Genomic DNA, 57671 nt, shown 5'->3' with positions numbered 1-57671 from the left:
GACACGATAACCAGCATCAAAAGAAAATTTATTGAAATCTAGTTTTTCCTGAATGAATATTGCATGAGAAACTGTATTCACATTCGGTAAATAACGTTCTAAACCTGAGCCCTTAACCTGTCTGGCATTTATAGACGTTCCTATTTCTCCAGTCAGGTTTTTATAGGGCATGTGTTCAAATACCAACTCAGCTGTATCAGTATCAAATTTATACTCATTGGCATTACTTGCACCAATGTACTCCCCAGATGTGTTTGACAATCTAGATGCTTTTAGCTGCACACTCTTCAGCAAACTTAATGGCTCTCTAAACAGTGAGTCTACGGCAAAACGATTCTGTTCGATTTTCACACCCACTGGCAAGCCATCGCTATAAGAGCTCTGAAAAGATTTGTTTTCCATAGAAAAACCCGAAACTCCATATTCACTACTTTTATAGTCGGCACTCACGCCGATATAGCCATTGTTTAAGAAATAGGTTGTCCCTATCGCCATGTTTTCATTTCTGGCATAGCTGTTACCCAGTTTCTTTTTATAATTCGGCGTTACATCATTGTTAATTTTATTCTGTACATACTTAGCTGTGTCCGGCACATAATCAGGGTTCGGATCATTAATAAACTCTTTCAATGAACCGTTTACATACCGTTTTGAGATTGCCTCATCTGTGTATTTAGCTGACTCCAAACCATCATAATAATCATAGAAATTTTCTGGGTTCTTCGCGATATCTTCCAAAACGTGCTTATTTAAATACTGATTATGCGCTTTATTAAACACATTTGAGATTCTAGAGTCCCTTTGACATGCATCGGCCAAAGCAGAATTTACGCCGCCAGTACTCGGAAAAACAGCTGTATCGCATACTGCGGCTTTACTTGATCTAGGTATTTTATATGAAGAAATACTTTGGGTTGAGAACTGAACATTTGTGCTTAAGTTTTTTTGATTGTTTACATTTAAACGAATACCGTGGGCATTAAAATCATTAAACCCTTTCTTATAAGCGATATCTAAACTTCGACTTTTATCCTCCAGCTCTTTTGAAATCAGTCCAGTATCAATATCCACACTCCCCCCAATGGCGTTACCCCCATATCTAACTGAACTCGTGCCTTTATGAACGGTGATACTTTTCGTAAAGAGTGGATCAAATGGAATATTAATATTACCACTTATGGCATTCATTCCATTAATGGTTTGCCCATTCTCAAAGATACTCACTCTATTGCCTGATAAGCTGCGTATCACAGGTGCGCCAGCGTTTGGACCAAAGGATGTGCTTTGCACCCCTGAGACATGTTTAAGTGCATCTCCGAGTGTATTTGATGTTTCGACTCTCTCTTTTTCTACAGTGACTAAAGTCACTTCAGTCTTTTCCGCTTGAAAAATAAGAGGATCTAAAGCTGTAACTTTTTGTTCTGCATGTGCTTGTTGAATAACCAGCAAAATGAGCGTCATCAAAGTTGTGTGTTTCATTTTTCACCCCACAAAAAAGAAACGTTATAACATAACATTAAATGAATTGAAAAAATTATTCTAAAGGCTCTTTGTTATGTGTACATGAGTGAAACGGATTTCGAAAAGAGGACAGCCATCCTAGTGCGCTGAACCCTAGAATGGCCTTGCTCAGAATATTGATCCTAAATGTATAATTTCAAGTGTTTAACTTATAAATCAACCCACTTATTTAAGCTGAGCTTAAGACTAATTAAAAGCCTTCCAAAACGATTTTCCCTTTCGCTCGACCAGATTCAATCAGCTCATGAGCTAGTTTTAAATTTTGTGCATTAATTTTGCCTAAAGTCTGATTCAGCGTGGTTTTAATTCTGTGGTTATCTACCAGTTCTGCAACCTGATGTAATAGCTGAGATTGTTGTTCAATATCTGTTGTATTGAACATTGAACGTGTAAACATGAACTCCCAATGTATAGAAACTGACTTAGACTTAAACTCGCCGATATCTAGTGATTTTGGATCATCAATTAAACCAAACTTACCTTGTGGAGCGATAAGCTTAGAAATTTGAGGAAGATACGTTTCTGTTTGATTGGTTGAAAAAATATATCGAGGTGCATCTAAACCCAATGCTTTGATTTGCGTGTTTAAATCTTGGGTATGATCGATGACGTAGTCAGCCCCTAAAGACTTAACCCATGCTTTAGTCTCTTCCCTAGATGCTGTAGCAATAACTTTTAAATTTGTCTTCGCTTTGAGTAATTGAATCGCAATAGACCCTACACCTCCTGCCCCACCAATCACTAAAATATTATCAGATTGATCTAAATCAACATTGAAACGATCAAATAACATTTCCCATGCTGTAATAGCAGTTAATGGCAGCGCAGCAGCTTCAGCATCACTCAGACTTTGTGGTTTTAAGCTAACAATACGCTCATCGACTGCCTGATATTCAGCATTACTCCCATCCCGAGTTAAATCACCTGCATACCAGACCTGATCTCCGACTTTAAAATGTTGCACGCCAGAACTGATCTCAACAACCTCACCTACTGCATCCCATCCTAAGATACGCATGTTGCCTGATACGACAGGGTTTCGTCTAACCTTAGTATCGACAGGGTTAACCGAAATCGATTTGACTTTAACCAACAAATCCCGATCTTTTAAGCTCGGCATCGCTTTTTCAATATCTACTAGTGGATTTTGAAATCCATGATCCATACCGTCAATATAAGAAATAGCCTTCATTCACTTGTCCTCTTGTTTTGTTATTTGAGTTTACTTAATATTCTTTTTTAAGTTATACAGACAAATTCGTCTTATAGTTACCAAAAGGATACTATTGAAATGGGTAAGCTAAAACATTCGCGTTTTGATTGCACACCAGGATGCTCTGTTGAAGCTGCCATAGGATTACTTGATGGTAAATGGAAGAGTATTATCTTATGGCATTTATTAGAAGACGACGTTTTAAGGTTTAATGAACTGAGGAAGAAAATTCCAAATGTCACTCAAAAAGTGCTCACTAGACAATTACGTGAACTTGAAGAGGATCAACTGATTCTACGAAAGGTTTATGCCGTTGTTCCTCCTAAAGTAGAATATCGATTATCAACACTCGGCACTTCTTTAGCACCTATTTTGGTTGCATTAAAACAATGGGGGGATAAAAATATTGGTTTATTTGGGAAACCCATTATGCCTTTAGAATCGGAATAAAATTTAAACCTGTTTTACGTCACTTACAGCTCTAACGTTTTCTAGAAATACTGTACTTTCACTGCTTACACACCATTCCAGTAACTTGTATAAAAGCACGTTCTTATAAACCACTATGTATAAAATTAAAAAGCCATAAAAAAAGCCTAATCTGTAGAGACTAGGCTATAAACTTTGAATCTTTTTCGTTGGTAGCGGGAGCTGGATTTGAACCAACGACCTTCGGGTTATGAGCCCGACGAGCTACCAGACTGCTCCATCCCGCATCAACGAGTTAGCTTTATACGCCCTTAACACCCGCAAAGCAAACTTTATTTGCAATATAAACAGTTATTACATGAACAGCATACAAAATACTAGCGCTTAGCCAATGCTTGCTTCAGTGATGAAAGCTGGATGTGAGGCTCTATAAATGCTTAATCTTGTTTTTTCACTGTCTAAAAATGACTTAGGCTCTTCAGACCATATTGATTTCCTTGAATCAAGACCCGAATGACTTAAAGCCCAATCAGAAACTGTACTATATACAAAAGTATTATCAGCAAAAACTAATTTTGTCTTCCTTCCTACACTACTTATAAAAACTTTATGTGTAGGCAATGAACCAAATGTACTAATTTGGGTGTAAATGTATTTATAGGTTTCAGACATAGAAAAAAGTACTTAAATGACCGCACTACTATACCATTTTAGCTATCTAAAAAGCCCACCATTTGGCGAGCTTTTTCTTATTGATCTTTATCCATGGAATGTGGCGTTGTGGTTTTATCCTGCTCTTTCGTATCTGTATCTCTTTTTTGGCATGCCGTTAATCCCAGCATTAAAACTAAACTTACTATTGCAAATATTTTCATCATTTTTGCCTAGCACAATTTAAAAATATAATTTATCAAAATCTAGAGATTTCAATGTTTAATTTATGAAACAATATTATTTTCTTTCTTCACAGATTAGGCGCTTGGGCATTTAAAACTTTATATGCCCAATGAATAAATTTGTCCTTTTCATGGAAATGTGGAATATTTAATAAATGAATATGAGTAACCTCACCGAAATTACCTGAAATTTTATTCGGTGCCAAAATAACAAAATCTCTCTTATCCCCTACATGTAACTCCCTAAAAAATTCCATAACCTTAAAATGAAGATTCAGAGCAGTGAATCCTTCTCTTTCAATTAGAAAGTCATAGATTTGGCTGAGTACATGTAATTCAAATTTTTTATTCATGGTCTATTCTTCTCATATTTATTTTAACAATTGGTATAATTTAACCTAATTTTTTTCTTTGTTAAAGTAGATAAAAAACCCAGCCTCTGGAGAATCAATAGAGCTGGGTTAATGAAACATCATTGTTAAATTTTATTTTATTCTTGAAATTGATTCTAACGCACAAACTCAATAAATGCAAATAATTCTCAATTACAATTATCATAATTTCAAATATGCCTACCTAAAGATACATACAATTATCTACATCACCTATCAAACAGTGGGCTTACGATATAGATTAAGCAAAGAGAGTACGGGTATCGGGAGGTAGTTACCATTCACAGACACCTCTCCCCCATCTTTTCTGTGCTGTTCCCAGTATTCAATTAATAGTAAAGCAGCTTGTTTAATGGCAGATGGATATTCCGATCCAAAATTATCTGTAATATAATTTTTAATTATAGCGTCAGCAGCAACAATAAAGCTTTTTAATGAGGCATCATTGCTATCATCGGCATAGTGTAAGTGGCGCTTCACTTCATGTAATTCAACAATACTCATAGATCACTCCATTTTTCCGAGTCAGCTTACACCTTCATCACTAAACTCGTTCCTAGAGTCTTTTACGGTGTCATAGCAAATATCACAATTTCACCTCATTCCTATTCTCATATTGATTACTTGGCATTGAAATCCCTTTATCTAGGGATTTTTCTACTATTCTTAATCAGTCCTTCAAAAGTTTCTTATAGATCAATTAATATTTGTTCATATATTTTTTAAATAAGCCATTCAGGCTAAAAAACTAAATCTTTTCGATCTGCTTTTAAATAAACTTCAGGTACACTATATAAATCAGAGATAATTGCAACTTCTTGAGCACCTAACAAATCTTCATAAATTTTTCTTGCGAAGTTATTCACGCCTGTCGTCACCAGTACGTTTTTTATCTTCTGATTTCTTTGCAATAATTCATTCTCAACGTCCTTAAGCGAGTCTATAATTAGTTTTTTGCTTAATCCCAAACCTTGAAAATCTGGATGGATCGCTATTTGATCTAGTTCCAGTATCACTTCCTCTCGAAAGCCAGACTTTTGAGCCCAAAAAATATAGCCAACCGTTTTATCAGGCACGATTACGTGACAAAAAACCGAGGATAAGCCGCAAGTGTTGATGCTATCCATTGCTTAGAATCTGCTTGACGTATAAATGATTTGTGATGAATTTCTGCGATGTCTGTTAAATCATTTTGATGTGCTTTTCTAACTAATTTTTCCATGAACTCATATCGTTACCTGTTTAACTGAAGATTCTATCAATCCCTAAAGGCAGCGGAATTACGGGATCTTAACAACGAATAGTAAACAAGCTGCCATTAAAAAACCCGCTAACTGAAGCGGGTTTTTTAATTCACAATATTCTTAGATTACTGTGATAGAGCTTGCTTGAGGGCCTTTTTTGCCAGCTACAATCGTAAACTGAACACGTTGACCTTCATTCAACACTTTGAAACCGTTTGATTGGATTTCGCTAAAGTGTGCAAAAACGTCTTCTCCAGTATCGCTAGAAATAAAACCAAAGCCTTTAGTTTCATTAAACCACTTAACGGTACCAGTTGTAATGTTTGACATAAATATTCTCTTAAATTTTGAAAAATATAAGAATTAATCTTTTAAATCATATACATCGGATAAACCGCAGAGTTGAATCAATTGCGAAATAACTTTAGTAAATACAATAAAATAAATAATTCAGATACACTATCACTATAAGCTTTTTAGCGTGCAATAGATAGACCTTAGCATATTATTTTATTGCTCCCACCTAACTCCACATGAAATGCTTTTTATCCATATTGATAAGAAAATCTTCACTAAAAGCGAATAAAGCTTATTTGCCCGCTTCTAGCTAGTTTTTCTTTCCTAAAATCAACTCAACTTGATGAGTAACATCCCATATTTTCATTTCTGCATGTCGCCAAAAATTAAAGACTTGATCGCCCTTAACATACATTTGCTTGATATAGCTTGATGATTTATTTGGATCTATCTCTTTTGCATTAAATCGCATTTTATTCACAACAACTACTTGACCATCCAAGTCGCCACCAATACAGATATTCATATTGTTCTACCTGCTAAGTAACAATTGAACTATAACATAAATAAAAAAACTTACTTTTTGATAAGCTTTTGAAGCTTGTTATCGAAGCTCTGTCTGTAGCCCATAACTCTATGTTCATAGTTCATCAAAAATTAGAAACATCATTTTGATATCTTTGCACGACAGTCACGTCCAAGGATGACTTGTAATGACAAAGTAAGGCCTATCCTATCTCTCAAGTATGAAGTTTTATTGTGCTATGAAAAAGCCACTTATAAAGTGGCTTTTTCTATTAGGAATTAGATGCTCTTTTAAAGTTGTCATCATTACTACAGTAATCCAAGCAATCTTTTAAAATGCCTACGGCTCTATATATGTGTTCAGGTTTATCTAAAAAAACTTGACCGTTATTTTGCACTTCCAATCCTGCCCGCTCTAACTCTTTTTTTCGATAGTCATCAATTGCTACTGCAAACTGAATGGTTGGTCTCTTACGATTTACATCATATCTAAATAACCAGCGATTATTTTTATTCTGAAACAGCACGCTAAAATAGCTTTCTGTGTCTTTAGCAACCAATTCAACTTCAGGAAAGAGCTCTGTCACAATACGACTTAACTCCTGTTCATCAACAGTAGTCACAATTCTTTCATTTTCAGGGTTAACAATATCAGATGGTGTTGAGCTTTCGGGTATAATTTCAATAGTCTCCTCTACTTTTTGTTCAACTGGCTGGGCAGTAATAATTGTAGGAGAAGATAGTCCTTTAACAACGGTGTCACTAATTGACTGCTCAACAGCTTGTTTTACAAAAGGCTGAATTGACTCTAAAAATTTAGTGTTCAATTGACGAGGAATACTTGCTTGTTGAGCCACATAGCGAACAAAATCAATATCAACTTCATTAATACTTCTTTTTATTACAGTTTTAAACTGCTGGATATATTGATTTTCTTCAGCAAAAAAGCGTAGCTTTTCTACATGAAAATTATCATGTTTAAACTCAGCTAGCTGTGTCAAATCCTCGGCTTTATTCTTCGTAAAATCAACTGTTAAAAATGGCTTATCATCCATCACATTTGGATTAATTAAATCAGTAAAAAATCTCCATTCTTTACCATTTGTGATCGCGCCAATCGTCACCCCTAAACTACTGTTAAAATATCTAGACAGCTGCGGAGCATGATTCGTTAAATTAGCAACATAAGGTTTTGCTTCAATAAACATTACAGGTTGCCCATTACAGTAAAGTGCATAATCAACTCTTTCTGTAGATTTCACACCTGGAAAATCAGCTGCAAATTCTGCAAGTACCTTGGTCGGGTCATAAGGGCTAAAATATCTAATAAAGGAAGGATTAAAGCCTGTTTAGTTGTTTCTTCTGTAGTACAGTGGCCCCCTACTTTTTTCACATGCTCAATATGGCTTCTTAGTCTATTAATAAAATTTTCCATATTCCCCTCATTATTATTGCAAGTATATTTTTTGATCTAATTTTAGATCTTAACCCTTTTACTTTATTTTTCAAATATTAATTTAAATTTGTTTTTAGAATGTCATTACAGTCTATTCATTGAACTATTTTCTGTTTGATTTATTAAAAAAGAATTTAAAAAAATGGAAGTGTCATGAGTTAAGCCCCCCCTCAATCTATTGCACGAATTTTGCACCACAATAAAACCGATAACAGACTGAATACTATTCATTCGTCTTAACAACTCAACCCACCTACCATCGGAACAACAATCAAATGATTTGACAGTTGATACCGACCAATATACATATAAATTCATCACTTTTTCGACCGACATAGTATACTGCACCTGCTGTTTCGGCTCACCTTTTATCATGTGTTCTCTGTTTATGAATAAAAAGCTGTTTCTTTCTTCTGGTTTAAAAACACTAAGTGTCTTGACCATATCTATAGGCTTAACCGCCTGCGGTGATCGTTCATGGTGGACAGATGATGAGCCTAAGCTCAATGCTGAACAAATCGCACGCATCATTCCCGGACGCGTAAATGACCGCCGTTCATGGGCTGAAGATATTTACGATATTTCAGAGCAGTTTGGTATTCCTCAAAATAAAGAGAATATATGTTCGATCATTGCCGTGGTTGATCAAGAGTCTAACTTTGTTGCAGATCCACAAGTTTATGGTTTGGGTGAAAAAGCGGTTAAAGAAGTCCAAGATCGTTTAGATGAAAAATTTAAAGATAAGCTCGGCGATGCCATTGGTGGCACCATCGCAGGTTATTTCCAACAGGTTTTAAAAGAGCAGCCAAGCCCTGAAGATAACTATTTAAGTCAAATGCGCCGCGTTAAAACAGAACGTGAACTGGATGAACTGTACCGTGAAATTTTTGACTATATGTCAAAGCACTATCACGTCAGTGCACTCACAGGTGCAGCTAAACTTGTCGGTCAAGACGTGGGCGAAAAAATGAACCCGATTACTACGTTGGGTTCAATGCAAGTGCATATCGGCTATGCTAAAGACAATAAACGTGAAGGTGGCAGCATGGCTGACCTACGTACAGACCTTTATAGCCAATATGGTGGTCTGTACTACGGCATCCACCGACTGATGATGTACCCTGCTGACTATGACAAACCGCTCTACCGTTTTGCCGACTATAACTCTGGTATGTACTCAAGTCGAAATGCAGCCTTCCAAAGTATGTTAAATGACTTAACTGAAGCTGAACTTGATTTAGACGGTGACTTATTACTTTATGGCAAAGATGGCTCACCTAAATCTGCAAAGAGTCAATCAGAGCGCGAACTCATCAGTGTTTTCGCTCAGCACAATATTTTGGTTACGCCACGTCAAATTCGTTCTGACTTGAAAAAAGAAAAAGAGAAAAAGTTTGAAGACACAGCAACTTATCGCGCTGTGGCTAAGCTTTATCAAGAAGTCACTAAAAAAGAACCTTTCTATGCCATGATGCCAGAAGTTGTCATTTCTGGTCCAAAGCTCAGCCGTGACTATAATACCAACTGGTTTGCCACTCGTGTCAATGGACGTTATCAAACATGCATGCAACGTGCAAAGCGCATAAAAATCTAGCCTTATTTGACTTTGATGGCACCCTGTATGACAAAGACAGTTTTACGGGGTTCATCTTCTATGTACATTCAAAACGGCATATTGCTCTACAAGGCTTAAAAGTTCTGCCTTATATTCAAAGTTTTTATTTAGGTTTTTATCCTGCGCATCATATGCGCTCCAAACTCTTCCATGCGATGTTTAAGCAAGCTGAAGTGAGCGAAATTGACGCTTATGCAAAACGCTATGCTGAGCTCTTAATCAAAGGACTTAACCCAGCACTTTATAGCCAACTGAAGCAACACCAAAGTTTGGGTGATGATGTGGTTTTGGTCTCTGCTTCAATTGATATCTATTTAAAATATGTGTGTGAAATACTCTCAATTGATCTGATCTGTACCCAAGTTGAACAAGACCAGCAACGCTATACAGGACGCTATCTGACAGCTGACTGTAGCTGTGAGTACAAAGCGCAACGTATCCAAGAAAAATATGCGCTGGATAGTTATCATGCCGTTTATGCTTATGGAAACAGTATTGAAGATAAACAAATGTTGTCTTTGGCTGATTTTAGCTACTTGGTAGGGACAGATTTAAGTCTTCCTGACTTGTCAAATACATCAAATCAGCGCCAAATAAGTTAATTATTAAGCACAGATTAATAATTAGCCATATTGAATTTTTAAAAATATTTATTATTAAAATTCAGCATGTTTTATTTACCAAAAAATATATTTATGATAAATTTTGCCTAATAAAAATATTTTGAGAACCATTCCACTTAAATTATAAAAAGGCATCAGTATGGAACAGTTATCTCCACCAAAGTATGTCAAAGGTCTTTCGATCAAATTCGGTGAAAGTCCCTTTGTATTATTGGCGCAGTTCGCTTTTAATGCTTCAAAACAAAAATGGTTAAAACACGAAATTGAACATGTGCTCAATATCGCCAAACAAGGTGATTACAATCATCTGGTAAAGACATTACGTCAATTTAGTAAATAACAAAAAAAGCCACTTCAAATGAAGTGGCTTTTTACTTACTTTTTAAAGGGAAACGCATATTTCACAATACGTTTGATGACGCTACCATACTGTTTTACTAAGCTGGCATTGTTATAGTTAATGCCATACTTTTCACACACCGCTTGTACTTTCGGTGCCATTTTGCGGTAACGACGCGCAGGTACGTCTGGGTATAAGTGATGCTCAATTTGATGACTTAAGTGCCCTGTCAAAATATGGAATGCTTCTGAACCAGTTAAATTCGACGAACCACGAATTTGGCGCATGTACCAGTGACCACGGCTTTCATTTTCCAGTACTTTTTTCGGGAAAACTTCAACGTCTTTGGTGAAGTGACCACAGAAAATCACACTAAATGTCCACATATTACGGATACCATTTGCAACCAAATTCCCTGTAAACACAGGCAACGCCGCAGGTCCTGCAATAAGTGGGAAAAACACATAATCTTTAAACAATTGTTTACCAATTTTGCGCTGCATCGGTTTCCATTCAGCTAAAGTCTGCGCTTTGCTTTTACGCCCCTTGAAGTATTTGCCTAACTCCAAATTTTGGATCGCAACGCCCCATTGGAATAACAAACAAAATGGAATGCTATAAATCGGTTGTAATAAAAAGCCCGGTTTCCAACGTTGTTCTGGGAATAATCGAAGCAGACCATAGCCAATGTCATCATCCATCCCTTTAATATTAGTATAAGTATGATGCTTATAGTTATGAGTCTGACGCCAATTGTCTGCTGTACCTACGATGTCCCACTCATAGTTTTGACCATTAAACTTAGGGTCGTTCATCCAGTCATATTGACCGTGCATCACGTTATGACCTAATTCCATGTTTTCCATAATCTTGGCAAAACTCAGCAAGCCCGTGCCCAACACCCATGCAGGTGGGAACCAACCTGCAAATAAACATGCACGACCTGCAATAGATGCATAACGCACCGCTGCATAGACACGACGAATATATTGCGCATCTTTCTCGCCAATATCATCCAGTACTTCTTGCTTAATGGCATCGAGCTCACGCGCAAGTTCATCTAACTCACATGTCGTTAACTCACGATTCTTCGGGTTTTTAAAATATTCAACTTTAACAGGCATATTCATTGTATTTATTCCCCTTATAAATCAACAATAAGATCGGTTTGTGCCGTATTGACACAGATTTTTAGAAAATTTCCAGGCTCAGAATTTTGTGCACCATTGACCAAGTTTTTGGTTGAACCTTCAACTTTGTTGCAAGCACATTTATTACAGATTCCCATACGGCAGCCATGCTGAGGCTTCACATTTTGCTGTTCTAAACTTGCAAGAATGGATTGGCCTTTGGGAATGCTTAAAATCTTCTTCGACTTTGTTAAGGTAATATTCACAAAACCAACATCATCATTTGCAAATGGACTCATGCTAAATGCTTCAGTTTTTAAGGTGTTGGCATGAGCGAAAAGCTGCTCAACCGTAGCCACAAACCCTGAAGGGCCACATGCATATACCGTTGCATTTTCAATCTGATCCAATCTAGACACATGGTTTTGATTTAAACGCTCACCTTCATCTGACTCTTGGGTATAAAACATGCTGAATGTGAAGTTTGTGTATTGTGCTGCCAACTGCTCAAAATATGCTTTGAAAGCTGCATCAGTATGTTTTTTCACCCAATACATCAAATGTACAGGCTGCTTTTTAAGCTTAGCGGTCTTCTCTAAACGTTTCAGTAAACTCAGCATGGGGGTAATACCACTGCCCGCAGCAAGTAAAATTAACTGTTGATCATTTACAGTCAATTGCATATCGCCATAAGGCTGGCCGAACTCTAAAACGTCGCCGATTTGAGCCTGCTCACATAGCCAATGACTTGCCTTGCCTTGATCTACCATTTTTACATTCAGTAAGACATGTTGCGCATCAATCTGGGTCAAACTATAGGTACGTTCATAACGTACGCCTTGAACCACGACATATACAGGATGGTGCTGTCCCGCTTGCCCCATTTGAAAATGACGATTGGTTTGCAGCGTTAAACTCACCATATCGTGTGCAACTTGCTCTTTTTTTACCACTTTACCCAAAGCTTGGTGTATCGACCAAAGTGGGTTGATTTTTTGAAGCCAAAAGTTAGCTGTGTGTCGGTCTATAACACTCTCAGCATACTCAGTTAAAGGAGATTTAGTTTTTTCAAGGATCTGCATAGTAAAGGACCACGCCATAGATTTTGAATTATTATACACATGTATATATATTTGTATATATACTCTGATTGTTTCGTTTCGTTTCACAATGCCGACCAGTGGGGCTATAATGAACCGATTGATTTAATTGCTTGATAAATATGACACCGACCACCATTCAAACCCATACAACCAACACAGAGCATGAAGCTTCAAAAAAACATGCACCAGTGCTTGCACGTAGTGTTGGTCGAAAAGCAACGATTACAAAAGATGAACTGTTTCAAGCTGCTTTAAATTTGATTGGTCCTGAAAAAAGTATTGCATCCTTAAGTTTGCGCGAAGTTGCACGTGAAGCAGGCATTGCGCCGAATAGTTTTTATCGTCATTTTAAAGATACCGATGAACTTGCTATTGAGTTGATTGAACGTGCAGGTGTTGTGCTACGCCAAATTTTGCATGAAGCACGGATTAAGGCCATTCGCCAAGAAAGTATTATTCGTAGCTCAGTTGAAGTTTTTATTGAACAACTGGATGCTGATGACGGCAACTTAAGCCTGCTATTACGCGAAGCATATACGGGTTCGGCATCTTATAAAAATGCGGTCGAAAAACAGTTAAATTATTTCCAACAAGAACTCAAAGATGATTTAATTCGTTTAGAACGTTTAAATAATAGCAAACTCTTCCACCCTGAATTGGTGTCCATGGCAATCACCCAATTGGTCTTCAATATGGGTGCCAAAGTGATTGATATGCCAAGTGTAGAGCGTAAAAAAATGGCTGAACAAACCATGATCATGATTCGCATGATTTTGGAAGGTTCACGTCATTTGGATGAAGCGATGATTCGCTAACCTGTGATTACACCCAACAGATTCGCTGAAATATCTTCTTATTTGTTTCGCTGTTGCTTTTTAATGAGCTGGTGCACGAATTCAGCGGTCTGTTTCGGTTGTTCCAGTGGAAACATATGCCCACCTTCAAGCACGCTATAGTCAATCGCATAGGTTTTTTTCATTCCTTGGGGTAAACCTTGCTTATAGAAATGGCTGTCTCTGGCAGTCAGCACATGAATTGGCATATTAGGTGCTTTGCGTGGGGTACGCCACCACCATGCAGGCACTGTCCTGAAGATCTCAGCTTCAGTATGTTTGGGAATGGTTAGCGTCACCCCATTTCGAGTCGGATCACTTTTTAAACCGCACGCCATAAAGTCCGCAAAACACTGTTCATCAAAGTCTTTAAAAATACGATTCGGTCTGAGCGCCTGACTGGCCTGCTCAATACTTTCCCAATGATCACGACGTTTGACGGTCACCGCAGCGGGGGTAAGTTTTTCAATGGACTTTGATCCCAGCTTTTGTAACGCTTCAAATAAAAAGGCCTTGGAACCAATCACAAACGGTGGGTCCATGATAATCACTTGCGAAAACAACTGTGGTTTTTTATAAGCCGCCATAAGCGTGAGTAAAGAGCCAAAAGAATGCCCTAAACCAATCACTTGTTGCCGTGGAAACTGCCGTTCAATATCCGAAATAACTTGGTCCACCAACGCTTCCCAACGGTATTTCACAGGATAGTGCGGATCTAGGCCAATCATCGGGATCGCTTTGACATCAAAATCTTTATTTAAAAACTGGAAAAATTTTTGATAGCTGCCCGAGGGAATGCCGTTTGCATGGGTAAAGTGTAAGGCTGGTTTGCTCATGTCATTCAAATCTATTTTTATAGCATCTTTACCATAATCGTTTTTCAAACTAAACGAAATGACGCAGGATGAATCCTAAGTCATGGACTTTGATCACTTCGGCCAATTTTTAAAAATATTCTGGGATAGATCTGAGATCACTTTGCAGAAACAGTTAAGTTCTGATTAGCTAAAAAAGTAGCGCCACAGTTGGTTTTGTCTCCTGCAATCACCACAGCACGCCCCAAGACCGTTGTACTCTGATCTGCTGCAATCGCAGAAACCACCATTCGACACTTAGGACAAAAGTGCTTCATTCCATTTAAGTGCACAGCAATACCATTGATCACAAAACTATTTTCACACTCAGTGACGATGCCACCATGTGTTGTTTTTGAACCCATTGTTACTAGAGCTTTAGACATAATTTATTGTTCGATACATTAGAGTTTTAATGGCGAAAATTCTAGCATAAGCAAGCGCTTAAAATTTCAATGGATTACTTTTCAAATACAACTTAGACATCCCTTTTTTAAGGATTCATTAAAAAAGCACCCGAAGGTGCTTTTCATACAGCAATTGTGATTATGGTTTAACCACAACCATCACTTGAATTGCTTCTGGTGTAACCGATAGGCCATCTAGCAAACCCAGACCTTCTTTTTGCAGTTTTTGTAGGCGCAAAATTTCATCTTCACGAATACTCGGATTAAACTGCTTTAAGTAAGTCAGGCGGTCAATTTCGTATTGCCACTTACTGCCGTAGACTTCTTTCGCTTGTTGCACAAAGCTCGGTAAAGCCGCACGTGCAAGCTCTAAAGCTTGTACATAACGCTGCTCAATCACTTCACGGCGTGCTTTCACGACTTGACGACAGCTATTACCATCCAAATGATGCAAGTACGGTTTTAAAATTTCAGGTGCAATTTTCTGCGACAGGTCTTGACCCTTTTCACTCAACAAAACGCGAACCAGCTGCTGCGGTAAGCTTGAAGGCAAATTCAATGCTTTCGGTGCAACCACATCGACCTTAAACCACACTTCTAACAACACAGAACCTTGTGGTAAAGCCGCTGACTTCAACACTGCAACGTTGGTACTACCAAAACCTTGAGTGTTGATCATTTCCATCACACTTTCAGTAAATGGATGTTCAATGGTTAAATACTGAGCATCTTCACGTATCTGAGCTTGATCGCGGTAGAAGGTCGCAGTCATACCTTCTTCGTCCAAGGTTAAACCTTGAACTTGCATTTGATCGGTTGGTTTAATGATGACTGTACCGTTGCTTTGCTCGTCAAAATCAATGTTTGTCGACGCCATAAAGCGTTTCATAAACATTGGCAAAGTGGTGTTGTCATCATAAGACTCAAGCGCTTGTACAATTTCTTGCGCCACAATTGGACGACACGAGTTGTATTCAAGCAAACGGTCGCGACCAGATTGTAACTCTGCTTCTAAGGCTTCGCGTTGCACGCTAACTGCTTCGAGTAAGTCATCAAACTGCTGACCTTTATCTGTCAGTAAACAATCTTTCAATTCAACAATAAAGTTTTCTTGTAAAGTTTGCGCAGTTGGCGAGATATTACTGAAAATATTTAATGCTTCGTTATACCAACGGAACATACGTTCTTGCGCTGTACCAATTAGATACGGCACATGAATTTGAATCCGGTTTTCTTGACCAATACGGTCTAAACGACCAATACGTTGTTCAAGTACATCTGGGTTTGCAGGCAAGTCAAATAAAATCAAATCTGATGCAAACTGGAAGTTACGACCTTCAGAACCAATTTCAGAGCACAGTAAAATTTGTGCACCATAAGATTCTTCAGCAAAGTAAGCCGACGCTTGGTCACGCTCGAGCAAACTCATGCCTTCATGGAACATTGCCGTACGAATACCTGCATGTAAGCGGAGTACATTTTCAAGTGCTTCAACCACGGGACCAGTACGTGCAATAAGCAACACTTTTTTATGTTTTAAGTCTGTACGTAGTTTTTCCATGAGCCACATGACACGCGAGTCAGCTTCCATCCACGCACCGTCAAGCTGTGCTTCTTCTGGCCACATTTGTTCACGCAATTTACCATCTTTAGACCAGTTTTCTGGTGCAGGCAAAGGTGCAGGCTGACAGTCACGACCTGGGAAACCTTGAATGGCTTCACGGGTATTACGGAACAAAATACGCCCTGTACCATGACGGTCTAAAAGCTCATGAATGGCACGGAAACGTTGTTCTGGTGCATCTTCAATGCGATGCCCTAGCAAACCTTCTAATGCAGCTAAATGCCCTTCTTCAAGTGGCATATCTGACATCAGTACTTCCGCAATTTTTGCAGTTTGTTGATACTGGGTTTCTTCATCCAAGAAACGATCCAGCGAACTAAAACGCTGTGGGTCAAGTAAACGTAAACGTGCAAAGTGACTTTCCACACCCAGCTGTTCTGGAGTTGCCGTTAACAGTAAAACACCCGGAGTTTTCTCTGCTAACTCTTCGATCAAGTCATAGCGGTCATTACCACCATCTTCTTCATTCCACATCAAGTGATGCGCTTCATCGACCACCAACAGATCAAAACCAGCTTCTAGGGCTTGTTCACGCAAGTCATCATGGTCAATCATCAAATCGATTGACGCAATAATGCATTGTTCAGTCAGGAATGGATTCAGTTCAGGATCATGTTCTTTGATTGAAGCCGTACGGGTTAAATCAAATAATGAGAAGTTCAAATTGAAACGACGACGCATTTCAATCATCCACTGATATTGCAGTGAATCAGGTACCAAAATTAGGATGCGTTCTGAACGGCCCGTTTTAAGCTGTTGATGGATGATTAATCCAGCTTCAATGGTTTTACCTAAGCCCACTTCATCGGCTAAAAGGACACGGGGTGCAAAACGTTGACCCACTTCGTGTGCAATATACAGCTGATGAGGAATCAAACCGACACGTGAACCAACCATGCCACGTAAAGGGCTCGACTTCATATTGGCTTGCATCAGCATCGCTTCAATACGTAAGTCGTACCATTCTTTATAGTCAATTTGACTTGCCAATAGGCGATCAAGCGGTTTAGACAGCTGAATTTGAGCACCAATGCGAGTCTCGTTCAGTGATTTACGTTCTTCCGTGCCATCTTCTAAGCGACGAACAACATTATAACGCACCACACCATGACGGTCTTCATGTGATTCAACCGTCCACTTGGTGCCTTCTTGATCTTGTAATTCATCGTTCACGTTAAAAATGATACGTGATAAAGGTGCATTATTCCGTGCATAAACACGTGTTTCATCACTTTTAGGGAATAAGATGCTGACAGATCGCTCATCTACATCAATAAGAACTCCTAGACCTAGTTCCGTTTCAGTATCTGATAACCAACGTTGACCAATAGCAAACTGCTGCAATTTTTCCACCTTTATCTACAAGTTAGGACTGCAAATTTAATGCTCAAACATTGTTTGATATTTGAGCAAAATTATACACCTTTAAGCAATATATTTTGACATAAAGCTCACTAAAAAAGTGAGCAAATTTGATGATTCCACGTACTTAAAATGGTACTGGACAAATAAATTCGATACGTTCATTGGTTTGGGGATGATGAAAACTCAAACGCTCTGCGTGTAAACACAAACGCGGCATCAAATCTTGCTGGTCAGGCGCAGCATAAAGCGTATCTCCCACGATAGGATGACCTAAAAACTGCATATGTACACGAAGTTGATGCGAGCGCCCTGTAATGGGGGTGAGCGCCACACGAGTCACGGGCTGACCCTGTATTTCAAAATGTTCAATGGCTTTCCACTCCGTCACAGCAGGCTTGTTATGACTGGGCTCTGCAATATGTAACGGTGGACGGGATGGATCATAAATCACAGGCACATCAACAGTGCCCTGACCATCTAAATGACCAGCCACAATCGCTTGATAGGTTTTATCGGTTTGGCGTTCTTGAAACTGACGAGAAATGGATTTTTGTCCCCAACGACTGAGACCAAAAACCAAGATACCCGAGGTATCGCGATCAAGACGGTGGATCAGTAGAGTTTTAGGTTCTAGTTTGACTAAACGATTGATCATACAATCTTGTAAGTCTTGTGTCTTCCCCGGAACGGTGAGTATACCTGCAGGCTTATGGATGACCATAAAGTCTTCATCTCGATGAATCAGGTGTTCGGTTAGAAAATTACTCAAGGTTCCATTCCAAGCTGATCGCGAAAACAAGCGGGCAATAATAAAAAGCTTAAGCCATAAATACAATGCAAAAATCGTTTTTTTTAATCAGGAACCGATATTGATTGCATTATTTAACGTCAAACGCCGAATCACAGTCTGTATCGATAAGTGAGACATAGAGATATCACTCTATTATGACAAACGATTTCTAAATAACCACGCAGCCAAAGGCAAGGTAATTATGGCTAATATTAACATTGGTACAAAGTCCCATTTCACTTGCGCAAAACTCGCACCTTCCAAATACACCCGTTGTACCAAGTCTATGCCAAAGCGTAGCGGGTTGGCATAAGTCAGCCAATTCAACACTTCTGGCATATTTTGTACAGGAGTTAGTAAACCAGATAAAAGTGTCAAAGGCATGATCAAAAAGAAAGTATACAGCATGGCTTGTTGCATATTCAGTGCAATTGCTGAAATCGACAGTCCCACCCCCACAACCGCAATGTTAAAGGCAAATAGTCCAAAATAAAGTAAGGTCAAGGAGCCATTCATCGGGATCTGGAACCAGAACAGAATAATTGCCAAAATAATGGAAGATTGAATAACCCCAATAATAATCGGCGGAATGGCCTTACCAATCATAATCTGCGTCGGGGTATAAGGTGTCACTAAGAGCTGATCAAAAGTCCCTTGTTCACGCTCGCGTGCTACTGAAAGTGCCGAAAGTAAAAGCGTCTGCATCATACTTAAAGTTGCAATCAGAGAGGGCATGATGCCCCATCTCGACTCGACATTCGGGTTATACCATGTCCGCGCTTGTACCGTGATCGCGGAGTTGGTTCCCAAACGTTCTTGATTGACCTGCCCCACCACACTGCTGATGTAGGAGCCCGCCATACTTGCGGTCGATGAGTTTCTCCCATCTAGAATCACTTGAATCGGCGAAGACTCTTGATTATTGAGCTTATCCTCAAAATCAGCAGGAATGATGATGACCGCCAAGGCTGTTCGATCATTAATCACCTGTTGGATTTGTTGATTATTCTGCAAATCTGCTGTTCGTTTAAAAATTCCTGAACCATCTAAATGCGCTAAAACTTGTTGTGAGCTTTGGCTTCGGCTTTGATCCAGCACAGCATAATCAACATGATTCACATCATAACTTGCGGCATAACCAAACAAGACCGCTTGGATAAATACAGGCGCGATTAAGGTCACCCGATTGGCAGGATCGGCTAAAATGGCTAAAAACTCTTTTCGGGTTAGCACCCAAAGATAACGAAACCAGCGCATTAACGTTGCCATAACACCATTCTTCCTTTCGTTAGCCCAAGCGCTTTTTCAGTGTACGCGCGGTCATTACTGTGAATAGCACGATATAAATCAGTAAAATGCCACATTCTTTGAACCATAAAGACCAATCATCGCCACCAAGTAATAAAGTTTTAATCAAAGTCATATAGTGCGTTGCAGGTAAAACATTGCTGATGATTTGCACAATTAGCGGTAAGTTTCGTGTATCAAACACAAAACCTGAAAGCATCAAAGCGGGCATGAAGCTGGCAAGCAGTGCCATCTGACTGGCTTGAAACTGACTTTTGGATAGGCCTGAAATCATCAGCCCCAGCAGTAACGACACCATTAAATATAAAAAAGAGGCACTCATAACAGAGAACAGCGATGCGCGGATGGGTACATCAAACAGAACATGTGCTGCAACTAAGCACATCACAATATCAATCATCCCAATCACGATATAGGGCGCCAGTTTTGAAAGTACAATTTCTAGAGGACGTACGGGCGTAACATATAATGCTTCTAAAGTGCCACGCTCGCGCTCACGTGCAATCAGTAAACCTGTTAAAAATGCGCCGACCAAGGTCAAAATTAGGACAATTAAACCTGGTACTAAAAACCACGTACTATTTGCGGACTCGTTAAACCACATACGTTGTTCAACCGTGATAATGCCACCCACCGAAGCTGCATTGGTTCGGTCTGCTTGTATCAAGCTGGCGGTATTGAGCGCACTGGTAATATAACCCTGCAAAGCCGAAGCAATACTGGTCGAACGGCCATTCGTAATGACCTGAACAGCACCAACTCCCTTTGCATATTGCTCCGCAAAGTTGCTGGGTATATTGACGATGGCATCAATTTCAGCCTTGCCCATTGCGGCTTTAGCTTGGCTAAAGCTTGTATAGTGCTTGACGGTAATGTATTTAGAGCCGTTTAGCCCACTCATCAGTTGCTGACTCTGTGGCGTGGATTGTTGCTCCACCACCCCGACGCGTCCGTTGGTTAAATCGAAAGACAGTCCATAACCAAACAGTAAAATTAAAATAATCGGTAGAATGAAACCGATCGACATACTGCTTTTATCACGAAGCAGCTGTTTGGATTCTTTACGTGTCAAGGCAAACAGTCGTGTCCAGAAAGCTGAGAAATGATTCATCTGACGCTCCTCAGTGAGCCTGCATGTCTGCACGGGACTGTTCAACGATGGCAATAAAAGCGCTATTCATATCGTTTACACCCTCTAACTGCGCCATCCTACGAATCTGTTGAGGTGTGCCAATCGCCAGCAACTTCCCTGCATCTTGAATCGCAATCCGATCACAATATTCAGCTTCTTCCATAAAGTGTGTGGTCACAATTATGGTCATGCCTTGGTTCGCCAACTCTCCAATGGTGTACCAAAAAGAACGCCTTGCTAAAGGATCAATACCACTGGTCGGTTCATCCAAAAATACAATTTCAGGCTGATGTAACAGTGCTGCTGCCATCGACAAACGTTGTTTAAAACCATTTGGTAGATCACCACTTTTAGCATGTGGCTTAAGTTCAAATTGGAGCAACGCTTTATCAATTTGCTGCTTTAACTGTTTGCCCGATAAGCCATAAGCGCCACCAAAAAACTTTAGATTATCCAGTACGCTCAAATTGCCATACAGGGCAAACTTCTGCGATACATAACCAATTTTTGCCCTTGCCTGCGCACGAGCTGTACGCAAATTCATGCCTGCCACTTCCAACACACCACTGCTGGCGGGCAGTAAGCCACAGAGCATACGAAACGTCGTGGTCTTACCTGCACCATTGGGGCCAAGTAAACCAAAAATTTCGCCTCGGGATACATCAAACGAGGTACTGGCCACGGCTGTAAAATCGCCAAAAGTGCGTACCAAATCCTTCACCACAATCACAGGTTTTTCGAGCTGCTGTTTTACATCTGGCTCTGCTTGTAGCGTATCAAAGTTTTCTATCAAAGGTATTGAAGGGTCTAAAGCTAAATTTTCCTGTGCCAATACCGTTTTTTGAGTATGCTTCGCCTCATGTAAAAGTAACATAAATGCATCTTCTAGCTCTGCTGCTCTCGGTTCTGCAACAATGCCTTTGGGCAAGAGATCTGCTGGAAGTGATGGGCTTTCAATTCGCGTAATAAAACGCACTACATTGCCTTTGGGAACTGCATCGGCAATATAATGTTGATTATCGAGTAAATGTGCTTGTAACACCCGCGCCTTCATGTCGGGACTGGGTTCTACTTGCCATGTTTGTCCCTGTGCCTGAGCCGTCAGTTCATCGGGTGTACCTTGCTTTAGGACTTGCCCATCCAACATAACATAAACCTCATGACATCGTTCAGCTTCATCCATATACGCCGTACTGAGGATGACACTCAAGTTCTCCTCCCTCACCAACTGTTCAATGATGATCCACAAATCACGGCGTGAGAGTGGATCGACACCGACACTTGGTTCATCCAACAGCAATAGTTCAGGTGAACGGACTAAAGTGCAGGCCAAACCTAACTTCTGCTTCATGCCTCCAGAGAGTTTTCCTGCGGGACGCTCTGTAAAGCGCGCTAAATCGGTAATCTTGAGTAAACGTGCAAAACGCTCATTGCGAATGTTCATTGGCACGCCATGCAAATCCGCATACAAGTCTAAATTTTCTTGAATGCTGAGGTCTTCATACAAACCAAACTTTTGCGGCATGTAACTGATACGATCTTGCACAGATTGCGGGTCTTTGGCGACATCCATTCCTAAGACCTCTAAGCTTCCAGCGGTTGGCTTATATAAACCTGCGATCAATCTTAAAAATGTGGTTTTACCAGCACCATCAGGCCCGACCAAAGCCGTTAGTTGTCCTGTTTTGATCTGCATATTTATGCCTTGCAAAGCCTGCACATCATCCAAACCTTTTTGTTCTGCTTTAAAGGTTTTGTTTAAATCCGTGGCAATTACAATGCTCTCTACTGACATCGACATACTCCCCTGCCTTAAGGATTGTTCGTGGCCATTGGGCGAGATGATTTGGCTATGTTCACCGTCACAGGTTGTCCCATCTTCAGTTGGTCATTCGGGTCATCGACATAAATACGGACTTCATAAACCAAAGTCGTGCGAATATCTTCGGTCTGTACCGTTTTCGGGGTAAATTCCGCCACAGATGAGATATAACCAATTTTTCCTGTGATGGGCTGATTCGGTTGTGAGTCACGAATGACTTGGGCTGCTGCGCCCATATTGATATGCCCAAGATCCATTTCACTAGCATAAACACGCACCCATTTAGGATGGATCAGGGCAATGGTATAGACGGACTTGTTTGAAGTCGTCATGTCGCCGACTTCTTGTAAACGTGCACGAATAACGCCATTAACAGGTGCCAGCAGCTTACTTTGAGTAATTTGGTAATCAATCAAATCAAGATTGGCTTTGGTCGATTCATATTGTGCTTTAGCCGCTTCACGATCTTCTATGCGTGCACCTTTCAAAAGTAGCTCCAAGTTGGCTTTGGTTTCACCTACGGCCGCTTCCGCCATTTTCATATTGCTTTTTGCAGCATCAACCTCTTGCTTACTCACCGCTTGACCCGCAGTACTCCGATTTAAGACATTTAAACGCTGGTATTGTTTATCGGCATTTTCAAATTGGGCTTGGGCAGACTGTACTTTCGCTTTCGCTTGGGTAATCTCTTCAGGTCGATTGCCCGCAGCTTGCTCGTTTAAGGTTTGCTGTTGAACTTGTAACTGCGCTTGGGCTTGCTGTGCTTGTATGGTAAGTGAGTCAGTATTCAGTTCGGCAAGAACCTGACCTTTTTGAACGCGATCACCTTCTTGAACAGATAAGCTTTGAATACGCCCAGCCGTTTCAAATGCCAGCGAGACTTGTCGAATATCAACATTGCCATATAACACCAGATGATCGGGATCGGCTTTGTCTCGACTGAACCACAAAAATGCAGCCGCTACAGCAATGAGCAATACCCCAACCAGCAGTATGAACTTACTTTTGTTCATGTACATCAAACCTTCGCTTAGTTTTAATACAAGTTTAAATTTAATTTAAACTATAACAATTCAGTTAAGAAAGATATACTTCAAGTCTAAATTTTGATGCAGAGTAAATAATGTCTAGAGCTGGACGTAGCGATGGTGATTTAACCAAATCGAAAATTTTGGATGCTGCTGGCCACCTAATTGCTCAGGATGGTTTTGCAAAAACCACGAGTAAAGCCATTGCCAAGCTGGCCGAAGTCGATTTGGCTGCCATTAACTATCACTTCGATGGTCGTGATGGCTTATATCGTGCCGTACTTGCCGAAGCACATACGCATTATATTGATGAACAAGAACTCTTGACCTTGCTTAACAGCTCTAAAACGCCTACTGAAAAACTGGAAGCTTTTTTTGAAAGCCTGATCGGTAAGCTGGTTGAAACCGATGTCTGGCATAGCAAGGTGTTTGTTCGTGAACTTTTTTCACCGACCACTCACCTATACACGTTTATGCAAAATGATGGTGCGCGAAAGTTTCTTTTGGTCAAAAAAATTATTAGCCAAGTTTCAGGCATTGATGAAAATCACCCTGCACTTTTGCCTTGTGTACTCAGTACAGTCGCGCCCTGTATGATGCTGATTTTGGCAGATGCAAATGGGCCAAGCCCACTTAAAAATGTCTCCAAGCTTGAACCGGCGCTTTTAGTCAAACATCTCATGACCTTTTCAGTCGCAGGTTTACAAGCCGCTAAACAACTTTATCTTTGATAAACCAACTGTCCTTGCTTATAGGTTGCAAGAACGTTGATGTCTTTGATCTTAGACGGATCAATTGTGATTGGATTGTCACTTAAAACAACAAAGTCACCGTATTTCCCAGTACTTAATGTGCCTTTGATGTCTTCTTCGAAATACTGATATGCAGCCCAGTCCGTCATCGTTTTAAGTGCGATATACGGGCTGACTTTTTGTGCCTCACCCAAAACTTTGCCTGTTCGCGTGGTGCGATTAACCGTTGCATCCAGCACCATCATGCTTTTCGGTGGGATAACAGGGGCATCATGATGCTCGGTGAAAATCATGCCTTTTCTTAAAGCTGAACCCGTCGGTGAGATGTGTTCAGCACGCTTTTCACCTATGGTTTGTGCCACATGCCAGTCGCCCCAGTAATAAGTATGTAGAGAAAAAAATGAGGGAATCAAGTGAAGCCGTTTCGCCCGATCCAGTTGATCCTCTCGCATGGTTTGCGCATGAATAATCACATCTCGTCGCTGTGAGGCATCATATTTCTTTTGCGCATTGGCAATCACATTAAGGTATTGATCAATCGCGGCATCACCATTGGCATGTGCCAAAATTGGCCACTGCTCTTGAAAAGCCAAATCAATCATGTGCTGGACTGTTTTTTGCTCTGGAAATGCAGGATAGCCACGATAGTTCTTATCTTTCCCTTCAGGTGGAACCACATAAGGTTCTGTTAACCACGCTGTTTTACCTTGGGGTGAACCATCTAAGCTAATTTTCACGCCGCCAATTCTAAAGTGATTGACATAGTTTTTGCTTACACCTTTTTCGAGCATATACGCCTGTTCAGAACTAATATCAGGATAAGAGACGACATCGATGGCTAATTTGTTTTGATTGGCCAAACTGCGCCAAAGTTCTGAAGTACCACGATCAGCTCGTCCTTCTTGCACCGTGGTATAACCATTTTTCATATAGGTCTGTACCGCAGTCAACGCCATCTGCTGCATCATTTCAGGTGGGACCGTTTTAAAAGCCTGTAACATGGCTTCAATCACAACACTTTCTTCCAGTACACCATTCGGAATATTGGTCCCCACCACACGTCGAATCACACCACCACTGGGGTTACTACTTTTTTCATTAATGCCTAACAACTCTAGCGCTTTGTGATTCACAGAGGCCAAATGCCCTGACTGATGTAAAATCAGCACAGGTTGAGTCGTTGAAATCTGATCTAAATCTGTGGCTGTCGGATGGGCTTTCTCTTGTAGCTGGGCATCATCATAACCATTGCCAATAATCCAGCCAGAAGTCGCTTGGACAAAAGTTGGATTTTGCTTCGCCCACGCCTTCATTTCTTGGATAAGTGTGGCAATACTCACCACCTTGCCATCTGGCGGCGGATATAAATTTGCCACAGTTTGCTGCATACCGACAGAGTTTAAATGGCTATGTGCATCGATGATGCCAGGGATGACGGTCTTGTTATTCAAGTTCAAACGTTTAGCTTGTGGCGCAAGCTTTTCAGCCTCAGACAATGTGCCTGTATAACGGATCTTTCCATCTTGAATTAACATGGCATCGACATAGCTGGGCTGAATGCCTTGCATGGTTAAAATGGGGCCACCATAGACCAATAAGGCATTTTGCGTCTGTTGTTGTGTATTTGAAACGCTGCCAGACGGGCTGGTTGTACAACCACTCATCATTACCACAGAGGAAGAAATCAGAGCCGTAAGTGCAAAAGAAACTTTATTAAAAAGCATGGGTTAAACACCTCATATTGCTAAATATTATATTTTGCTCCATACGAGCATTCGTTATAGGTATAAAACTTTAATACAACACATTATCACTCTACCTTAGCACTTTAAGCCAGCTCTTGTCAGGCAGAATAGGGCGCTCCATATTCAACTGTCTATTGCAATAATTTTAAAATATGCTGCAAACGGACATTGTCTATATTTTCTTTATATACTGCATAAATCGGCGCAATACATGGGCTATTGGCCTTAAGCGTTTTATAAACAATCTGCTTATTCCAAAAGTCACGAATGGCCTCAGGCACGATGGATAAACCAATCCCTGCAGCAATCAAGTTTAAGCTTGAGGTTAAACGTGGCGCTTCTTGTACAATTTTGGGACTAAATCCAGCTTGGTAACAACTGGCCAAAATATTATCGAATAAATCTTGTCCAGCTAAACGTCGGTATAACACAAAGTCATGCGGTTCAAGATCCAGCAAGTGAATCGGTTCGGCTTGTTCAGCCAAAGGATGATTGTTGGGTAAAGCCACAATGAGCGGTTCATCTAATACATGTAGACTGGTTAAACCAAGGCCAATCGGTGCAGGTTTGCGTAAGAACACAATGTCATTTTTTTCATTACTAATGGAGTCTATCAGCGAGCTACTGCCATCTTCTTCCAGATGAATTGAAACACGTGGAAAAGTTTCCCGAAAGTTACGCAGCAAGGCCGGTAAAAAAGGATGTAAGCCAACCGAGTTGGTAAAGCCAATATTAATCTGACCTTCGACCCCCAAAGAAATATCCTGCACACGTTTAGGAATTAACTGTGCATGCGCCAATATCGCAATGGCTTCTTTGTACAATACCTTGCCCGCCTCCGTTACCTCAACACCACGCGGCAAACGCTTTAGCAGTTGTGTATTCAACTCTTCTTCCAAGCTTTTGATAATCCGTGTCAACGGTGGTTGTTGCATATTCAAACGAACAGCTGCATGCGAAATATTACTTTCTTCTACCACTGCAACAAATGCTCTGAGTTTATGGATATCGATCATGTCTGCCCTATTAAACATACTTTTCCAGTATATATAACGTCAAAAATAGCATTTTTCAACATATCTCTACAGGTTCATACTGAGCACATTCCACAAAAGGCGAAAGACATGAACACTGAAGTGCTCCCTGCTGAACAAATAACCCATCCAACTTCACGGGAATTATTTGCAGGCTTTATGAAGCTGGGACTCATGGGCTTTGGTGGCGTATTGCCACTTGCACATCAAATGGTTGTAGAAGACCAAAAATGGCTCAACACGGAAGAGTTCACGCACTTATTGGGTGTCTGTCAAATCCTCCCTGGAGGAAACATCATTAATATGGCCGTTGCCATTGGTTATGAGTTTCAGGGGGTTAAAGGTGCGATTAGTGCCGTTCTCGGGTTAATTTTTGCACCGACGGTGATTGTGATTTTGTTGTATCAGCTCTATGCACAATTTCAAAATATCCCCGTGATTCAGCACATGATACAGGGACTGGCAGCGGCAGCAGCAGGTTTACTGTTTGCCATGGGGCTAAAAATGCTGAAACCCATTCTGAAAAGTTACCTCACGATCTTTACTATCGCGCTGACCATTGTCTTTATGCTGATTGTTAAGATTCCCTTGGCATTAACGTTACTGATCTTAGTCAGCATCAATGTCGCGGTCTTAAGCTTGAAAAAAAGAGGACAAAACGCATGATTTTACTCACCTTAGCCATCGTTTTTACCCAGCTTTCTATATTGGCCTTTGGTGGCGGCAATGCCATTTTGCCTGAAATGCAACATCAAGTAGTTGAGGTGCATCGTTGGCTTACTGCCACAGAGTTCAGCACCATGTTTGCCATGGCGCAAGCGGCTCCGGGCCCCAATATGATGATTGTGCCACTGGTCGGCTGGCATGTGGCTGGACCTGCTGGACTGTTCGTGACTTCATTGGCAAAGTTTGGGCCATCTTCTGTACTGACTGTATTTGCACTCAAGTTTTGGAATCAGTTTAAGGATCATCCACTACGCAGCATGTTTGAAAAAGCACTGAAACCGATTACCGTCGGCTTGGTTTTGGTCAGTGCCTATATTATTGCCGCAGCATCTGCTCAGAACTGGTTACTTATCGCGATCGTTATCGTGGCGACGGGGTTAAGTTTAGTGAAAAAAATTCATCCACTGTGGGTCATGCTCTTCGGAGCAATGTCAGGCGCACTGTTTTTATAAACGGTGTGTCATAAAAGTTCGTGTTCAATAGCACATACTTTCTATTCTATTGTTACTTTTAAATAAATAGCATAAGCCTTAGATCTGATGCCCAAGATGTAAGGCTTAATGGTTTGGTCAATCACCACTTGAAAAGAAAGCAAGTGTCTAGGAAATATTTCCACCCAAAGCAGTCATTAATTGCGCTGTATTTTTTAATTGGATTTGTTGCAACTCTAATGTGCTCTGTTCAGCTTGCAGCCTTAAATTCTGCGCCGTGACCACTTCCAAATAACTGACTAAACCTGCGTTATAACGTCGCATCACCACTTGTTCATTTTCTTTGGTTAGTTGTAATAACTGAGCTTGTTCAAGTTGTTGTTGTTTCAAACTTGAAGTTTGCATTAAAGCATCATCAACTTCCTTCCAGCCCGTAAGTACAGCTTGCTTATAGGCTGCTAATTTTTCGTCATAGCTTGCCTGGGCTTGAGCAATTTCAGCTTGGCGTTTTCCACCATCAAAAATAACCGAAGCCGCTTCTAGTCCCGTAGACCATAAATATGCAGGGGCTTGGAACAGCTGACCTAACACTTGGCTATTTAAACTCGCATTAAGACCAATACTCATATCTGGCAACCAAGCCGTTTGTGCTAAACCCAACTGTGCATGTGTACTCGCAAGCTCCCGCTCTGCACGAATCACATCGGGACGTTGCATGAGTAAGCGACTGGGTAACTGTGCAGGTACAGTAGGAATACTCAAACCTTGCTGACGTTTCACCAGTTGAAACTGAACCACACTTTTACCCTGCAAGACCGCCAGCACATTTTCCTGTAAATTGCGTTCACGCTGCGTTTCGATTTGCTGTATTTGCACTTGTTTCAACTGTGTTTCTGCCTGTATCACATCTGCCCGCGCAATCATCCCTGCTGTATATTGGTTTTTTAAAATTTGCACTGAACGTAGGTAACTTTTTTGGGTTTGCTGCAATACATCCAGTTGCGCATCCAAAACACGAATGTTCCAATAGGCCTCGGTCGCCAATAACTGTTGATTCAGTTTCACTGCGGCTAAGTCCGCCTGCACCGCTTCTAAATTTGCCTGTTGTCCCTCTATCGCTTTCGCCACACGTCCCCAAACATCAGGAATCCAGCTGGCCTGAACCCCTGTGCTAAACTGACTGTTTGGAGATGTATACTTTGCGCCATTACGCTTGGCAGCACCTTCTAAGCTTAGACTGACAGAACGACTGGCTTTTTGCTGTTCAAGTAAAGCATTGGCTTGTCTATAACGTGCCTCGGCCTGTTTCAAATTTAAGTTTTCTGCATTTAACTGTTGCAGCAGTTGACTTAAAACGGAGTCTTGATAAATGTCCCACCATGCAACTGTCTTACCTTTTAACTTTACGGTTTCTGTCCAATTAAGCACTGCATATTTGTATTGTTCATCTACATGAATCAGCGGTTTTTTATATTCGGGAGGACGTACGACCGCCGTAGAACTACATGCAGTCAACAACAACACACAACTTAGGCTTAAGACATTTTTATAAACCAAACCTGACATTCTATTTTCCTATTTCTTTATCTATTTGCCTGAGCTTGGCAGCACAAATTTACGTTTAAATCTCGAACAAGATTCAGCCCATTTTTCAAAGAGCAAATACAAAACAGGCGTTGTGTACAAAGTTAAGAGCTGCCCAAGCGCTAAGCCGCCCACAATGACCACACCCAAAGGCTGACGTAGCTCAGCCCCCTCACCCCAACTACAAGCCAACGGAATTGCACCCAATAATGCTGCGGTATTGGTCATTAAGATCGGGCGAAAACGCAGAGCCGCCGCAGACAATACAGCTTGATATGCTGACTTTCCTGCACGCCGTTCATATAAAGTAAAATCAATCAATAAAATGGCATTTTTCACCACGATACCAATAAGTAAAAACATGCCCAACAATGCAATCAGGGTGAACTCAAAGTTAAAGATCCATAAGGTTAACAGTGCGCCCAAAGCCACAGCGGGTATGGTCGATAAAATCGTTAATGGATGTACCACACTTTCATAGGTCACCCCAAGCACGATATAAATCAACAAAATTACCGCAAGAATTAGCAACGGTGTACTTAAGCCCGCTTGTAAACTTTCTGCTTCTACATCTTTATCCGTGGTCATAAAAACGTTGTTTGGCAACATCACTTCAGTTAAAACAGATCGGATCGCGGCATCGGCCTGTTCATAGCTATAGCCCTGTTTCACCACATAACCAATACCCATCGCGGCATATTGATTACGTCTATACACTCGATCATTGGTAATTCCATAAGACCATGTCGCAAAGTTACGCAGCGGCACAGCTTGTCCATCTTTATTAGGAACTTGTACATTGGCTAAGGATTCAGGATGTTCCGTGAAGTGCCTATCTACCTCCATGACCACATGAAACTGTTGGGTCGGATCATAAATGGTTGAAATCTGGCGCTGTGCAAATGAGTTGTTCAGTACACTTGAAATGCTTTCAATATCAACGCCCAAACGGCGTGCCGCTTCACGGTCTACATCTAGGGTGACATGCTGCGCACCTTCATCCCCCATAGTTTCCACTTCCTCAAGTTCAGGCAGTTTTTGCATGGCCTGCGCGACTTTCGGCACCCATTGGCGTAGCTGTGCAACATCATCTGACTGTAGCAACAGCATATAGTCTTGACCACTACCGCTTGAAAAAGGATCATCCAGTTCTAATTCTTGTTCCACACGTGCTGAGAAAATTGCCCCAGCCTGCCACGGCGCATTTTGTTTCATACGCTCGACAATGGCATGTGAGCTTTGCCCCTCACGCTCTGCTTTGGGTTTTAAACTCACCATGAAAAAGGAATTGGTGGTTCCGCCTGCTCCCCCTGAAGTTCCAACCACATCTTTTACAGCAGGATCACTCAACAAGCTTTCACTAAAGGCTGCAATTTTGGGTTGCATAATTTGAAAGGAAAACCCGTCATCACCACGAATAAAAGCCTCAACCCGTCCTGTATCTTGCTCAGGTAATACTCGTTTAGGGAGGTGCTGATAGACATAGAATGAAGCACCTATCGCACCTAGCCAAAATAAAATCACGACATAGCCATGTGCTAGCATCCATTTTAAAGATGTTAAATAAGCATGATTGAACTGCTGCATGCAGCGATGGCTAAATTGATATAAAGGCTGATGTTGGTCGCTCTCTAACGGTTTTAAACAACGTGCAGATAAGCTTGGTGTTAGGACCAAGGAAACAAAAACAGACAACACTACAATAAAAACTAAGGTCAGTGAAAACTCGCGGAACAGTCGCTCAATCACACCGCCCATAAACAACACTGAAATGAAAATCACCACCAAAGCCAAATTCATGGCCACTAAAGTCAGACCCACTTCCTGAATCCCTTTAATGGCAGCCTGTACAGGAGAGTCTCCCTGCTCAATATGACGCTCAATGTTTTCTAGCACCACAATCGCATCATCCACCACCAAGCCAATAGCGACAATCACCGCCATAATGGAGAGGTTATTGAGCGAAAAGCCTGCCAAATACACCAAACTACACGCCCCGACCAAAGTCACCAACATGGCAATACCCGGCACAAGAGCACTTTGCATACGCCCTAACATCAAAGCAACGACAATAATGACCAACAGCATGGAAAACAACAACGTATCGCGGGCTTCCGCTAAACCTGCGCGAATGATTTCAGAACCATCCATCACTGTAGTCAATTGTGCGTCTGCGGGAATCAGTGATTTTAATTCAGGCAGTTTTTCTTTGATCTGATCAATGGTCGCCACGGTATTGGCATTGGGTTGACGACTAATTTTGATAATCACCGCAGGTTGACCATTATGAAAACCACTGACATAGCGGTTTTCAACAGAATCTTGCACCTCAGCCACATCTTTTAAACGTACGATGGCTTGAGCATTACGATGAATCACCAAGTTGGCAAAATCTTGCGCTTGTTTTAAATCGTTCGACAATGCGACTTGCCAACGAAGTTGATCGGTTTCAACCACGCCTAATGCTTGTACTGTATTGCTTTTTTCAATTGCAGTACGAACTTGTTCCAATGAAACGCCCTGTGCAATGAGTGCATTCGGATTTAAGGTGATCCGCACCGCAGGCATAGACGCGCCATCAATTTCAACCTCACCAACTCCACTTATCTGCGCAAGATTGGGCTGGAGTTGATTGCTGGCAATTTCATATAATTTACCCGCAGATAAATGCGCTGAACTCAATGCCAAATAAAAAATTGGGCTTTGGCTTGGATTAACCTTGAAATATTCAGGTGGGCTAGGCATCCCTGATGGAAGCTGTGACATTGCAACATTAATGGCCGCCTGTACTTCTCGTGCCGCCTCATTGATATCGGTCTCTAAGTCAAAGTGCAAAGTCACTTGCGTTGCATTTTGACTACTGGAAGAGTTAATTGCTTTTACCCCAGAAACGCCCATCATGGCCCGTTCTAAAGGTGTTGCAACGGTCGCCGACATACTTTCAGGACTTGCCCCAGGTAAACTGGCCCGCACCACGATGGTCGGAATATCTGCCTGAGGTAAGGACGCCACAGGTAAGCGGAAATACGCCAATACACCAAGCAACACAATTGCGATGCCCAGTAACACACTGGCAACAGGACGATGAACCAAAGCAGAGAGTAACTTCAAAACTCGCTCCTTGTTTCATCAAGTTCAGCTAAAGGTAGCTTCGGCTTTTGAAAAGCATGCTGTAAACGGTCAAAAAACAAATAAACCACAGGCGTAGTAAATAGCGTCAGTACCTGACTTAAAATCAAACCACCGACCATGACAATCCCTAGAGGCTGACGTAATTCAGCCCCTGAACCTGATGCCAACATCAGTGGAATAGCGCCAACCAATGCCGCCAGTGTCGTCATTAAAATGGGGCGGAATCGCATCAACGCCGCCTGATAAATCGCTTGCTGAGGCGAAAGACCCTCTTGGCGCTGTGCTGCCAAGGCAAAGTCCACCATCATGATGCCGTTTTTCTTCACCAAGCCGATCAATAAAATAATACCGATTAAAGCAATCATATCGAGTGGTCGACCGACCATAAACAGCGCCAATAAAGCCCCGATTGCCGCAGATGGTAAGGTTGAAAGAATAGTGATGGGATGAATAAAGCTCTCATACAACATCCCAAGCACGATATACATGGTCACAATCGCGGCGATCACCAACCAAAAGGTATGCTGTTGCGAGTTTTCAAATGCAGCAGCAGCCCCTTGTAGCTGAAGTTTAACTTCAGCAGGTAAATTGAGCTGCTGCTCTACACGTTGAATGGCTTGAATGGCATCTCCCAAAGCTACGCCTGTTGCAAGGTTGAAAGAAATACCGTTGGCAGGAAATTGAGCTTGTTGCTGTAAAATAATCGGGACTCGTTTTTGCACAATGCTTGCCACAGAGCTCAGTAAAATTGGCTCTCCACTGGCATTATGAATATACGTTTGCTCTAAAGCCTGTATGCCATGCGTTAGCTCTGGTGCTAGCTCTAGCACTATGCGGTACTGATTCGACTGAGTATATAGCGTTGCAATTTGTCGCTGCGCAAATAGATTTTGCAGAGCCAAACTTACATCTTCGACTGTTAAACCAAGCCGTGCGGCTGCATCTCGATTAATATCAATATAGGCTTGTAAACCTAAACCGCTGTTTTCACTGCTTACTTCTGCAAACTCAGGTTGTTGGCGTAAAGCATCCACCACAACAGGTGTCCATAACGCTAAATCTGTGTTTTTTGCTGCTGTCAAACTGAGCTGATATTGAGTGCGACTAATTTTATCTTCAATACTTAACTCCTGCACAGGTTGCATCCAAGCTTTAATACCCTGAACATGACCCAGCTCTTCACGCAAACGTGCCATCACTTGATCTGCACCCGCTCGTTCTGCATGTGACTTTAAGTTAATAAGAATTCGGCCATTACTGAGTTTCGGGTTATTGGCATCAATACCAATAAACGAAGACAGGCTTTCAACAGCGGGATCTTTTAAAATTTCAGCCGCTAGTGCTTGCTGGCGCTCACTCATGGCTTGAAATGAAATATCATCTGGGGCTTCGGTCACCACTTGGATAACGCCACTGTCCTGCACAGGGAAAAAACCTTTAGGAATCATCCAATACAAAAAACCTGCGAATAACACTGTGCTGAGCATAACGGCCAGTGTCAGGGTTTGATGCTGAAACACCCATTGCAAAGCTTTTCCATACTGCTCAATGATACCATCCAGACTCCATCTATTCGCTGAAGTTTGATGCTCTGCTTCTTTTAATGGCGCTTTGCCTTTGAGCAAATAAGCGCACATCATCGGCGTTAAGGTTAAAGAGACCACTAGAGAAATTGCAATTGCAGCTGCTAAAGTCACTGCAAACTCATGGAACAACCGTCCGACTACATCGCCCATAAACAGCAGCGGAATGAGAACAGCAATCAATGAAATGGTTAAAGAAATGAGCGTAAAACCTATTTCTTTCGACCCTTTGAGCGCTGCTTGCATCAGGCTTTCACCAGCTTCACGATGTCGTGCAATATTTTCCAACATCACAATCGCATCATCCACCACAAAGCCTGTGGCAATGGTCAGTGCCATTAAAGTCAGGTTATTGACTGAAAAACCTAAAAAATACATCTGTACAAAGGTACCAATGATTGACAGTGGAACGGCAATACTCGGAATAATGGTGGCTGATAAATTTCTTAGAAAGAGAAAAGTCACCATGACCACTAAACAGACCGCAAAAACCAATTCCTTTTGCACATCGTGGATCGAACTACGAATACTCTCTGTACGGTCGGTCAGTACTCGAATTTTGACGTTTTCAGGCAGGTTCTTTTGCAGCTCAGGCAATAGCTGCTTAATCTGATCGGCCACTTGAATGACATTGGCATTCGGTTGACGCTGCACACTCACCAAAATAGCGGTTTGGCTGTCTGCCCATGCCGCCATATAGCGGTCTTCACTACCTTCAATCACCTGTGCCACATCTTTTAATCGAATCGGAGCACCGTTATTCCAGCGTAAAATGAGGCTTTCATAGTCGCCAATTGAACGGATTTGATCATTGGCATCTAGCATAGTACTGCGATAGGGCCCATCAAAACTGCCTTTGGGTTGACTGGCATTGGCCGCATTGATTGCGGTGCGGACATCTTCGGCACTCATTTTATAAGCGGCAAGCGCAGCAGGATTCATTTGCACCCGTATTGCTGGTCGTTGCCCACCAGCAAGGCTCACCATACCCACACCCGTGAGCTGAGAAAGCTTTTGTGCCACCCGTGTATCCACCATGTCATAAACCGTGGTGAGGGGTAAAGTCTCTGAACTAATCGCTAATGTAATGACAGGCACATCGGCTGGATTGACCTTTCGATATACTGGTGGCGTTGGCAAATCACTTGGTAATTTACTGCTGGCGGTACTTAGTGCCGATTGTACTTCTTGCTCCACCACGCCCAGTTCAGCGCTTAATTCAAACTGTAAGGTAATGACAGATGCCCCGACAGAACTCTGCGAAGACATTTGCTTTAAGCCCGCAATTTTGCCCATTTCCCGCTCAAGCGGTGCAGTGATAGTTCGTTGTACCGTGTCGGGGTTTGCCCCAGGCTGAAAGGTATAGACCTGAATAATGGGGTAGTCGACCTGTGGTAAAGCCGACACTGGCAAAAGCCGCCAAACCAATAAGCCACTAAACAGCAATGCCAGCATCAACAACGTAGTTGCGACTGGACGGACAATAAAGAATTTTGAAATATTCATATCTTATCCAACAGCAGATTTTGATGTGGCCATCGCTTGAGGTTGATCCGAGACAATTTGAACTTCTTTGCCTTCTGCAAGTCGGTCAATTCCTTCTAAAACCACCTGCTCCGTACCATTTAAGCCTGTTAAAACTTGAATCTGCCCATTAGAACTTAAGCCAAGGGTGAGCATACGAATTTCTGCTTTTTTCTGCGAATTGACGATATACACATAAGTGCCTTTGGCCCCATGTTGCACGGCGTCACTTGGAATACTGATGGCATCTTGAACGGTATGTGCATTTAAACGAACATTGACAAACTGATTGGGAAATAAAACATCATCACGATTATCAAAAATGGCCTTGATCTTTAAGGTACCTGTATTGGCATCAATCTGGTTATCCAACGCCTGCACCTGCCCAACCGCAAGTTGCTTTTGTTCTGCTTTATCCCATGCCTTGACTGGGACTTGATGTCCCTGTTTCATGTTTTCACGCAAATGAGTCAAATCATGTTCAGCAACTGAAAACTGTACATAAATAGGATGAACTTGGGTGATGCTGACCAAACCTGTCGTATCATTGGCCTGAATTAAATTACCCGCATCTTTCTGCTGAAAACCAACTCGTCCATTAATCGGTGAATAAATTTTGGTATAAGACAATTGTAATTTGGCTGCATCAACCTGTGCACGATTGGCCTGTATTTGCCCTTTCAACTGATTGACTAAAGCGAGCTGTTGTTCAACTTGTTGTTTAGCAATGGAGTCTTGCTTAAACAGCAGTTGATAACGTGCTAACTCAGTTTCTGCATTTCGGAGTTGGGCTAAGTTTTGCTGTTGTGTCCCCTCTGCCTGTGCCAAAGCCACTTGAAATGGTGCAGGGTCAACTTGAGCAAGAAGTTGTCCTTTTTGAACAGTCTGCCCTTCTTTAAAATAAATCTGCTTGAGAACGCCTGAGACCTGAGTTTGCACATTCACTGTATGGGTCGGAACAACCGTCCCAATGGCTTTGATTTCCACCTGCAGGTCTTGTCGCTGCACAGGTACAACACGTACAGGCACAGGTTTATCCCATTGACTATATTCTTCACTAGGCTGAGACATGGCCTTTTTCCAATACAACCCTCCCATGCCTAACAATAAAATGACAATGATGAATCCAATCCAAAGTGTTCGACGATGAAGAAAATGCTTTGCTGGGTTGTTATTGTTCAATGGCTCACTCATTACATTTCCTATTCATTACAAAAAATTCTCGCCCAACACATACTGTTCAAAATCGGAAGATCCATACAATTTTTTAAAATTTGATCAAATTAAGTATTTAAAAAATTGAAACTTCCTATCCCAAATCACGCATATCTATTAATAAGACGGATGAAAACAAAAAACAGCTCATGCTAAATGTTGCGATTTGTAATTGCATTTAATAATGATTATCATTAATATTCAACCTTTCATTTCTTTATCCCACTTTTACTGCTGAGATTCAGGATATTTTTCTAGGGTCATGAGTTAAAAATATGAACTTAAATGTCCAAAAAAAATTGTGGTTTAGTCATCTCTACAACACCCATCAAACAACATTGTTGTCATGGTTCAAACACAAACTACAACACCACCATCAGTCTGAAGACCTGAGTCAGGAAGTGTTTTATCGTGCTCTGAAAAGTGAATATTGTTTTGAAAAAATTAAAGAGCCTCAAGCATGGCTCATGGGTATTGCTAAACATGTGATCATTGACCACTGGCGGCATCAGCATGTTGAAAGGTTGTATTTAGATGCGTTGGCACAGCTACCAGAAAACTACTACCCTTCGGCAGAACATGAGGTGTGCATTCGAGAAACCTTGTATCAGGTTCATCGTATGCTTGAGAAACTACCGACGCGCACATCTCAAGTCTTTTTGTTGTCTCAGTTAGATGGTCTGACCTATCGAGTGATTAGCGAAAAGCTGAATATTTCTGAAGCAACGGTAAAAAGAGATATGAAGCAGGCTTTTTTAGCCTGTATAAGTCTTTATAATCCAACCGACTAATCGATTTCCTTACAACTGCTATGTCACAGCCTTCCCCTCTTCCTGAAAGTATCTTAGATGCAGCCGCGGATTGGCTGGTGCTGATTCATTCTGGGGAAATCACCGAAATACAACTACAGCAATTTGAGCAATGGAAATCTGAAAGTAAGGAACATGCTTTAGCCATTTCGCAGATCGAACGTTTTACACAAGGTTTATCGGGCTTACCTTCCTCTTTCCAACCTGATGCATTAGTCGAGTCTAAGCAAAAATTTAATACTTCTTTAAAACACAATATGCTGTTTGGGCTATCGGGCTTTTTAGTCCTTGGTTTAAGTGCATATAGTATGCCTTGGGCAAAGTGGCAAGCCGACTACCACACCCAAGTGGGTGAAATTAAAACGGTGCCTTTGGCAGATGGCACGAAGCTGATTTTAGCCAGTAACAGTTATGTGAATGTCGACTTTTCAAAACAAACTCGACAAATTGAATTGGTGGAAGGCGAAATTTATATTCAGACGGCAAAAGATCCGCAGCATCGTCCATTTATGGTTACGACCCAAGATGGCAAAATTGAAGCACTGGGTACACAATTTACCGTTCGCCAAGAAGACCGACATCGCACCAAAGTCAAAGTTTATGAACATGCGGTAGCATTATATCCTGCTGAAACAACGACACGAAAACTTTTACAGCAAGGTCAACGTACCAGTTTTGATGCCAGTTCAATTTCAGTCATCAACCCGCTTCAAAATGACCAACCCTATTGGACACAACATTTACTGGTTGTAGAACAATGGCCACTTAAAAAAGTGCTAGATGAATTGTACCGTTATCAAAATGGAACTTATTTTATCGATCCTGAGTTAGAAAAAGTTCGTGTTTCAGGGGTGTTTTCATTAAAAAACCCAAAGCAAAGTCTAGAGAACTTGGCCTATACCCATCAGCTTGAATTGGATTATTACAGTGCTTATCTATTAAAAATAAAAAAAAGATAAAAATTTGACCCTTTTTTTGAGCTGACTCGACTTATACAGAAATACACTCCCAGTCGAGAACACCGCATGAAGGATTATCAGGCAAAAAGTAGATTAGCGATGGCTATTCGCGCAGTTTTATGGGGCATGCCACTGATGGCAGGAAGCTTCGCTACTACTGTTGTTTATGCTGCCACAACGTATCCTGTGAACATTACTCAACTCCCTTTAGATGAGGCGCTAAAACAACTCGCAATCCAAACAGGGACTACCATCAGCTATGACTCAAAGGCTCTTTCAAATTTGCAAGCTAAGGCGCTGAAAGGTAATTATGCTATCGATCAAGCATTGGCTGCATTATTACAACCTCATGCTTTGCTTGCAGTAAAAGTCAACAATGGCGGCTATAGTATTCAAGCAAGACAACGAGCTCACGTTCAAACAAGAGAAGTTCAACTCGAAGCCATTCATAGTCAAGCCAATAACGCTTCAGGTGCAAACAGTAGTCAAGTGACCAGTGCCAATGGAACTGCTCAGCTCGCAACGATTTCTTTAAAAGCAAACTCAGGCAATAACTTAACGACTGAAGGCTCGGGTTCTTATACAGCCAAAGCCACCACAGCCTCGACGGGTTTGGCACTTTCACTCAAAGAGACGCCACAGTTGGTGAGTGTCATTACGCGCCAACAAATGGAAGATCAAAACCTGACCCAACTAACCGATGTTGTTTCACAGGCCGCAGGTTTGACCATTAACCAAAACGGTAACATCGGCAGTGATAACTCGCCTATTTATGCACGTGGCCAAACGGTTGATAACTTTCTACTCGATGGCGTAAAGCTGATAAGTTCATATAGCAGTATTTTCCAAAGTCAGGACACTGCTTTATTTGACCGTGTTGAGGTGGTGCGTGGTGCCAATGGTTTAATGACGGGTGCAGGCTCTGCCAGTGCAAGTATTAATATGGTAAGAAAGAAACCTTTACAAGATTTTAAAGCCTTTATTAGCGCTAGCGCAGGTTCATGGGACACTTATCGTACCGATGTCGATGTCTCATCTCCATTAAACCAAGCAGGCACGATTCGTGGACGTACCGTTCTCGCCTATCAAACGGGCGACTCTTATATCGACCGCTATAGTGAAGAACGTAAAATTGCCTATGGTGTTGTTGAGGCAGACCTTACAGAAAAAACCAAAGCCAGTTTGGGGCTCAGTTATCAAAAAATGGATATTTCAGGTATTGCCCGTGGCGGTTTACCTTCATTTTATACCGATGGCAGTCTCATCGATTGGTCACGTTCGGACTCAAATGCTGCAAGTTGGAGTGAGTCTGATCGAACAACAACAGCTTATTTTGCAGATATTGAGCACCAGTTTAACGAGCGTTGGAAGCTCAAAGGTGTCATATCTCGTACGATCACAGCCTCTGATGAAATTGTCGGTTATGGTTACGCACGCTCAGGAATTAATAAAGAAACTGGGGCAGGTACTTTACTCTATGGATCTCACTGGGACTACGAACCCACTCAAGACCTCTTTAACTTAACCTTAAATGGTTCATTTGACTTACTCAACCAAAGCCATGATGTGGTTTTAGGCACCACCTATGCCAGAAGTAAAAATAAACGTCCAACCTATTCGGGTTGGAGTGTAAATACTTTGGATAATATTTTCGAGTGGGATGGGCATAACCCGACACGCCCTGAAATGCCGATTGATGGCTGGTACAGCAATGATGAGAAAAGCCAATCTGTATTTGGTGCAGTACGTTTAAAATTGGCTGATCCACTGGCGGTGATTTTAGGAACACGTTTAGAAAATTGGCAACGCGTAGATAAAGACTACACCAACTCAGATCAAAAACTCGTGACTTCAATACGTGAAGAAAAGAACAAACTCATTCCTTATGTTGGCATCACCTATGACTTAACAGAGCAATGGACAGGTTATGCAAGTTATACCAATATTTTCTTACCACAAGACAAGCAAACCACCACAGGTAGCTATATCGATCCACTGGTAGGAAATAGCACAGAGCTGGGGATTAAAGGTGAATTCTTTGATAACCAACTAAACTTCGGTGCTGCCATTTATCAAACCCAAGAAGATAATAAAAGCATTGCAATAGAAGGGAAAACTGCACCAAATGGCTCTCAAGCATACCGTACAGAATCTGGTACAAAAAGCCGCGGCTTTGAGTTAGAAACCACAGGTAAACTGACGGATACTTGGCAACTTTCTGCAAGTTTTTCACGCAATCTCTCTCAGGACAAAAATGGCAAGAACTTAAATACAAGTATCCCAAACAATACCGCTAAATTATTTACCACTTATACCCTGCCTTACCTCGACGAAGCTTTAACAGTAGGTGGTGGACTACGCTGGCAAAGTGAAATTTATCAAGATAATGAGTCTAATAAGACTCGATTCACACAAGACAGCTATACATTGGTTGACTTGATGGCACGTTATAAAATCAATGAAAATCTTGTAGTGAATTTTAATTTAAATAACCTGTTCAATGAGAAATATCATCTATCAACTACAAACAGTTATTATGGAGCACCGACCAACTTTAGAGTGGGTCTGAAATACGACTGGTGAATTTGAGTCTAATATCAGTGATCATTTAGTTGTACATCTGGGGCATTATTTTCATATGAAAATAATGCCCCTTTTTTATGTATTATTTTTCTCCAATGAAACGAGTCGGCTAGACAAAATGTTATTTCTTGCTCAAGAACGCTCTCAAATGCTGCTGCACCGCAGGCCATTCACTTTTTAAAATACTGTACACATACGTATCTCTTAAAATATCGTTTTGTACAATTTGATGGCTTCTAAGCACTCCGTCTAATTTTGCCCCCAGACGTTCAATCGCAGCCCGACTTTTAAAATTAAAAGAAGACGTACGAAACTCAACTGCAATACAATTCAAAGTATCAAATGCATGCGAAAGCAGAAGATTTTTACACTCCGTATTGACATAACTACGCTGCGCGGACTGTCTATACCATGTCGAACCAATTTCAACACGGCGGTGCTCGGCTTCGATATTCATAAAAGTTGTCATCCCTAACAGCCAACCACTGTCTCGTTCTTCTACCGTAAATGGCAACATACTGCCCAGCTGCTGTAAATCTAGGCGGCGTTGAATTTCGGCCGTCATCTGCTCAGGTGAAGGAATGCGGGTATACCACAACTTCCATAACTCGCCATCACGCACTGCATCACACAGTGCTGATGCATGTTCAAACTCAAGCGGTTTTAATATAATTCTCTCACCCTGTAAAATCACAGGTTTTAAGCACTGCATGGCTCACTCCTTATATTTCAATTCGGTAAGTTGGATCATCTGTGGCTAGTTCGAGTTGATTTTTGATACGGCAATCAAATGCATTGCATCGGCTATCTCAAGCTGTCCTGTTTTTGTCAGTGCATTCGCTACACCCAGAACATCTTGGTGCTCTTTGTTTTGGCCGAGCTTCGATTTGCCTTGCAACTGAGTAATTTCGATTTCGATCCCCACAATTGCTTTTAGCATGGGTTCAAGATAGTCCTTCGGGGCATCCGACATTTTCCATGGCTCTGGCTGCGCCACTTCATGGGTTCGTGTCAAACGTGCCACCACACCGCGCACATAACGTTCATCATCCCGAATAGTCACACGACCGTAAGCATGTACCACTCGATAGTTCCAAGTCGGTACTTGCTGATGATGCTCTTGTTTGCTGGGATACCACTGCGGTGAGATATACGCGTCCCCAGCTCGAAAGACCACCAACACTTCATCGCCACTCTTCAGGTCTTGCCAAACAGGATTATTTCGAGAGACATGGGCATGCAATATGCCAAATTCAGTATTATCGGCTTGTAACTCAAAGGGTAAGTGATTCGCGTCTAAACCACTGATCCCATGTGTAAATAAAATACCCAATGGATAATTCTGTATGAGCTGATATAGCTCATCTATTTGAGTCACTTCAAAATCTGCTGGAATATACACGGCACAACCTCCTTAAACTCAATGTTGCTATATTTGTTCTTGTAAATTTTCAGGTTTAATTGGATTATTCAAAAGTACCAGTTTGTATTACTTTAAGTAGACCAGAATTATGGCAAGAATGGCAAAAGTCGTAGAACTTCCCTCTATCGCAAAACTCAATAAAATGCAGGGACAAATAGCTGCCCAGCTGATCCAAGCATTGCGACACGCAGTACAAAACGGTGATTTACAAGCGGGGGATCCCTTACCTTCTTCGCGAGAATTGGCGATGACATTAAGTGTTTCGCGTGGCACCATCATTGAAGCCTATGATCAACTCTTAGCTGAAGGGGTTTTAGAGGCACGTGCGCGCCAAGGCACTTTCGTTTCAGATGCCTTATCGCATTCAAAGTCTCAGCAAACTCAGGAGCGGAGAAATATTCAGCCTACTCACGTTCAGCTAACACCTGCAGCTCAAGCCTATGCTGAAGTATTGAAAGAATTTAAACCTCTCCCCCATCTTCCTTTTGCAGTCTCTGTACCTGTTGGGCGCACCCAACCAAATGATATTTGGAGAAAATTTGGCAACCGCTATCGTGCTCGAGGAGTAGGCGCACCCTCAGGTTATGATGACCCACAAGGTGTATTTTCCTTACGAGTTGCGATTGCTGACTATGTACGACGCTCTCGTTCTGTCCACTGTGAACCTGAGCAAATTGTGATAACTAGTGGCATCCAACAGGCTCTATATATCTGTAGTCAAATTCTGTTTAAAGCACAAGACCAGGTTTGGGTCGAAGACCCTGCCTACCGCGGTACAACTGCTCTACTAGAAAACTCACTACAACCCTTACACATTGTTCGTGTTCCCGTAGATGAAGAAGGAATTCAAGTCGATACAGGTATAAACCTCGCGCCAAATGCCCGAGCTGCTTTTGTCACCCCATCTCATCAATACCCAATTGGCATGCCGATGAGTTTAGCTAGACGCAAGGCATTGCTCACGTGGGCCAAACAGCAAAGCGCTTGGATTATTGAAGATGATTATGACAGTGAACTGCGCTACAGTGGCCAGCCTTTTCCAGCCTTGCAAGGGTTAGCACCTGAACAAGTCATCTATTTGGGGACATTTAGCAAAGTGCTGTTCCCATCACTGCGCCTCGGCTATGCCGTACTACCCAAAGCATTGGTCGCCCCTTTTTGTGGATTGCGTGTTTTGATCGACCGTCATCCTCCCTCTGCTGATCAGCACGTTTTGGCTGCCTTTATTCAAGAAGGTTATTTAGAACGTCATATTCGACGGATTCGTAATGTCTATGCAGAGAACCGTCGATATTTAATTGACATGATTGAACGTTATATTCCAAAACACTTAGGCTATTTACAAGCTGGAGATCAAGGCATGCATATGGTGCTATGGCTTGCAGATTACATGGATGATCGGAAAATCGCTCAAGCTGTACTCGATGCTGGTATTGCGATTAAAGCGGTTTCTCCAACCTTTTCCTTGGAACGTAAACGCTCTGGTTTAGTACTTGGTTTAGGTGATTTTGAGTTGACACAAATGGAGTGTGCTGTACAAAGTTTGGCAAATATTCTCAAGCAGCATGAGCAGCCCCTTGAGGTGAAGTAAATTCACGTGATTCATCCTCAGGTTTATAAGCGACTGCCCCCCATTTTTCCGTATAATGTCTGCGGCGCTTAGTAGCCTTTAAAATTGCACTGTAAATCTGTTTTTAAACTAAACAATGGAGATGCTAAACAGAATTTACAAATTAAATGAATATGTTAAAGACTACAAACAAAATGAACTCAACGAAAGCAACATGGATTGGTCTGGCGGCCATTGTATTATGGAGTTTAATTATTGCTCTGATTAAAGAAGTGAGCAACAGCTTTGGAGCAATTGGTGGAGCCGCCCTCATTTACTCGTTGGCCTCTGTTTTTTTGTTGCTCTTATTTGGTTGGCCTCGGCTAAAAGAATTTCCTCTTCCCTATCTGGTTTGGGGTAGCTTGCTGTTTGTCTCTTATGAAATTTGCCTTGCCCTGTCCATTGGTTACTCAACCAGCAGTCGACAAGCCATCGAAGTTGGTATGGTGAACTACCTGTGGCCGACCTTTACTATCATTTTTGCGATTGTATTTAATAAACAAAAAGCCAATTTTCTCATCATACCCGGCTTTTTTATCTCGCTGGTGGGAATTTGTTGGGTACTGGGCGGCGATCAAGGATTAAGCTTTAAAGGCATGCTCAGCAATGTTCAAAATAACCCTCTAAGCTATGGTTTGGCATTGCTCGGCACTGTACTTTGGGCGTCTTATTGCACCCTCACCGCAAAAATGGCGAATGGTAAAAATGGAGTAACGCTATTTTTCATTTTAGTTTCAATAGTGCTTTGGGTTAAATGGTTGTTGTTAGGTGAAGGTACTTTGAGTTTTGAACTGCAACCCACCATTTATTTAGTCCTCGCGGCCTTTGCAATGGGTATGGGCTATGGCGCATGGAATATTGGTATATTGCATGGCAATGTCACGCTCTTGGCTGCCGCATCATATTTTATTCCTGTGCTTTCTGCTGTGGTTTCCGCCGTCATTTTAAGTACGCATTTAACTTTCAGTTTTTGGCAAGGCGCATTGATGGTCTGTCTTGGTGCTCTACTCTGTTGGGTTTCGACCAAAACCAAAGCTTAAATGATTCAAAACAGAGTCTCTTTCAAGCCAATTTTCAGCGCTGATTCTTATTTGTAAAACCAGTGACTTAATAAAAAGCCAACGCATATGATCTCATCGTTGGCTTTTTTATTGTTTAAACAAATAGGAGAATATTAGCGTTCACGCAGTGCTTCTTTGGCTTTGTTAAACGGTTTAATTAAATAGTCCAACACAGTCTTATGCCCCGTTTTAATATCCACGACTGCCACCATACCCGGTGTAATGTTAAATTGTTTACCCTGCTTATTGATAAGTTTGTCTGAATCTGTACGGATATAAGCACGATAATAGAACTGATCTTGTTTGACTTCATCTCGTAATGTATCTGGTGAAATGACCGTCACTTTTCCATGCAAACCACCATAAATTGAATAATCATAGGCTGTCACTTTTACCAAAGCCTCTTGATCTGGTCGAATAAAAGCAATATCGCGTGGGGATATGCGAGCCTCAATTAAAAGCTGTTCATCTAAAGGAACGATGGTCATCAACTTTCCATTTTGTGGAATAACCCCACCAATGGTCATGACATCAATTTCTTTGACAATGCCCCGTACAGGTGACTTAAAAACAGTGCGCTGTAAGGTATCCGTTTTGCCTTTAATCACCTGTGCTTGAGTTTCAATATCAATATTGGCTTTGGCCAATTCTTCCCGTGCTTTCACATAATATTGATTGCGAATATCGTTCATCTGATTTCGAAGGTCATTGGCCTCTCGTTTCAAACGAAGCACCTCTACTTCACTGGCTGCCCCTTTTGCGACAAGGGGCTCTGTCATCGCAAGCTCCTGTTCCACCAAAACCAAAGCCTGACTTAAGCCAGATATCGAATCATTTAAGTTCGAACGGCGAGATTGATATAGTGCAGTTTCTTCACTAACTAGCTTCGGAATTTTTAGCACATCTTCTGGAAATACCAAGGGAGTAGCGTTGACCTCCGCACGAAGTCTTGCAGCAGTCGCTTTTGACGCAATTAAGAGTGATTCTGACTCACCTACATTTGAAGCAAAACGCGTTGGATCTAGCTGTGCTAGAACTTGTCCTTGCTTTACAATTTCCCCTTCACTGACATACAGTTTAGTTAAAATCCCGCCTTCTAAGGATTGAATCGATTGTTCTTTAGATGATGGAATGACTTTACCTGAGCCTGTAGAGACTTCTTCTAATTCAAAAAACCATGCCCAAGCCAACAGCATAAGTAATCCAATACAAATCACCCAAATGAACTTGCTAACACTCGGTAAAGGCGGTTGAAAGTTGAGAGCAGAAACGCTTTTTTTACTAGATTCCGTTTGACTCATGACTTCAACACCTCAGCAGTTTTTTGTTGTTTTGATTGATTTAGAATCTGATCTCGTGGTCCATCCATTACAATCTTTCCGTCGTTCACCACAATAATCCGATCGACAAGTTCTAAAACCGCACGACGATGCGTCGCAATAATCATGGTTTTTGGTCTTAACCAGTGCTTTAAATGATCAATTAATTGTTTTTCTGTGACTTCATCTAAAAATGACGTTGGTTCATCGAGCAGTAAAATATTCGGCTGACAAATCAATAAGCGCGCCATTAACAAAGCCTGACGTTGCCCACCTGAAAACCCAGTACCACCTTCTAAAATTTGAAAATCAAGCCCTTCCTTTTTAGCTTGAATAAAATCGAGTGCACCTGTAATTTTTAAGACATTTAAAATTTCTTGATCACTGGCCAGAGGTGCTCCAAGCGTCAAATTCTCTCGAACTGTGCCAAAAAAGAGATGTGCATTTTGATTGAGCAATCCCATATCTCGCCTTACATCTGCGGGATCAATCAGTCTTAATTCCAGTCCATCGAGTTTAATTTTGCCTTGTATGGGTTCTTGCATCCCCGATAACAACTGTAATAAGGTCGATTTACCTGCACCATTTCGTCCAAGAATCGCAATTTTTTCGCCAGCTCTTATGACCAATTTAGCAATGTGTAAGTTGGGCTTTTCATCTCCATCACTGTATTTAAAACTAACGTCTGTTAAGTCATAATCACCATTGATCACAGGTCGATGAATTAAATGTGCCCGCTCAGGTTGATCAACAGCACGTTTCATCAGTTCATCTAGACCTGTTTTTGCAACTTTTGCCTGTTGTAAGCGCCCAAGTACCCCTGCAATTTGGGCTATAGGTCCAAGCATGCGAGAAGACAGCATCGAACATGCCACCAATGCCCCCGTTGTCATTTCACCTTTCATGACCGCAAAACACCCCACTAACACGACAACAGCAAAGGTCAACCCTTGAATCTTCTGTGTCCATGCATTCAACACACCCACCAACTTTCTCTGACGCATAGAAATATCCGCAGAAATTTCATTCATTCGGTTCCATTGATTTTGAAAGCGAGACTCAGCTCTAAGCAGTTTAATGTCTTCAATACCCTGTACCACTTCAACGAGCATGGCATTACGAATCGCACCTTCACGCATACCTTCTTTAGCCAATTTTGCTAAAGGCTTTTGAATCAGCAGCCCCGGCAAAATCATCAAAGGAACAACCACAAGCATGACCCAAAACAGATTGCCGCCAATAAGCCAAAAGATTACTAAGAACATTAAGAAAAAAGGTAAGTCAGCAATTGCTGAAATGGTGGTTGAAGTGACCAGTTCACGAACCCCTTCTAATTCTCTAATTTGAGAAATAAATGTACCTGTTGATTTTGAGCGTTCTTTATTTTTAATGCGTAAAGCATGACCAAAGACCCGATCCGATATCTTTAAATCTGCTCTTTTACCAATAATGTCAGATAAAAAAACCCGTGCAACGCGTATCGAAAACTCAAAAATTGCCGCAATTAATACTCCACCTGCCAGCACCCACAACGTTGGGATTGACTGTGCTGGAATGACACGGTCATAGACATTCATAGAAAAGACGACGGTTGCTAATGCAAGGATATTCGCCATTAAAGAGGCAAACATAATGTCGATATAACGTTTCCAGTCTTGTAATACAATGCCCCAAAACCAACTGGCTTCATAAGGCTTGATGTATTCATCAACCCGGACATCACTCACCGATTTTTCAGGTCGAATGATATAAACAAAGCGAATATGTTCTTGTAGTTTCGTAATGGTATAGGTTTGTGTAAGCCCAGCGTCAGCACTAAATTGGATGCTGATATTGCCTTCTGAATCTGCTTTTTCAATTACAGCAACTTGTCCATCCGATAACTCGACAACAACAGGTAATAACCATGGATTGAGCAAATCCTGACTGAATGGTACTTGACGTAAACTCATCCCCAGTTGACGGGTTATGAGTGTCAAAGTCTCCGCGATAGAATCACTTTGATTCCAGTTGAGTTGCAAACGAAGTTGTTCTTCTGATGTTTCAATACGATAGTGCTTTGCAATACGAAGCACTGCTTTTAGCCATGGTTGGTAATTTAATGAACTGCTCATGACACCACCTCAAGTCCCTGAATAGGCGTATTATTTAATTGATAAACAGCTCTACTACGGCCAGTAATTTCAATATATCGAATCAGTGCTGTATAAATATCATAGCGAGCAGCTTCAATTTCCTGAGCTGCACCATGTATTGCTTGTTCAGCATTGAGCAAGTCAACAACAGTTCGTGTGCCTAATTTATATTGTTCTTGATAGAGTTCTTTGGTTCGTTTTGTGGTTTCACGTCGTTGAACAAGAACCACCATTTGCTTTTGCTTACTTTCCACTTCTGTCTGAATCAAACGAGTTTGATCCAATACATCTAAATAAACAGTACTGACTTGTGCTTTAGCTGCTTCCTCTGCATAACTAGCAGCACGGTTTCTCGCACTAATCGCTCCACCTTGAAAAAAGGTGCTTGAAGCTTCAAGCATGATTGAATTATAAAAACCATCATCTTCGTTATTATTTGGATTGCGCCCATTTACCGCCTGACTCAGGCTGCCTTTAATATTTAACGTTGGATAGACATTTAATTTAGTTTGTTGCTTCTGAAATTTCGCAATCTGAACTGCAGTTTGTGCGGCCATCATTTTTGAAACGTTATTAAAATCAATTTCATCGTATAACCCTGCTTTTTCAACTAAAAAACTGGGCATATTTATATTTACATTTGAAACGTCGTATCCCAATAAAGTTCTGAGTTTTTGTTGATACTGATGTAATTGGGCTTCCTGAACCACCTTGGTCGATTGCGCTGCTTCTAAATTTGACTGCGCTTGAATCGGATCTGCTTGGCTACTAATACCAGCTTGTGCACGTAACCGCGCAATTTCGGCGATACGACCAATACCACTAATTTGTTGATCAGCAATTTTTACGAGCTCTTCATAACGTTTGATGTTCACAATTGCATTGGCTACTTGGTATGAAATATCATCAATTTCAAGTAATAACTGTGCTTGGTCTTGCATCAACTTTGCTTGTTCGACAGTCACAGCACTTTTTATTTTGCCGAAGTCATAAAGCATTTGTGTCGCAGAAATACTAAAAACTTGTCGGCCACGCTCTCCTGTCGTAAAGTCGCCAGTATTAAATCCTCCCGAAATTTGAGGAAAATACTGTGATTTGACGGTATCAATGTTTGCTTGCTGCTGAGCAACTTCCGCAATGCCTTGAGTAATTTCGGGACGACGTTGCAATGCCTGCCGAATCGCATCTAAAAAATCCAGTTGGCTTCTTTTTGTTACAGCGACAGACCTTACACTATGACTTGGCATGTCAGTCGTCACTGCGGCGCTTATTTTTGGTAACTCTTGGACTGACGATGTATTGGTGAATAAACGATTAAAATCATCAATTTTAATCGTATTGGCTTGATCGTCAGGTTTAGGTTGCCATATTTGATTGATTTTACTTTTAACAGAAGATGGTTGTTCTGTATTGGCACTTGCAAATGTCACGGGAAACAATAAAACTAAACTTAAATATAAAGAGGAGTGCCAAAAACCAGAACTCTTAAGCATACAAATAAAATGCGTTCTTTTTTCGGCAATAGACCATTTGTTCATTAAAAAGATGGATTCAGATTTTGATTCAGAGCGAATCATTTCCTTTTTTTTCATTTATAAAATTTCTCATTTGCCAACATGCGCACTTGCTGTGTCTTCGGGTACTTTTTTTCTGTTAGCAATTTTTGCATGGCTTCTTGGCCTTGCTTTTTATATATTTTACAATAGGTTGCTGAAACAGCCAACTCATCTAATGCTCGCCACTCATAGATACTTGCATCCACAAATAACCCGTCTTTGGGGCTAGGAATATCGATAGCTTGCATAGCAAAATAGCAAGCTAAGTCAAAGTCTTTTTTTAGCCGATAGTAACGTGCTAGAGCATAGAGTGGTTCAGCGCGTGACTGATTTGAAATCCATGATTTTAAATATTCACGGTGAATGATGACTTCATCTAGCCCTAGACGTTCGGCCATTTGCGCCGCCCGAAATTGGGCCATCCAGCGCTCCTCCTCCCAACCAACTGCTACAGCACGCTTTAAAAAATACTCGCGTGCTTTTTCAAACATGCCAGCATCACGGTAACTTTGTGCCAAATAAAAAACATAGCGCAAATTATCTGGCTCATCTATGAGTCCTTGTTCCAGCAAAGCAATATCCTTGAGATATGTATTTTTATTTTTTGCTCGAGCACCATCATGCTGAACAAATATGTTCAAGCCTTCAAGTGTTTGCCAACGATGTAATTGCTGTGAGTGAAGATATTCATGTATGACCCCTTTCCAACTCCACTCTAGAGTTGTAGAAATCATGGCATTACGTCGATAACGCAAAGCGCCATAAATCACTGGAAAATAATAGGCTTTCGCCGTAAGTGCAGGTAAAACAAAATCTTCAGCAGCTTGCAACTGTTCATCCGCATCAATGAATAAGAGATAATCCGCAGTAGGCAGATCTTTTGAGACTGCAAGCTGTAGTGCCTCTGTACGGTTGTACCCAAAATTTTTCCAAGGCCGTTCATATAACTGCCCAGGAATGTCTTTTAAATAGTCTTGAATAATGTCCTGAGTACCATCACTCGAACCGGTATCTACAATGCACCATGAATCTATCCAAGGTTTAACTGACGCCAAACATCTTAAGATGACATGCGCCTCATTTTTAACAATCATATTTAGGCGAATATGCTTTTTCATTTATTACTTATATCCAATTCATCAAATACATAGAGAAGAGATGCTTTGTGTTTAAACACACAAAGCATCCTTTTTTATTCCTTTCCTTCTGTTTAGAAGATGATCTGATTATTATTTAATAAGGTCTGAAGTTGATCCTCTGCTGTAGCGCCTAAACTACTGGCTGTAATGTTTTCTAGCACCAGCAAGTCTGATTTGACAGTAAAGTTCGTTCCACTACCATCTCGGTCAATTGCAATCACTGCATGTCCATTTACATCAGTTGTCACAGAAATATAGTTACCTATATTAGTCGCAGTCTGATGTCCATCGAGCAATGCAGAAACATCAATTTTATCTGCCCCCGCACCAACCGTAAAATCAGTCCAAGTGTCAGTGCCATTACCACCTTTAGCATCTAAATTATCTAGAAGTTCATATAGCGCTGTGTCATTACCCGTACCACCAGTAAGCGTGTCATTGCCTGACCCTCCAATCAACAAGTCATTCCCCGCGCCACCAATGAGTGTGTCATTTCCATCTCCACCACGTAACAGATCATTGCCAGCGCCACCTGTTAATGTGTCATTACCAGCATAGCCATATAAACGTACACCTTCTGTTGCCGCAGAATGGTCTAGGTTGTCAGTGACATTGGAGCCTTCAAATATGAACGTATCACCATTGCTAAAACTATCGAGTAAGTTCACATCAATTAAGCTACCACCACTCTTCGTTGATGATGCACCTTGACTATCAATGGCTGTCATTGAAACTGAGTTCAGTACATTTGTAGTTAACAAATTACCTGTAAGCAATGTGCCATCTTCCGCACGCATTTCAACTGCTGCTAAAAGCTCATTGATAGCCAAATTGCTAATCGTTCCACCATCTAGTGCCGTAATGATGAGTGTATTGCTATAGCCGAGTAGATTGAGTAAACCACCATCTGTCACTGAGGTAAATTTCAAACCTAGCTCAGTAGCCAACTCTGTACTGACGGCAAAGTAAGCACGTGTTAAGCCAACATTAACTACAGGTTGATAAACCAATTCAACGCGTTGCAAATTGTTGTTTTGGTCGATGACTGAATAAGACTGGCGACTAAGATCTAGTAAGCCAAGTGCATCTACACCAATCAAGCCAAGAAGCGTATTCACTTCTAAACTAATTTCTGGTGCAACATTATTTGGATCAAAGTCTGGCTGATATTGATTGGCGTCTTCTAAACTACCAACTGTTAAATCCACGTTATGTGTATCTGTATCACCATCTCCATCTTTGACTTCAATGTCGATATTCAGATGATCATCAGCTTTATTACTGTCATAAGTCGTCTGATCTAGCACTTGTTCGCCAATGATCAATTTTCCAGATTTAAGTAAGAAATTGATGAGTTCTTCTTGACTATTAAATTGGTCTAGCAGATCTGACACAAATTCAAGTACGATCACTTGATCAACTGCATTTACCGTATCAGAGGCTGTAATATCTGTAATACCACCTGTTGAACTGATATGTATTTCTGTGTTCCCCCCAATTTCAACAAAGTATAAGTACTGTCCTATATTAATTGAGTTAGTGCCAACACGACTCGCACCAGACAACAAACCAGATAGATCAATTGCATCACCACCCTGTGCTACAGAGCGAGTATCAAAATCAAGAATTGTGTCTCTTGCTGCTGATGAAACAGTTCCTTGGTCGCCCGCTTCCCACTTGAAGACCACACGACCTAAGTAGCCTGTCATCGTGTCATTGCCTTTTCCACCAATGATAATGTCATTTCCAGCACCACTATCGATTGTGTCGTCACCAGCTCCACCACGGATGATGTCAGCAAAGTTACTGCCTGTGATGATATCGTTGCCGTCTAAACCAAAGATTTGAACAGACGATGTCGCACCACTTTGGTTAAGATTGGAACCGTTATCTTTAATCACAGTAGTATTCGATTGAATTCCATCACTAAGCAGCCCTAACTGAATCGTTAAATCTTGAGATTCTGGCGCACTTAGTGATCCATCCTGATCAGTTGCTTGTAGATTTAAAGTAGTGAGTAGATTCAAATTTGAACCAAGTAGATCTAACAAACCACCGCCACTATCTGTTGCTTCAACTGTCCCTAATAACTGATTGACAGCTAATGAGTCAATGACACCATTAGCAGTTAGCGACTCAATGACTAAGCTCGCTTTGAAGTTATTATTATAATCACCCGCAACAGCTGTAACTTTTAAACCTAATTCCGTTGCCATCTGAACATCATAATCAAGAACAAGTTTGCCATTTAATACTTCATTCAATAAGTCAGTTAATGGCTGAACAATTGGTGCTAATAGCCCATTAATCAAACCATTTGGATTTGTAATTAATTCCTCTATTAGACCTGTAACACCTAAGCCCTCTAAAACATTAGCAAGTAGAGGCCCCACAACAGGGACAGCCCTTAGGCCATCAAGCACACTATCTAATTGTGCTGAAACTAGTCCATCTAATGCAGAGGATAAACTAGATGTCTCATATCCCACATTCACCTTGGTCAAGTTTTCATTGGCATCCGAAACCGAGAACGTCTGTGTTTGTGAAAGATCGATCACGCCCAATGCATCAGCATTGATAATGCCTCCACCAAGTAAGCCACCAGCGCCAGCAATGTTCGCCTCAGGCGCTTCATTGACTGCAAGACCTTGACCTGTAACTTCAACAGTATAATTTCCAGTGTCTAAATTCACCGTAATGGTTTCACCACGAGCTGTCGTGACAACTAAGGATGTACCTGAACTATCTGTCACAGTATGTGAAGTCACAATCATTGAACCACTAAAGCTGCTAGGCGGCGTCACGGTCGTACCATCATAAGTAAAATTAACACCTTCAATAGTCACTTTACTTACATGTGCACCCTCAACATCACCACCAAAGGTTTCAACAGCTGACCCACGATAAGTTTGCGGTATGCTGATATCTAGCGTTTCTGACCCCTGTGTTATTTGTTGTGTTAAATTTGCCCTGTTCTCTGTAGCTGCAACAGGAACACCATCAACAATTTCTAGTTTCAGTACATCATGTGCAAGACCTCCATCTAGAACTGGAATCGTAATGGTGATTTTGTCTGCACCCACTAGATGGTGGTCAAGGCTATGGTTTTGAACAATCGTATAGTCGCCATTATTATTAATCGTGATACTCAATACTGGCTCTGTCAAACCTGTTGCAGTTGCAATAAATGGGTCTGCTAGTGTACCAGTTCCACTCCACACCAAAGCGACACCGCCAACAGTCATCAGCACTAATGTACCATTTCCATCAACTGCCGTGACGGGCGCTGAGGTACTGTCCATAGCTAGGCTTGTACCTGTTTTAACAGTACTACCTGTAACTGGTGGATTTACACCAACTCCTGCAAGTACGGAATCACTCAGTACTGCTGGAATATCTAAGGTATATGCAGCATCAGCCACCGTTGGTAATGATGTATTACCAACACTGTCAGTAAAAGTCGCTTCAGCATGAACATTACCAGCACCGCCAGCAAACTGACTACCTGGAATAGATGCTGTCCATGTGTTTCCGGTTAGAATTGCAGGATATGTCTGACCATTTACCGTTATCACAACTGTTGCTGAGACTGTATCAGCAGGCAACGTTACAGACCCTGTAACCGTAATATTACCCCCAACTTCGCTGGCATCAATAACATCATCACCTGCAATAGGTGTAAGAATACTGACAGCCCCTCCAACAGGTGGTAATAAATCGACAATGATTGAATCAGTTACTCGATCTACATTACCCCATTGATCCGTTGCTGAAACATCAATCGGATTTTGACCTTCTCGTACTGATACGTTAACTATTAAGGTATGGCTGCTCACCTCTGATGGATTAAGAATATATTTGTCACCATTGACAACAATGATATCTCCGACCTGAGCATCTGCACCTAATGTAATTTTTACAGGGGTATAGTTTTTACCATCCATCTCTGTTGGAGTCAGTATGCCATCGCCACCTACGATATTTACATCATTAGGGAAGTCAATCGAACTTACGATGTCACGTGGTGCACCATCAATCTGTATATCTTTAGATGCATCATCTAACTCAGTCCCTGTATTAGATTTAATATCGACATCTAGCGTCTCAGTTTGTCCTTGTGTTACAGGTACATCTAAAAATTCTACGTATTTTTGATCTATGTCAGCTTGCGTTACTGTATGTTCTACGCCACCCAAAGAAATAACATCTCCTACGCGGACATCGTCACCAATCTGCACACGAACATCGATCGTACTACCTACACCTAGCTCAGTGTTATCAATAATGTTATTTCCATTCGTATCACTTATGACATTCACATTACCAATATAGTTCCCATCAGTGACTTCAAAGAATTTAAAGTCTACATCTGTCTGACCATCGCTATTTGAGGCATCAACACGTATGAAATTCAACCCGTCCAATACAGATACAGAAACTTCTATTTCTCCTGCATCAATATCTTGTTGAGTAAGCACATACGAAGTGCCATTTACTATAATGACATCTGTTGCCTTGGCATCTGCACCCAATCCAATCGTTATTGTATTTGGCCCATCTAGAAGCTCGCGCTGACTGAGTTTTCCATTTGCATTTGCATCGGCATTTAAAGTAATACCTGTAATCAAATCAGCTGATCCACTTACACCTGTAGCACCAGTTTCGCCTGTAGCGCCTGTTTCGCCTGTGGCACCCGTAGCACCAGTTTCGCCTGTGGCACCCGTTGCACCATCTGCACCTACAAGCCCTGTTTCACCCGTTGCACCTGTAGCACCCGTTTCGCCTGTAGCACCCGTTTCGCCTGTAGCACCCGTTTCGCCTGTGGCACCCGTAGCACCAGTTTCGCCTGTAGCGCCAGTTTCGCCTGTGGCACCTGTTTCGCCCGTTGCACCAGTTTCGCCCGTAGCACCCGTTGCACCAGTTTCGCCTGTGGCACCAGTTCCACCTGTAGCGCCTGTTTCGCCCGTTGCACCAGTTTCGCCTGTAGCGCCTATAGATCCCGTTGCACCAGTTTCACCTGTAGCACCAGTTTCGCCTGTAGCGCCTATAGATCCCGTTGCACCAGTTTCGCCTGTAGCACCAGTTTCGCCTGTGGCACCCGTAGCACCAGTAGCGCCAACCTCACCTTTCAAATATTCAGCCAAGTCTGAAACTGTAGAACCTACTGGTAATTCACCAGCATCAATCAATAATTCTAATACTGATTTACCATCCGCACCTGTAGCGCCATTCGCGCCATCTGCTCCTTTAAGGTAATCAATCAGATCGTTCGTATCTGAACCCGGTGGTAATTCTCCAGCTTCGATCAGCAACTCTAGTGCTGACTTACCATCCGCACCTGTGGCACCTGTTGCGCCAGTCGCACCATCTGCACCTTTGAGGTAATCAATCAAGTCGTTTGTATC

The 57671-nt window shown here is 41.5% G+C and carries 46 protein-coding genes, 2 tRNA genes and 1 pseudogene (2 of these 49 only partly in view); 13 read left to right on the top strand and 36 right to left on the bottom strand.

Annotation, left to right across the window (positions count from 1 at the left end):
• A protein-coding gene (locus PTT44_RS09025; protein WP_168159726.1) for a TonB-dependent receptor crosses the window boundary here: on the bottom strand, positions 1-1479 show its 5' portion. Its footprint begins 882 nt before the window's first position; only the first 1479 of its 2361 coding nucleotides appear in the window; the start codon lies at positions 1477-1479; its stop codon lies beyond the left edge, outside the window.
• Between the two features lie 232 nt (positions 1480-1711).
• Complete coding sequence (locus PTT44_RS09020; protein WP_168159727.1) at positions 1712-2713, bottom strand: zinc-binding alcohol dehydrogenase family protein; 1002 nt, start codon at positions 2711-2713, stop codon at positions 1712-1714.
• Between the two features lie 99 nt (positions 2714-2812).
• Here PTT44_RS09020 and PTT44_RS09015 point away from each other — a divergent pair, with 99 nt between their 5' ends.
• Positions 2813-3184 (top strand): winged helix-turn-helix transcriptional regulator, encoded by a 372-nt coding sequence (locus PTT44_RS09015; RefSeq protein WP_168159728.1) that lies wholly within the window; start codon positions 2813-2815, stop codon positions 3182-3184.
• 189 nt (positions 3185-3373) lie between these two features.
• On the opposite strand, the gene PTT44_RS09010 is transcribed toward PTT44_RS09015, so the two are convergent.
• The 10 genes and pseudogenes from PTT44_RS09010 to PTT44_RS08965 form a co-directional block, all read right to left on the bottom strand.
• A tRNA-Met gene (locus PTT44_RS09010) sits at positions 3374-3450 on the bottom strand.
• Between the two features lie 97 nt (positions 3451-3547).
• The gene (locus tag PTT44_RS09005; protein WP_080543902.1) at positions 3548-3835 is read right to left on the bottom strand and encodes a hypothetical protein; all 288 of its coding nucleotides are present in this window, start codon (positions 3833-3835) and stop codon (positions 3548-3550) included.
• Between the two features lie 77 nt (positions 3836-3912).
• A complete protein-coding gene (locus PTT44_RS09000) occupies positions 3913-4038 on the bottom strand; it encodes a hypothetical protein (protein ID WP_017397253.1) in 126 nt (41 codons plus the stop codon).
• A gap of 89 nt (positions 4039-4127) precedes the next feature.
• Positions 4128-4412, bottom strand: coding sequence for a hypothetical protein (locus PTT44_RS08995; protein ID WP_168159729.1), 285 nt, complete (start codon positions 4410-4412; stop codon positions 4128-4130).
• A 255-nt stretch (positions 4413-4667) separates the two neighbouring features.
• Positions 4668-4955, bottom strand: a complete 288-nt coding sequence (locus PTT44_RS08990) for a head-tail connector protein (RefSeq protein WP_010326555.1) — start codon at positions 4953-4955, stop codon at positions 4668-4670.
• Positions 4956-5191: 236 nt separating this feature from the next.
• Positions 5192-5527, bottom strand: coding sequence for a GNAT family N-acetyltransferase (locus tag PTT44_RS08985; protein ID WP_273795621.1), 336 nt, complete (start codon positions 5525-5527; stop codon positions 5192-5194).
• 2 nt (positions 5528-5529) lie between these two features.
• On the bottom strand, positions 5530-5673 hold the full coding sequence (locus tag PTT44_RS08980; RefSeq protein ID WP_224466390.1) for a hypothetical protein: 144 nt from the start codon (positions 5671-5673) through the stop codon (positions 5530-5532).
• Positions 5674-5815: 142 nt separating this feature from the next.
• Positions 5816-6025 carry a cold-shock protein gene (locus PTT44_RS08975; protein WP_004693516.1) on the bottom strand — a complete coding sequence of 70 codons (210 nt, stop codon included), beginning with the start codon at positions 6023-6025 and terminating at the stop codon, positions 5816-5818.
• 277 nt (positions 6026-6302) lie between these two features.
• Entirely contained in the window at positions 6303-6518 is a 216-nt protein-coding gene (locus PTT44_RS08970; RefSeq protein WP_148826229.1) for a hypothetical protein, read from the bottom strand.
• A 271-nt stretch (positions 6519-6789) separates the two neighbouring features.
• Positions 6790-7952 (bottom strand): annotated as a pseudogene (locus PTT44_RS08965) (type I restriction endonuclease).
• 409 nt (positions 7953-8361) lie between these two features.
• Here PTT44_RS08965 and PTT44_RS08960 point away from each other — a divergent pair.
• From PTT44_RS08960 to PTT44_RS08950, 3 genes are all read left to right on the top strand, one after another.
• On the top strand, positions 8362-9567 hold the full coding sequence (locus tag PTT44_RS08960) for a DUF1615 family protein (RefSeq protein WP_168159730.1): 1206 nt from the start codon (positions 8362-8364) through the stop codon (positions 9565-9567).
• Positions 9534-10190, top strand: a complete 657-nt coding sequence (locus PTT44_RS08955) for an HAD-IB family hydrolase (protein ID WP_273795620.1) — start codon at positions 9534-9536, stop codon at positions 10188-10190. The genes PTT44_RS08960 and PTT44_RS08955 overlap by 34 nt, the downstream gene beginning before the upstream one ends.
• A 160-nt stretch (positions 10191-10350) precedes the next feature.
• A complete protein-coding gene (locus PTT44_RS08950) occupies positions 10351-10551 on the top strand; it encodes a hypothetical protein (RefSeq protein ID WP_010326552.1) in 201 nt (66 codons plus the stop codon).
• A gap of 35 nt (positions 10552-10586) precedes the next feature.
• Here the strand turns inward: PTT44_RS08950 and PTT44_RS08945 are convergent, their stop codons facing one another.
• Positions 10587-11681 (bottom strand): fatty acid desaturase family protein, encoded by a 1095-nt coding sequence (locus PTT44_RS08945; protein WP_168159732.1) that lies wholly within the window; start codon positions 11679-11681, stop codon positions 10587-10589.
• A 14-nt stretch (positions 11682-11695) separates the two neighbouring features.
• Entirely contained in the window at positions 11696-12763 is a 1068-nt protein-coding gene (locus PTT44_RS08940; RefSeq protein ID WP_168159733.1) for a ferredoxin reductase, read from the bottom strand.
• Between the two features lie 140 nt (positions 12764-12903).
• On the opposite strand from PTT44_RS08940, the gene fabR reads away from it, so the two are divergent.
• Positions 12904-13599, top strand: coding sequence for an HTH-type transcriptional repressor FabR (gene fabR, locus PTT44_RS08935; RefSeq protein ID WP_168159734.1), 696 nt, complete (start codon positions 12904-12906; stop codon positions 13597-13599).
• Positions 13600-13637: 38 nt separating this feature from the next.
• Here fabR and PTT44_RS08930 read toward each other — a convergent pair whose 3' ends face one another.
• From PTT44_RS08930 to PTT44_RS08895, 8 genes are all read right to left on the bottom strand, one after another.
• Positions 13638-14453, bottom strand: a complete 816-nt coding sequence (locus PTT44_RS08930) for an alpha/beta fold hydrolase (protein WP_168159735.1) — start codon at positions 14451-14453, stop codon at positions 13638-13640.
• 137 nt (positions 14454-14590) lie between these two features.
• Complete coding sequence (locus PTT44_RS08925; RefSeq protein WP_004980182.1) at positions 14591-14857, bottom strand: PAAR domain-containing protein; 267 nt, start codon at positions 14855-14857, stop codon at positions 14591-14593.
• Positions 14858-15017: 160 nt separating this feature from the next.
• The gene (rapA, locus tag PTT44_RS08920) at positions 15018-17855 is read right to left on the bottom strand and encodes an RNA polymerase-associated protein RapA (RefSeq protein WP_168159736.1); all 2838 of its coding nucleotides are present in this window, start codon (positions 17853-17855) and stop codon (positions 15018-15020) included.
• Between the two features lie 136 nt (positions 17856-17991).
• Positions 17992-18636, bottom strand: coding sequence for an RluA family pseudouridine synthase (locus PTT44_RS08915; RefSeq protein ID WP_168159737.1), 645 nt, complete (start codon positions 18634-18636; stop codon positions 17992-17994).
• A 174-nt stretch (positions 18637-18810) separates the two neighbouring features.
• Positions 18811-19926 carry an ABC transporter permease gene (locus PTT44_RS08910; protein ID WP_168159738.1) on the bottom strand — a complete coding sequence of 372 codons (1116 nt, stop codon included), beginning with the start codon at positions 19924-19926 and terminating at the stop codon, positions 18811-18813.
• 19 nt (positions 19927-19945) lie between these two features.
• Positions 19946-21076 carry an ABC transporter permease gene (locus PTT44_RS08905; RefSeq protein WP_168159739.1) on the bottom strand — a complete coding sequence of 377 codons (1131 nt, stop codon included), beginning with the start codon at positions 21074-21076 and terminating at the stop codon, positions 19946-19948.
• A gap of 10 nt (positions 21077-21086) precedes the next feature.
• Positions 21087-22892, bottom strand: coding sequence for an ATP-binding cassette domain-containing protein (locus PTT44_RS08900; protein ID WP_171527564.1), 1806 nt, complete (start codon positions 22890-22892; stop codon positions 21087-21089).
• A gap of 17 nt (positions 22893-22909) precedes the next feature.
• The gene (locus PTT44_RS08895) at positions 22910-23932 is read right to left on the bottom strand and encodes an HlyD family efflux transporter periplasmic adaptor subunit (protein ID WP_168159741.1); all 1023 of its coding nucleotides are present in this window, start codon (positions 23930-23932) and stop codon (positions 22910-22912) included.
• A gap of 110 nt (positions 23933-24042) precedes the next feature.
• Here PTT44_RS08895 and PTT44_RS08890 point away from each other — a divergent pair, with 110 nt between their 5' ends.
• Positions 24043-24678 (top strand): CerR family C-terminal domain-containing protein, encoded by a 636-nt coding sequence (locus tag PTT44_RS08890; protein WP_168159742.1) that lies wholly within the window; start codon positions 24043-24045, stop codon positions 24676-24678.
• Here PTT44_RS08890 and PTT44_RS08885 read toward each other — a convergent pair.
• Both PTT44_RS08885 and PTT44_RS08880 read right to left on the bottom strand, forming a co-directional pair.
• On the bottom strand, positions 24669-26423 hold the full coding sequence (locus PTT44_RS08885; RefSeq protein WP_168159743.1) for an amidohydrolase: 1755 nt from the start codon (positions 26421-26423) through the stop codon (positions 24669-24671). The two genes, PTT44_RS08890 and PTT44_RS08885, sit on opposite strands and share 10 nt — an antisense overlap.
• Positions 26424-26575: 152 nt before the next feature.
• Positions 26576-27460: a LysR family transcriptional regulator gene (locus PTT44_RS08880; RefSeq protein WP_168159744.1), complete on the bottom strand. Its 885-nt coding sequence runs from the start codon at positions 27458-27460 to the stop codon at positions 26576-26578.
• Between the two features lie 108 nt (positions 27461-27568).
• Between PTT44_RS08880 and PTT44_RS08875 the strand changes: the two genes are divergently transcribed.
• Together PTT44_RS08875 and PTT44_RS08870 are read left to right on the top strand one after the other, a co-directional pair.
• Positions 27569-28144 carry a chromate transporter gene (locus PTT44_RS08875; RefSeq protein ID WP_168159745.1) on the top strand — a complete coding sequence of 192 codons (576 nt, stop codon included), beginning with the start codon at positions 27569-27571 and terminating at the stop codon, positions 28142-28144.
• Positions 28141-28656 carry a chromate transporter gene (locus tag PTT44_RS08870; RefSeq protein ID WP_168159746.1) on the top strand — a complete coding sequence of 172 codons (516 nt, stop codon included), beginning with the start codon at positions 28141-28143 and terminating at the stop codon, positions 28654-28656. The genes PTT44_RS08875 and PTT44_RS08870 overlap by 4 nt, the downstream gene beginning before the upstream one ends.
• 147 nt (positions 28657-28803) lie before the next feature.
• Here PTT44_RS08870 and PTT44_RS08865 read toward each other — a convergent pair whose 3' ends face one another.
• The 4 genes from PTT44_RS08865 to PTT44_RS08850 are packed head-to-tail and all read right to left on the bottom strand — an operon-like array spanning position 28804 to position 37652.
• Positions 28804-30201, bottom strand: coding sequence for an efflux transporter outer membrane subunit (locus PTT44_RS08865; protein WP_168159747.1), 1398 nt, complete (start codon positions 30199-30201; stop codon positions 28804-28806).
• Between the two features lie 21 nt (positions 30202-30222).
• Positions 30223-33330 carry an efflux RND transporter permease subunit gene (locus tag PTT44_RS08860; protein ID WP_168159748.1) on the bottom strand — a complete coding sequence of 1036 codons (3108 nt, stop codon included), beginning with the start codon at positions 33328-33330 and terminating at the stop codon, positions 30223-30225.
• A complete protein-coding gene (locus PTT44_RS08855) occupies positions 33327-36440 on the bottom strand; it encodes a multidrug efflux RND transporter permease subunit (RefSeq protein WP_273795619.1) in 3114 nt (1037 codons plus the stop codon). The genes PTT44_RS08860 and PTT44_RS08855 overlap by 4 nt, the downstream gene beginning before the upstream one ends.
• A gap of 3 nt (positions 36441-36443) precedes the next feature.
• The gene (locus PTT44_RS08850) at positions 36444-37652 is read right to left on the bottom strand and encodes an efflux RND transporter periplasmic adaptor subunit (protein WP_168159750.1); all 1209 of its coding nucleotides are present in this window, start codon (positions 37650-37652) and stop codon (positions 36444-36446) included.
• Positions 37653-37948: 296 nt separating this feature from the next.
• Between PTT44_RS08850 and PTT44_RS08845 the strand changes: the two genes are divergently transcribed.
• From PTT44_RS08845 to PTT44_RS08835, 3 genes are all read left to right on the top strand, one after another.
• Complete coding sequence (locus PTT44_RS08845) at positions 37949-38464, top strand: sigma-70 family RNA polymerase sigma factor (RefSeq protein WP_168159751.1); 516 nt, start codon at positions 37949-37951, stop codon at positions 38462-38464.
• 20 nt (positions 38465-38484) lie between these two features.
• Positions 38485-39441 carry a FecR family protein gene (locus PTT44_RS08840; protein WP_168159752.1) on the top strand — a complete coding sequence of 319 codons (957 nt, stop codon included), beginning with the start codon at positions 38485-38487 and terminating at the stop codon, positions 39439-39441.
• A 66-nt stretch (positions 39442-39507) separates the two neighbouring features.
• The gene (locus tag PTT44_RS08835; protein WP_168159753.1) at positions 39508-42024 is read left to right on the top strand and encodes a TonB-dependent siderophore receptor; all 2517 of its coding nucleotides are present in this window, start codon (positions 39508-39510) and stop codon (positions 42022-42024) included.
• Between the two features lie 121 nt (positions 42025-42145).
• Here PTT44_RS08835 and PTT44_RS08830 read toward each other — a convergent pair whose 3' ends face one another.
• Together PTT44_RS08830 and PTT44_RS08825 are read right to left on the bottom strand one after the other, a co-directional pair.
• Positions 42146-42736 carry a GNAT family N-acetyltransferase gene (locus tag PTT44_RS08830; RefSeq protein ID WP_273795618.1) on the bottom strand — a complete coding sequence of 197 codons (591 nt, stop codon included), beginning with the start codon at positions 42734-42736 and terminating at the stop codon, positions 42146-42148.
• A gap of 45 nt (positions 42737-42781) precedes the next feature.
• Entirely contained in the window at positions 42782-43426 is a 645-nt protein-coding gene (locus PTT44_RS08825; RefSeq protein WP_168159755.1) for an FMN-binding negative transcriptional regulator, read from the bottom strand.
• Positions 43427-43535: 109 nt separating this feature from the next.
• Between PTT44_RS08825 and pdxR the strand changes: the two genes are divergently transcribed.
• A complete protein-coding gene (pdxR, locus tag PTT44_RS08820) occupies positions 43536-45038 on the top strand; it encodes a MocR-like pyridoxine biosynthesis transcription factor PdxR (protein ID WP_168159756.1) in 1503 nt (500 codons plus the stop codon).
• Positions 45039-45211: 173 nt separating this feature from the next.
• Positions 45212-46096, top strand: a complete 885-nt coding sequence (gene yddG / locus PTT44_RS08815) for an aromatic amino acid DMT transporter YddG (protein WP_168159757.1) — start codon at positions 45212-45214, stop codon at positions 46094-46096.
• 134 nt (positions 46097-46230) lie between these two features.
• On the opposite strand, the gene PTT44_RS08810 is transcribed toward yddG, so the two are convergent.
• The 6 genes from PTT44_RS08810 to PTT44_RS08785 form a co-directional block, all read right to left on the bottom strand.
• Positions 46231-47418, bottom strand: coding sequence for an HlyD family efflux transporter periplasmic adaptor subunit (locus PTT44_RS08810; protein ID WP_168159758.1), 1188 nt, complete (start codon positions 47416-47418; stop codon positions 46231-46233).
• A complete protein-coding gene (locus PTT44_RS08805; protein ID WP_168159759.1) occupies positions 47415-49550 on the bottom strand; it encodes a type I secretion system permease/ATPase in 2136 nt (711 codons plus the stop codon). Before PTT44_RS08805 ends, PTT44_RS08810 begins: the two co-directional genes overlap by 4 nt.
• Positions 49547-51163, bottom strand: a complete 1617-nt coding sequence (locus tag PTT44_RS08800; RefSeq protein ID WP_168159760.1) for a TolC family protein — start codon at positions 51161-51163, stop codon at positions 49547-49549. Before PTT44_RS08800 ends, PTT44_RS08805 begins: the two co-directional genes overlap by 4 nt.
• On the bottom strand, positions 51160-52245 hold the full coding sequence (locus PTT44_RS08795) for a tetratricopeptide repeat-containing glycosyltransferase (RefSeq protein ID WP_168159761.1): 1086 nt from the start codon (positions 52243-52245) through the stop codon (positions 51160-51162). Before PTT44_RS08795 ends, PTT44_RS08800 begins: the two co-directional genes overlap by 4 nt.
• A gap of 92 nt (positions 52246-52337) precedes the next feature.
• Positions 52338-57578, bottom strand: coding sequence for a beta strand repeat-containing protein (locus PTT44_RS08790; RefSeq protein WP_273795617.1), 5241 nt, complete (start codon positions 57576-57578; stop codon positions 52338-52340).
• A gap of 29 nt (positions 57579-57607) precedes the next feature.
• A tRNA-Met gene (locus PTT44_RS08785) sits at positions 57608-57671 on the bottom strand (it continues 101 nt past the right edge of the window).

Origin of the sequence: Acinetobacter sp. Gutcm_16 (genome assembly GCF_028649355.1) — a bacterium.
Lineage (GTDB): Bacteria > Pseudomonadota > Gammaproteobacteria > Pseudomonadales > Moraxellaceae > Acinetobacter > Acinetobacter johnsonii.
The sequence above is the reverse complement of the archived record's forward strand: the minus strand, read 5'-3'. Positions and strand labels throughout refer to the sequence as shown.

Excerpts from the sequence above, each read along its gene's own strand:
- PTT44_RS08925 (WP_004980182.1), bottom strand. The coding sequence starts at position 14,857 with ATGTCTAAAGCTCTAGTAACAATGGGTTCAAAAACAACACATGGTGGC.
- PTT44_RS09005 (WP_080543902.1), bottom strand. The coding sequence starts at position 3,835 with ATGTCTGAAACCTATAAATACATTTACACCCAAATTAGTACATTTGGT.
- PTT44_RS08960 (WP_168159730.1), top strand. The coding sequence starts at position 8,362 with ATGAATAAAAAGCTGTTTCTTTCTTCTGGTTTAAAAACACTAAGTGTC.
- PTT44_RS08970 (WP_148826229.1), bottom strand. The coding sequence starts at position 6,518 with ATGAATATCTGTATTGGTGGCGACTTGGATGGTCAAGTAGTTGTTGTG.
- PTT44_RS08865 (WP_168159747.1), bottom strand. The coding sequence starts at position 30,201 with ATGTCAGGTTTGGTTTATAAAAATGTCTTAAGCCTAAGTTGTGTGTTG.
- PTT44_RS08800 (WP_168159760.1), bottom strand. The coding sequence starts at position 51,163 with ATGAAAAAAAAGGAAATGATTCGCTCTGAATCAAAATCTGAATCCATC.
- PTT44_RS08990 (WP_010326555.1), bottom strand. The coding sequence starts at position 4,955 with ATGAGTATTGTTGAATTACATGAAGTGAAGCGCCACTTACACTATGCC.
- fabR (WP_168159734.1), top strand. The coding sequence starts at position 12,904 with ATGACACCGACCACCATTCAAACCCATACAACCAACACAGAGCATGAA.
- PTT44_RS08995 (WP_168159729.1), bottom strand. The coding sequence starts at position 4,412 with ATGAATAAAAAATTTGAATTACATGTACTCAGCCAAATCTATGACTTT.
- PTT44_RS08945 (WP_168159732.1), bottom strand. The coding sequence starts at position 11,681 with ATGAATATGCCTGTTAAAGTTGAATATTTTAAAAACCCGAAGAATCGT.
- PTT44_RS08845 (WP_168159751.1), top strand. The coding sequence starts at position 37,949 with ATGAACTTAAATGTCCAAAAAAAATTGTGGTTTAGTCATCTCTACAAC.
- PTT44_RS08955 (WP_273795620.1), top strand. The coding sequence starts at position 9,534 with ATGCATGCAACGTGCAAAGCGCATAAAAATCTAGCCTTATTTGACTTT.
- yddG (WP_168159757.1), top strand. The coding sequence starts at position 45,212 with ATGAACTCAACGAAAGCAACATGGATTGGTCTGGCGGCCATTGTATTA.
- PTT44_RS08795 (WP_168159761.1), bottom strand. The coding sequence starts at position 52,245 with ATGAAAAAGCATATTCGCCTAAATATGATTGTTAAAAATGAGGCGCAT.
- pdxR (WP_168159756.1), top strand. The coding sequence starts at position 43,536 with ATGGCAAGAATGGCAAAAGTCGTAGAACTTCCCTCTATCGCAAAACTC.
- PTT44_RS08900 (WP_171527564.1), bottom strand. The coding sequence starts at position 22,892 with ATGTCAGTAGAGAGCATTGTAATTGCCACGGATTTAAACAAAACCTTT.
- PTT44_RS08870 (WP_168159746.1), top strand. The coding sequence starts at position 28,141 with ATGATTTTACTCACCTTAGCCATCGTTTTTACCCAGCTTTCTATATTG.
- PTT44_RS08805 (WP_168159759.1), bottom strand. The coding sequence starts at position 49,550 with ATGAGCAGTTCATTAAATTACCAACCATGGCTAAAAGCAGTGCTTCGT.
- PTT44_RS08810 (WP_168159758.1), bottom strand. The coding sequence starts at position 47,418 with ATGAGTCAAACGGAATCTAGTAAAAAAAGCGTTTCTGCTCTCAACTTT.
- PTT44_RS08950 (WP_010326552.1), top strand. The coding sequence starts at position 10,351 with ATGGAACAGTTATCTCCACCAAAGTATGTCAAAGGTCTTTCGATCAAA.
- PTT44_RS08895 (WP_168159741.1), bottom strand. The coding sequence starts at position 23,932 with ATGAACAAAAGTAAGTTCATACTGCTGGTTGGGGTATTGCTCATTGCT.
- PTT44_RS08885 (WP_168159743.1), bottom strand. The coding sequence starts at position 26,423 with ATGCTTTTTAATAAAGTTTCTTTTGCACTTACGGCTCTGATTTCTTCC.
- PTT44_RS08840 (WP_168159752.1), top strand. The coding sequence starts at position 38,485 with ATGTCACAGCCTTCCCCTCTTCCTGAAAGTATCTTAGATGCAGCCGCG.
- PTT44_RS08855 (WP_273795619.1), bottom strand. The coding sequence starts at position 36,440 with ATGAATATTTCAAAATTCTTTATTGTCCGTCCAGTCGCAACTACGTTG.
- PTT44_RS08980 (WP_224466390.1), bottom strand. The coding sequence starts at position 5,673 with ATGGAAAAATTAGTTAGAAAAGCACATCAAAATGATTTAACAGACATC.
- PTT44_RS08850 (WP_168159750.1), bottom strand. The coding sequence starts at position 37,652 with ATGAGTGAGCCATTGAACAATAACAACCCAGCAAAGCATTTTCTTCAT.
- PTT44_RS09000 (WP_017397253.1), bottom strand. The coding sequence starts at position 4,038 with ATGAAAATATTTGCAATAGTAAGTTTAGTTTTAATGCTGGGATTAACG.
- PTT44_RS08930 (WP_168159735.1), bottom strand. The coding sequence starts at position 14,453 with ATGAGCAAACCAGCCTTACACTTTACCCATGCAAACGGCATTCCCTCG.
- PTT44_RS08830 (WP_273795618.1), bottom strand. The coding sequence starts at position 42,736 with ATGCAGTGCTTAAAACCTGTGATTTTACAGGGTGAGAGAATTATATTA.
- PTT44_RS08880 (WP_168159744.1), bottom strand. The coding sequence starts at position 27,460 with ATGATCGATATCCATAAACTCAGAGCATTTGTTGCAGTGGTAGAAGAA.
- PTT44_RS09015 (WP_168159728.1), top strand. The coding sequence starts at position 2,813 with ATGGGTAAGCTAAAACATTCGCGTTTTGATTGCACACCAGGATGCTCT.
- PTT44_RS09020 (WP_168159727.1), bottom strand. The coding sequence starts at position 2,713 with ATGAAGGCTATTTCTTATATTGACGGTATGGATCATGGATTTCAAAAT.
- PTT44_RS08975 (WP_004693516.1), bottom strand. The coding sequence starts at position 6,025 with ATGTCAAACATTACAACTGGTACCGTTAAGTGGTTTAATGAAACTAAA.
- PTT44_RS08905 (WP_168159739.1), bottom strand. The coding sequence starts at position 21,076 with ATGAATCATTTCTCAGCTTTCTGGACACGACTGTTTGCCTTGACACGT.
- PTT44_RS08835 (WP_168159753.1), top strand. The coding sequence starts at position 39,508 with ATGAAGGATTATCAGGCAAAAAGTAGATTAGCGATGGCTATTCGCGCA.
- PTT44_RS08875 (WP_168159745.1), top strand. The coding sequence starts at position 27,569 with ATGAACACTGAAGTGCTCCCTGCTGAACAAATAACCCATCCAACTTCA.
- PTT44_RS08890 (WP_168159742.1), top strand. The coding sequence starts at position 24,043 with ATGTCTAGAGCTGGACGTAGCGATGGTGATTTAACCAAATCGAAAATT.
- PTT44_RS08910 (WP_168159738.1), bottom strand. The coding sequence starts at position 19,926 with ATGGCAACGTTAATGCGCTGGTTTCGTTATCTTTGGGTGCTAACCCGA.
- PTT44_RS08940 (WP_168159733.1), bottom strand. The coding sequence starts at position 12,763 with ATGCAGATCCTTGAAAAAACTAAATCTCCTTTAACTGAGTATGCTGAG.